The sequence below is a fragment of the Microbacterium sp. MMO-56 genome, assembly GCF_037146215.1.
Classification (GTDB): Bacteria; Actinomycetota; Actinomycetes; order Actinomycetales; family Microbacteriaceae; genus Microbacterium.
The window spans coordinates 56,017-106,641 of sequence record NZ_JBBCVW010000015.1 but is presented as its reverse complement, the minus strand read 5'-3'; the positions used below and the strand labels follow the sequence as shown (position 1 = coordinate 106,641).

At 71.2% G+C, this 50,625-nt stretch carries 45 protein-coding genes (1 of these 45 only partly in view); 18 read left to right on the top strand and 27 right to left on the bottom strand.

All coding sequences use genetic code 11. The annotated features are described in order from the left end of the window. Positions 1–321 precede the first annotated feature (321 nt). The 5 genes from WFI00_RS13560 to WFI00_RS13540 form a co-directional block, all read right to left on the bottom strand. Positions 322–1,098 (bottom strand): YfbU family protein, encoded by a 777-nt coding sequence (locus tag WFI00_RS13560; protein WP_336632642.1) that lies wholly within the window; start codon positions 1,096–1,098, stop codon positions 322–324. A gap of 424 nt (positions 1,099–1,522) precedes the next feature. Beyond that, entirely contained in the window at positions 1,523–2,155 is a 633-nt protein-coding gene (locus WFI00_RS13555; protein ID WP_336632643.1) for a CYTH domain-containing protein, read from the bottom strand. Continuing rightward, positions 2,152–2,379: a response regulator gene (locus WFI00_RS13550; RefSeq protein ID WP_336632644.1), complete on the bottom strand. Its 228-nt coding sequence runs from the start codon at positions 2,377–2,379 to the stop codon at positions 2,152–2,154. The genes WFI00_RS13555 and WFI00_RS13550 overlap by 4 nt, the downstream gene beginning before the upstream one ends. Positions 2,380–2,476: 97 nt before the next feature. Continuing rightward, on the bottom strand, positions 2,477–3,973 hold the full coding sequence (locus tag WFI00_RS13545) for a CoA-acylating methylmalonate-semialdehyde dehydrogenase (protein ID WP_336632645.1): 1,497 nt from the start codon (positions 3,971–3,973) through the stop codon (positions 2,477–2,479). Continuing rightward, positions 3,970–4,944 carry an NAD(P)-dependent oxidoreductase gene (locus WFI00_RS13540; RefSeq protein WP_336632646.1) on the bottom strand — a complete coding sequence of 325 codons (975 nt, stop codon included), beginning with the start codon at positions 4,942–4,944 and terminating at the stop codon, positions 3,970–3,972. The genes WFI00_RS13545 and WFI00_RS13540 overlap by 4 nt, the downstream gene beginning before the upstream one ends. A gap of 147 nt (positions 4,945–5,091) precedes the next feature. Here WFI00_RS13540 and WFI00_RS13535 point away from each other — a divergent pair, with 147 nt between their 5' ends. Then, positions 5,092–6,054, top strand: coding sequence for a LysR family transcriptional regulator (locus tag WFI00_RS13535; RefSeq protein ID WP_442928325.1), 963 nt, complete (start codon positions 5,092–5,094; stop codon positions 6,052–6,054). After that, on the top strand, positions 6,051–6,782 hold the full coding sequence (locus WFI00_RS13530; protein ID WP_336632647.1) for a glutamine amidotransferase: 732 nt from the start codon (positions 6,051–6,053) through the stop codon (positions 6,780–6,782). The genes WFI00_RS13535 and WFI00_RS13530 overlap by 4 nt, the downstream gene beginning before the upstream one ends. Positions 6,783–6,837: 55 nt before the next feature. Here WFI00_RS13530 and WFI00_RS13525 read toward each other — a convergent pair whose 3' ends face one another. The 4 genes from WFI00_RS13525 to adhE form a co-directional block, all read right to left on the bottom strand. Further along, entirely contained in the window at positions 6,838–9,312 is a 2,475-nt protein-coding gene (locus tag WFI00_RS13525; RefSeq protein WP_336632739.1) for a glycogen/starch/alpha-glucan phosphorylase, read from the bottom strand. Positions 9,313–9,487: 175 nt separating this feature from the next. Next, positions 9,488–10,501, bottom strand: a complete 1,014-nt coding sequence (locus WFI00_RS13520; protein WP_336632648.1) for a YihY/virulence factor BrkB family protein — start codon at positions 10,499–10,501, stop codon at positions 9,488–9,490. A 78-nt stretch (positions 10,502–10,579) separates the two neighbouring features. Further along, positions 10,580–11,317 carry a prepilin peptidase gene (locus WFI00_RS13515; RefSeq protein ID WP_336632649.1) on the bottom strand — a complete coding sequence of 246 codons (738 nt, stop codon included), beginning with the start codon at positions 11,315–11,317 and terminating at the stop codon, positions 10,580–10,582. Between the two features lie 227 nt (positions 11,318–11,544). Then, the gene (gene adhE / locus WFI00_RS13510; RefSeq protein ID WP_336632650.1) at positions 11,545–14,277 is read right to left on the bottom strand and encodes a bifunctional acetaldehyde-CoA/alcohol dehydrogenase; all 2,733 of its coding nucleotides are present in this window, start codon (positions 14,275–14,277) and stop codon (positions 11,545–11,547) included. A gap of 185 nt (positions 14,278–14,462) precedes the next feature. On the opposite strand from adhE, the gene WFI00_RS13505 reads away from it, so the two are divergent. From WFI00_RS13505 to WFI00_RS13495, 3 genes are all read left to right on the top strand, one after another. Next, entirely contained in the window at positions 14,463–15,674 is a 1,212-nt protein-coding gene (locus WFI00_RS13505; RefSeq protein WP_336632651.1) for an alpha/beta fold hydrolase, read from the top strand. An 86-nt stretch (positions 15,675–15,760) separates the two neighbouring features. Beyond that, on the top strand, positions 15,761–16,201 hold the full coding sequence (nrdI, locus tag WFI00_RS13500) for a class Ib ribonucleoside-diphosphate reductase assembly flavoprotein NrdI (RefSeq protein WP_336632652.1): 441 nt from the start codon (positions 15,761–15,763) through the stop codon (positions 16,199–16,201). Positions 16,202–16,295: 94 nt separating this feature from the next. Beyond that, the gene (locus WFI00_RS13495; protein WP_336632653.1) at positions 16,296–17,624 is read left to right on the top strand and encodes a flavin monoamine oxidase family protein; all 1,329 of its coding nucleotides are present in this window, start codon (positions 16,296–16,298) and stop codon (positions 17,622–17,624) included. 12 nt (positions 17,625–17,636) lie between these two features. On the opposite strand, the gene WFI00_RS13490 is transcribed toward WFI00_RS13495, so the two are convergent. The 6 genes from WFI00_RS13490 to WFI00_RS13465 all read right to left on the bottom strand — a co-directional run bounded on the left by WFI00_RS13490 (position 17,637) and on the right by WFI00_RS13465 (position 22,587). Continuing rightward, entirely contained in the window at positions 17,637–18,797 is a 1,161-nt protein-coding gene (locus WFI00_RS13490; protein ID WP_336632654.1) for a cation:proton antiporter, read from the bottom strand. A 4-nt stretch (positions 18,798–18,801) separates the two neighbouring features. Then, positions 18,802–19,182, bottom strand: a complete 381-nt coding sequence (locus WFI00_RS13485; protein WP_336632655.1) for a hypothetical protein — start codon at positions 19,180–19,182, stop codon at positions 18,802–18,804. 131 nt (positions 19,183–19,313) lie between these two features. Further along, a complete protein-coding gene (locus WFI00_RS13480) occupies positions 19,314–19,517 on the bottom strand; it encodes a cold-shock protein (protein ID WP_336632740.1) in 204 nt (67 codons plus the stop codon). A gap of 537 nt (positions 19,518–20,054) precedes the next feature. Then, entirely contained in the window at positions 20,055–20,753 is a 699-nt protein-coding gene (locus WFI00_RS13475; RefSeq protein ID WP_336632656.1) for a transglutaminase-like domain-containing protein, read from the bottom strand. A 68-nt stretch (positions 20,754–20,821) separates the two neighbouring features. Beyond that, entirely contained in the window at positions 20,822–21,613 is a 792-nt protein-coding gene (locus tag WFI00_RS13470; protein WP_336632657.1) for a helix-turn-helix domain-containing protein, read from the bottom strand. A gap of 32 nt (positions 21,614–21,645) precedes the next feature. Continuing rightward, on the bottom strand, positions 21,646–22,587 hold the full coding sequence (locus tag WFI00_RS13465) for an SDR family oxidoreductase (protein WP_336632658.1): 942 nt from the start codon (positions 22,585–22,587) through the stop codon (positions 21,646–21,648). Between the two features lie 213 nt (positions 22,588–22,800). Here WFI00_RS13465 and WFI00_RS13460 point away from each other — a divergent pair, with 213 nt between their 5' ends. Continuing rightward, positions 22,801–23,655, top strand: a complete 855-nt coding sequence (locus tag WFI00_RS13460) for a helix-turn-helix transcriptional regulator (RefSeq protein WP_336632659.1) — start codon at positions 22,801–22,803, stop codon at positions 23,653–23,655. Positions 23,656–23,680: 25 nt separating this feature from the next. On the opposite strand, the gene WFI00_RS13455 is transcribed toward WFI00_RS13460, so the two are convergent. After that, positions 23,681–24,601, bottom strand: a complete 921-nt coding sequence (locus WFI00_RS13455; protein ID WP_336632660.1) for an SDR family NAD(P)-dependent oxidoreductase — start codon at positions 24,599–24,601, stop codon at positions 23,681–23,683. An 88-nt stretch (positions 24,602–24,689) separates the two neighbouring features. Here WFI00_RS13455 and WFI00_RS13450 point away from each other — a divergent pair, with 88 nt between their 5' ends. From WFI00_RS13450 to WFI00_RS13440, 3 genes are all read left to right on the top strand, one after another. Continuing rightward, a complete protein-coding gene (locus WFI00_RS13450) occupies positions 24,690–25,238 on the top strand; it encodes a TetR/AcrR family transcriptional regulator (protein ID WP_336638491.1) in 549 nt (182 codons plus the stop codon). 140 nt (positions 25,239–25,378) lie between these two features. Further along, positions 25,379–25,666 carry a DUF6412 domain-containing protein gene (locus WFI00_RS13445; RefSeq protein ID WP_336632662.1) on the top strand — a complete coding sequence of 96 codons (288 nt, stop codon included), beginning with the start codon at positions 25,379–25,381 and terminating at the stop codon, positions 25,664–25,666. Positions 25,667–25,751: 85 nt separating this feature from the next. Continuing rightward, positions 25,752–26,498: a YidC/Oxa1 family membrane protein insertase gene (locus WFI00_RS13440; protein ID WP_336632663.1), complete on the top strand. Its 747-nt coding sequence runs from the start codon at positions 25,752–25,754 to the stop codon at positions 26,496–26,498. Here the strand turns inward: WFI00_RS13440 and WFI00_RS13435 are convergent. Beyond that, on the bottom strand, positions 26,480–27,508 hold the full coding sequence (locus WFI00_RS13435) for a hypothetical protein (protein ID WP_336632664.1): 1,029 nt from the start codon (positions 27,506–27,508) through the stop codon (positions 26,480–26,482). The genes WFI00_RS13440 and WFI00_RS13435 overlap by 19 nt on opposite strands. A 241-nt stretch (positions 27,509–27,749) precedes the next feature. Here WFI00_RS13435 and WFI00_RS13430 point away from each other — a divergent pair, with 241 nt between their 5' ends. Then, the gene (locus WFI00_RS13430) at positions 27,750–28,811 is read left to right on the top strand and encodes a serine hydrolase domain-containing protein (RefSeq protein ID WP_336632665.1); all 1,062 of its coding nucleotides are present in this window, start codon (positions 27,750–27,752) and stop codon (positions 28,809–28,811) included. Between the two features lie 821 nt (positions 28,812–29,632). Here the strand turns inward: WFI00_RS13430 and WFI00_RS13425 are convergent. Together WFI00_RS13425 and WFI00_RS13420 are read right to left on the bottom strand one after the other, a co-directional pair. Next, positions 29,633–30,838, bottom strand: coding sequence for a serine hydrolase domain-containing protein (locus WFI00_RS13425; protein ID WP_336632666.1), 1,206 nt, complete (start codon positions 30,836–30,838; stop codon positions 29,633–29,635). A gap of 41 nt (positions 30,839–30,879) precedes the next feature. Beyond that, positions 30,880–32,169, bottom strand: a complete 1,290-nt coding sequence (locus tag WFI00_RS13420; protein ID WP_336632667.1) for an alpha/beta hydrolase — start codon at positions 32,167–32,169, stop codon at positions 30,880–30,882. Between the two features lie 157 nt (positions 32,170–32,326). Between WFI00_RS13420 and WFI00_RS13415 the strand changes: the two genes are divergently transcribed. Continuing rightward, the gene (locus tag WFI00_RS13415) at positions 32,327–33,313 is read left to right on the top strand and encodes a hypothetical protein (RefSeq protein ID WP_336632668.1); all 987 of its coding nucleotides are present in this window, start codon (positions 32,327–32,329) and stop codon (positions 33,311–33,313) included. A gap of 478 nt (positions 33,314–33,791) precedes the next feature. Here the strand turns inward: WFI00_RS13415 and WFI00_RS13410 are convergent, their stop codons facing one another. The 3 genes from WFI00_RS13410 to WFI00_RS13400 all read right to left on the bottom strand — a co-directional run bounded on the left by WFI00_RS13410 (position 33,792) and on the right by WFI00_RS13400 (position 39,130). After that, the gene (locus tag WFI00_RS13410) at positions 33,792–35,327 is read right to left on the bottom strand and encodes an MFS transporter (RefSeq protein ID WP_336632669.1); all 1,536 of its coding nucleotides are present in this window, start codon (positions 35,325–35,327) and stop codon (positions 33,792–33,794) included. A 112-nt stretch (positions 35,328–35,439) separates the two neighbouring features. Continuing rightward, entirely contained in the window at positions 35,440–37,038 is a 1,599-nt protein-coding gene (locus WFI00_RS13405; protein WP_336632670.1) for an MFS transporter, read from the bottom strand. A 52-nt stretch (positions 37,039–37,090) separates the two neighbouring features. Beyond that, positions 37,091–39,130 (bottom strand): alpha-glucuronidase, encoded by a 2,040-nt coding sequence (locus WFI00_RS13400; protein WP_336632671.1) that lies wholly within the window; start codon positions 39,128–39,130, stop codon positions 37,091–37,093. A gap of 166 nt (positions 39,131–39,296) precedes the next feature. Between WFI00_RS13400 and WFI00_RS13395 the strand changes: the two genes are divergently transcribed. After that, on the top strand, positions 39,297–40,310 hold the full coding sequence (locus WFI00_RS13395) for a LacI family DNA-binding transcriptional regulator (RefSeq protein ID WP_336632672.1): 1,014 nt from the start codon (positions 39,297–39,299) through the stop codon (positions 40,308–40,310). Between the two features lie 52 nt (positions 40,311–40,362). Here WFI00_RS13395 and WFI00_RS13390 read toward each other — a convergent pair whose 3' ends face one another. After that, on the bottom strand, positions 40,363–40,770 hold the full coding sequence (locus WFI00_RS13390; RefSeq protein ID WP_336632673.1) for a VOC family protein: 408 nt from the start codon (positions 40,768–40,770) through the stop codon (positions 40,363–40,365). A 76-nt stretch (positions 40,771–40,846) separates the two neighbouring features. Between WFI00_RS13390 and WFI00_RS13385 the strand changes: the two genes are divergently transcribed. Continuing rightward, positions 40,847–41,422, top strand: coding sequence for a TetR/AcrR family transcriptional regulator (locus WFI00_RS13385; RefSeq protein WP_336632674.1), 576 nt, complete (start codon positions 40,847–40,849; stop codon positions 41,420–41,422). Between the two features lie 179 nt (positions 41,423–41,601). Here the strand turns inward: WFI00_RS13385 and WFI00_RS13380 are convergent, their stop codons facing one another. Then, a complete protein-coding gene (locus tag WFI00_RS13380; protein ID WP_336632675.1) occupies positions 41,602–42,285 on the bottom strand; it encodes a TetR/AcrR family transcriptional regulator in 684 nt (227 codons plus the stop codon). A gap of 137 nt (positions 42,286–42,422) precedes the next feature. On the opposite strand from WFI00_RS13380, the gene WFI00_RS13375 reads away from it, so the two are divergent. From WFI00_RS13375 to WFI00_RS13365, 3 genes are read left to right on the top strand one after another with little or no spacing between them, the layout of a single operon-like run. After that, on the top strand, positions 42,423–44,393 hold the full coding sequence (locus WFI00_RS13375; protein ID WP_336632676.1) for an ABC transporter ATP-binding protein: 1,971 nt from the start codon (positions 42,423–42,425) through the stop codon (positions 44,391–44,393). Further along, positions 44,390–46,135, top strand: coding sequence for an ABC transporter ATP-binding protein (locus tag WFI00_RS13370; protein ID WP_336632677.1), 1,746 nt, complete (start codon positions 44,390–44,392; stop codon positions 46,133–46,135). Before WFI00_RS13375 ends, WFI00_RS13370 begins: the two co-directional genes overlap by 4 nt. Beyond that, positions 46,135–46,878: a siderophore-interacting protein gene (locus WFI00_RS13365; RefSeq protein WP_336632678.1), complete on the top strand. Its 744-nt coding sequence runs from the start codon at positions 46,135–46,137 to the stop codon at positions 46,876–46,878. Before WFI00_RS13370 ends, WFI00_RS13365 begins: the two co-directional genes overlap by 1 nt. A 212-nt stretch (positions 46,879–47,090) precedes the next feature. On the opposite strand, the gene WFI00_RS13360 is transcribed toward WFI00_RS13365, so the two are convergent. Genes WFI00_RS13360 through WFI00_RS13350 form a run of 3 tightly spaced genes read right to left on the bottom strand, consistent with a single transcriptional unit; the run spans position 47,091 to position 49,868 of the window. Further along, positions 47,091–48,098 (bottom strand): hypothetical protein, encoded by a 1,008-nt coding sequence (locus WFI00_RS13360; protein ID WP_336632679.1) that lies wholly within the window; start codon positions 48,096–48,098, stop codon positions 47,091–47,093. Continuing rightward, positions 48,086–49,237: a sensor histidine kinase gene (locus WFI00_RS13355; RefSeq protein WP_336632680.1), complete on the bottom strand. Its 1,152-nt coding sequence runs from the start codon at positions 49,235–49,237 to the stop codon at positions 48,086–48,088. Before WFI00_RS13355 ends, WFI00_RS13360 begins: the two co-directional genes overlap by 13 nt. Further along, positions 49,221–49,868: a response regulator transcription factor gene (locus WFI00_RS13350; RefSeq protein ID WP_336632681.1), complete on the bottom strand. Its 648-nt coding sequence runs from the start codon at positions 49,866–49,868 to the stop codon at positions 49,221–49,223. Before WFI00_RS13350 ends, WFI00_RS13355 begins: the two co-directional genes overlap by 17 nt. A 260-nt stretch (positions 49,869–50,128) precedes the next feature. Here WFI00_RS13350 and WFI00_RS13345 point away from each other — a divergent pair, with 260 nt between their 5' ends. Then, a complete protein-coding gene (locus tag WFI00_RS13345; protein WP_336632682.1) occupies positions 50,129–50,515 on the top strand; it encodes an SHOCT domain-containing protein in 387 nt (128 codons plus the stop codon). Next, positions 50,515–50,625, top strand: the beginning of a protein-coding gene (locus WFI00_RS13340; RefSeq protein ID WP_336632683.1) for a DUF6325 family protein. It continues 327 nt past the right edge of the window; only the first 111 of its 438 coding nucleotides appear in the window; the start codon lies at positions 50,515–50,517; its stop codon lies off the right edge, out of view. The genes WFI00_RS13345 and WFI00_RS13340 overlap by 1 nt, the downstream gene beginning before the upstream one ends.

Genomic DNA, 50,625 nt, shown 5'->3' with positions numbered 1-50,625 from the left:
GGCATTCATCGCTCGGCTACCTCGCACCCGTCGACTACGCTCGGCAATGCACCCATCAATCGGAAACCGACGACTCGCACAGCGACCGGACCGAATGAAGGGGGCGGCCCAGCAACGTCATGGTCGCCAACGTCCATGCCACGTTCCGCGAGTAGCGCGACCTGATCCTCGTAGCTTCGGTACGCCTTCACCACGCCGTGCATGCGGACCGTCCATGCAAAATGAAGACCGGCCCTGGACCTACCGAGGTAGGCGGAACCGGTCGTGATGCTGCAAGAATACCACGACGCGATGCACAGATGCCTCCCCCCGATGCCACAATCAGTCCTGCGCTTTCCGGCGGTGCGACGGGTGTGTCTGCGCCTCCGTGATCTGCACGAGTTCGTCATGCGACAGCAGGTAGCGGTCTCGCCGATAGCCGCGCTCCCGACCATCCATGATGCGCCGGTACTCCGCCAGCATCCGGTCGTACACGCCGAGCTTGCGCATGTGGGAGTTCCCGTTGTCATGCCGCTCGAGCTGAGGCCGGAGTTCCTCCCACTTGCGCTCGTCGCTCATAAGAAACCGCACGTAGCTCGCCATATGCCCCTCGAGCGCGTCGTTGTGATCGAAACCTTCGAACTCAAGATCCTGGTGGAGCTCGTCATCGATCGGCGTACCCGCTTTCGCGAGGTCTTCGATGCTGTACGTGATGATCCGAAACATGTCGAGGACATCGATGACGCGGTCGCAATCGTGTTTCGACAACTCCGTGCTGAAGCCTGCCGTTGTGAACCAGTACTGGCCGGTGTAACCCTCCTCGAGGATCTTCGCGCGCATGATCTGGTAGTCGAAATTGCCGTCCTCGTCATGGCCGTCCTCCGGCACTACATGCGCCAGGATGCGATGGATCCCTGCGAGGACCTGCCGCTCGAACAGATTCATCGTCTTCGGCGCAGGTTCGTCACCGTGCTCGATGGCCGCGGCCGTCCCCACCGGAATGATCGCAGCCATGAGGAGGTCACGAACATACTCGCTGATGGTCACGCCCTCGTCATCAGCCTTGCCCTTCAGGATGTCGCGAACGTAGTCCTCGACCCTGATGTTCAGAACCGCCATACCACCCTCCTCATGTGCGCGTATGACAACTACTATACACGCGTCATACACGCCTGAGTGTCGAGCGCATCAAATGAGTCGTTCTGGGGCGACACAAGAGTTGGGCGACGGGCCGTCGAAACCTACGCTCTAGCCCAGCAAGCACGAGTCATCTTCATTCATCCCCAGTCATCTCGCCCTCGTCTTGCGCATGGACCAGCGCGGAGCCGCGAGGCCCGAAATCTCGCTGGAACGCCTCAACTTCCGCGTTTTTCTGCCGTATTCATGGATGGCACGTGCATCGAGCACGGATACAGGGAGCACAGAAGATCAACCTGTGAGTCCGCTCGCACGTATGTGATCGCATGCATGTCGGGAGTACGCTGACTCCCACGACTGACGCCGCCCCAACCGAAGCCGGGGGCGGCGTCAGCGGTTTCCGCCGTCAGGCGCCGAGCGCGCGGGCCAGCTTGGAGTCGGATGCCGCGGGGCGGCCCCCGACCCGGGCGACGAGCTCCGCCGCCGCGGCGAACAGCGCGGCGCGGTCGTCCGGCGAGGAGGGAGCGGCCTCGCCCAGCTCGATCTCCCACTCGCGCCACGAGGTGTGCACCCCCCGGGCCTCGTCGATCGCGTCGACGTGGTCGTCGACGAATTCCGCCACGACACGGCCGGCGTCGTCCACGAGGGCGTACGCGTGGCGGTCGTTGCGGATGCGGGCGATCGGGGCCAGCGGCCCCGGGGCGATGCCCTCCACGGCCGCGAGGACGGCGGACGGGATGCCGGGAGCGCCCCCCTCGGCCGCATCGAGCGGCCAGTGGGTCTCGACGCGCCCGCCCTCGACACCCTTGGGGCCCTTGATGTGCCAGCCCGCATCGGGGCCGCCGGTCCGCCGGCGGACGGCGTAGCCCGCTCGTCCGAGGACATATCCGGGCACGTCGAAGTAGCGGGCATCGAGCTCGCGCCGCTCCGGGCCCCGCATTGCCGCTACGCCCGGCAGCCGCTCCAGCGCGGGCAGCGGGGTGTCCGCGTCGACGTCGAAGGTGAGCTCGATCTCCAGCGAGCGCGAAGGTGCGCTCACTCGTCGCGGCCGTCGGGATCGGGATCGATGTCGTCCTCGGCCTCGACGTAGTGGAAGTCGCTGGAGGTGGGGCCGTCGGCCTCGCCGGTGTTCTCCGGCGACCCCGCGCGCTCGTAGACGACCTGCGTCTCGCTGTAGGGCATGATCAGGGTGTCCTGCGAGGCGTCCTCGAGGGGCAGGACCTGCCCGTCGAGCGGGCCTCCGTGCAGTCGTGCGATCGCCATGATGACCTCCGAATCGGGATGGATGCCTCCACCATAGCCGCGAGGCCGGACATCAGCCGCGAGGCGTCGCCGCGTCCGGACGGGGCCGTCCGCTCATTCAGTGCGTGGGAAATCCCAGACTGATCTGGCTCTCGCTCGGCTCGGGCCACCGCGTGGTGACGACCTTGCTGCGGGTGTAGAAGGTGAACGCCTCGGGACCGTACATGTGCGCGTCTCCGAACAGCGAGTCCTTCCACCCGCCGAAGGAGAAGGCCCCCACCGGCACCGGGATCGGCACGTTGACACCGACCATCCCGACCTCGATGTCGACCTCGAACCGGCGCGCGGTCCCGCCGTCGCGGGTGAACAGTGCGGTGCCGTTCGCGTGACGGTTCGCATTGACGAGGGCGACCGCCTCGTCGTAGGTGGCCACGCGCACGACGGACAGCACGGGGCCGAAGATCTCCTCGTCGTACACCCGCATTCCCGGGTCCACGTCGTCGATGAGCGAGGGTCCGATGAAGAAGCCCCCGCTCGGCACCGGCAGCTCACGGCCGTCGATGACGACGCGGGCGCCCTCGCCCGCGGCTCCCGCGACGAACGCGGTGACCCGTTCGAGCGCCTCCCGCGTGATGAGCGGTCCCATCTCCACCCCCGGGGCCGCGCCGTCTCCGACCGTGACCGAGGGGATCCGCTCGGCGATCTTCTCGACGAGCTCGTCGGCGATCTCGCCGACCGCCACGACGACCGAGACCGCCATGCACCTCTCCCCCGCCGAGCCGTACCCGGCCGAGACGGCGGCGTCCGCGGCGACGTCGAGATCGGCATCCGGCATCACGATCATGTGGTTCTTCGCGCCGCCGAGCGCCTGCACGCGCTTGCCGCGCTCCGCGGCCCGGGCGTAGACGTGTCGGGCGATCGGCGTGGACCCGACGAACGACACCGCCCGGATGACGGGATCGTCGAGGATCGCGTCGACGGCCTCCCGGTCGCCGTGGACGACGTTGAGCACGCCGTCCGGCAGCCCCGCTTCGGCGAACGCCTCGGCCAGCCACACCGCCGCCGAGGGGTCGCGCTCGCTCGGCTTGAGGATGACCGCGTTGCCCGCGGCGATCGCCGTCGTCACCATCCACAGCGGCACCATCGCGGGGAAGTTGAACGGCGTGATGCAGGCGACGACGCCGACGGGCTGCCGCACCTGGTGCACGTCGACCCCGGCGGACACCTGCTCGGCGTAGTCCCCTTTCAGGTGGTGCATGAGGTTCGTGCAGAACTCGACGTTCTCCAGGCCGCGCGCGACCTCGCCGAGCGCGTCCGGGACGGTCTTGCCGTGCTCGGCGGTGATGATGCGGGCCAGCTCCTCCGCGCGCGCCGAGACGATCTCCCGGAGGCGGAACATCACGCGCTGCCGCGCGCCGAGGCCCGTCTCGCGCCACCCGCGCTGCGCGTCCGCGGCGAGTCGGGCCACCTCGTGGACCATGTCGGCCGAGGCGAGGCCGACCTCGCCGGTACGGATGCCGGTCGCCGGATCGAGGACCGGACCGGTGCGCCCGTCGGGGGCGATCCGGCGACCGCCGACGACGTGCGGGATGAGGGTGGGGGCGGGCTCGGTCACGGGAGATCCTCGGTTCGGTCGGTCGCGGGATGGATGGGCGCGGACGCCTCGACGTCGCGGGCGGGGTCGTAGCCGCGCAGTGCACCGTCGGGCGAGGCGAGCAGGGCGACGAGGGTGCAGTCCTTCCCGCCGAGGCCGCGGTCGACGAGCTCGTCGAGCTGCGAGAGGGCGAGAACCGCCGCCGGCACCCGGACTCCCGTCTCCTCCCCCGCGCGCACCGCCAGGGCGCAGTCCTTGCGTGCCAGGTCGACCGAGAACGTCGCGTCGAAGTTGCGCCCCGCGGCGGCGGTGTCGACGACTCCCGGGACGGGGTACCACGTGCGCAGCGCCCACGAGTCGCCCGAGGAGACCCGTGCCACGTCCCAGAACACCCGCGCGTCCAGGCCGAGACGCTCGGCGAGCTGCGAGCCCTCGGCCACGGCCATGACGGAGATGAACAGCATCATGTTGTTCACGAGCTTGGCGGCGATCCCCGCCCCGGGCCCACCGCAGGCGATCACGTGGCCGGCCATCGGGGCGACGAACGGGCGCGCGCGCTCGACGTCGACCGGGAGGCCGCCGAGCATGAAGGTGAGGGTGTGGGCCTCGGCCCCGGCCGTCCCGCCCGAGACAGGCGCGTCGACGAAGGCGAGTCCCCGCTCGCGCGCCGCCGCGTGGCACCAGCGGGACGTCTCCACATCGACGGTCGAGGTGTCCATCAGCAGGGTGTCGCCGTCCGCTCGGGCGAGGATGCCGTCCTCGCCGCCGTAGACGGCGCGGACGATTTCCGGCGTCGGCAGCGACGTCACGCAGGCATCCGCGCCGTCGAGGGCCTCGGCGAGGGACCCGACGATCGCGACCCCCCGTGCGGCCGCTGCCGTCGCGGCGCGGGGATCCACCTCGACACCGCGCACGGCGTCTCCGGCGGCGACGAGATGTCCCGCCATCCGCGCACCCATCCTGCCGAGTCCAATGAAGGCGATGGTCGACATGGTCCGGCTCCCTGCGTCGTCGAAGGTCCGTGAGACCGCGTGGTCCGTGCGACCTCGAGGTCACTCTAGGCACGCCCCCATCCGCGATCAACGCACATCGACGCGCCAGACTTGCACGCCGTCCGTGCATTCATGCACACTGGCGACGTGCCCACCACTGTGCCGGGGCCCCCGCTGGAGGCTCTGATGACCTTCCTGCCGGTCGCGCGGCTGGGGCGCTACACGGCGGCGGCGGAGGCCCTGGGCGTCAACCATTCCACGGTCTCCCGACGCATCGCGACGCTCGAGTCCGCCATGGGCGGGCGGGTGCTCGTCCGCGGTGCGGGAGGATGGGAGCTCACCGACCTCGGGCGCCGCGCCGTCGCGATCGCGGAGCGGATCGAGGGGTCCGTCCGCGAGCTCGTGGACGGAGAGGGGACGGACGCACTGCACGGGATGGTCCGCATCTCCGCGCCCGATGCCTTCACCGCGGTCTTCCTCGCTCCCGCGATGACGGCGCTGCGCGAGGACCATCCCGACCTCGCCGTCGAGCTGCTCTCGGCGACCCAGCGGGTGCGCCAGAACAGGTCCGGCGTCGATCTCGAGATCGTCGTCGGACGTCCCCAGGTCGTCCGCGCCTACGCGACCCCGGTCTGCGCGTACGCGCTACGCCTCTACGCCGCGCCGCGGTACCTCGCCGCGCACGGAGCACCGGCGACGCTCGCCGCGCTGGCGGGGCATCCGGTGGTGTACTACGTGGAGAGCGCCCTGCAGGTCGACGAGCTGGATCGAGCGCTCGAGGGTCTTCCCCACTCTCCCCCGTCGCTGCGCTCGACGAACGTGTTCGCCCACATCGAGGCCACGGCGGCCGGAGCGGGCGTCGGCATCCTCCCCGACTTCCTCGGCGACGAGGACCCGCGACTCGTGCGGATCCTCGACGGAGAGTACGCGCACCCCCTCGCCTACTGGGCGGTGGCTCGCGACGAGGGCGCGCGCAACCCCGCGGTGGCGGCGGCGCTCGCGGCGATCGCCTCGTCCATCCGGGTGACGCAGGAACGGGCCGCCGCGCGCGGCATGACCGACCACGACCACGACCACGACCACGACCACGACCACGAGGAGAGTGCGTGAAGCCCTTCCTGCTGCTCGCCACGCGCGCCGAGGACGTCCCGGCCGACGAGGAGTACGACCTGTTCCTCCGCTACACGGGACTCGCCACGCCCGAGCTCGTGCGCGTGCGTCTGGAGGCGGGGCCCCTCGGAGACATCGACCTCGACGACTGGTCCGGCATCTTCGTCGGCGGCGGCCCGTTCAACGCGTCGGATCCGCCGGAGAAGAAGTCCGCCGTCCAGCACCGCGTCGAGGCGGAGTTCGCGGGGCTGCTGGACGAGGTCGTCGCGCGCGACTTCCCGTTCCTGGGCGCCTGCTACGGCATCGGCACGGTCGGCGCCTTCCTCGGCGCGACCATCGACGGCACGTACCGCGAGCCCATCAGCGTCATCGAGGTCGAACGGACACCCGCCGGGGCCGTCGATCCGCTTCTCCAGGGCCTGCCCGACACCTTCACGGCGTTCGTCGGCCACAAGGAGGCGATCTCCCTGCTGCCGGCCGACGCGACCCTGCTCGTGCGAGGTTCCGCCTGCCCGGTGCAGATGTTCCGGGTCGGATCCAACGTCTACGCGACCCAGTTCCACCCCGAGCTCGACGTGGAGGGGATCTCCACGCGGATCCGCGCGTACGCGCACCACGGATACTTCGGCGACGGCGAGCTCGACCGCACCCTCGCCGCGGTGCGCGAGCGTCCCGTCATCCACACCGGACGGATCCTCCGCGCGTTCGCCGAGCGCTACGCGCGCTGACGCACATCGCCCGGGGCCGACACGGCTGGTCGGACCCGGGCGATCGCCGTTCCCGTCAGATGACGGGCGGCGTGTGCCAGATGCGGTCGATGTAGTCGCGCATCGATCGGTCGGAGGAGAAGAACCCGCAGCGGGCGACGTTGAGGATCGCGGCGTGGGTCCACGCGTCCTGGTCGGCGTACGCGTCGTCTACGCGCTGCTGGGCCGCGACGTAGGAGGAGTAGTCCGCCAGCACCATGAAGCGGTCGTCGTACAGCAGGTTCGACACGATGGGCTCGAACACGCTGCGATCGCCGCCCGAGAAGGCCCCCGAGGCGATGAGGTCCATCGCGCGGCGCAGGTTCTCGTCGCCCTGGTAGAAGTCCGCCGGCCGGTAGCCGCGCGCCCACAGCGCCTCGACCTCCGGCTCGCTCATGCCGAACAGGAAGAAGTTGTCGTCCCCGACGAGCTCACGGATCTCGACGTTCGCGCCGTCGTCCGTGCCGATCGTGAGCGCCCCGTTGAGCGCGAACTTCATGTTGCCGGTTCCGGATGCCTCCTTGCCCGCCAGCGAGATCTGCTCGGAGAGGTCGGCGGCCGGGATCACGCGCTCGGCGAGCGTGACGTTGTAGTTCGGCGGGAACAGGACCTTCAGGCGTCCCTCGACCCGGGGGTCGGCGTTCACGGTCTCGCCGACCGCGTTGATGAGATGGATGATCCGCTTGGCCATCGCATAGCCCGGCGCCGCCTTGGCCCCGAAGATGACCGTGCGCGGCTGGATGTCGGATGCCGCGACCCGTCCGGACACGATCGACTCGTACTGCGTGACGACGTGGAGCACCTTGAGCATCTGGCGCTTGTACTCGTGGAGTCGCTTGACCATGACGTCGAGCAGGTGGCCGTCGCTGACCTCGAACCCGTCGCGCGCGCGCAGCACATCGCCGAGGCGACGCTTGTTGGCCGCCTTGACCTCCGCGAACGCCGCACGGAACTGCGGGTCCTCGGCGTACGTCTCGAGTTCGCGCAGACGCTCCAGGTCGGTGAGCCATCCCGCGCCGATCGCCTCGGTGATGAGGTCCGACAGGCCCGGGTTCGCGAGCTTGACGAAACGGCGCGGGGTCACGCCGTTGGTCACGTTCGTGAACTTCTCCGGGAAGAACTCGCTGAAGTCGGGCAGCACCTTGTCGCGCAGCAGCTGGGAGTGCAGCTCGGCGACGCCGTTGACCTTCGCTCCGGCGACCGTGGCGAGGTACGCCATCCGGACGCTGCGCTCGGGGAACTCGCCGATGATCGACATGTTGCGGATGCGCATCTCATCGTCGCCGAAGCGCTCCCGGACCTCGGCGAGGAACTCGTCGTTGATGCGGTAGATGATCTCCAGATGCCGCGGCAGGAGCCGGCCGAGCAGGTCGACCGACCACACCTCGAGAGCCTCGGGGAGAAGCGTGTGGCACGTGTAGGCGAAGCACTCCCGGGTGATGGCCCAGGCGTCCTCCCACTCCATCTTCTTCTCGTCGACGAGCACCCGCATGAGCTCGGGCACGCCGATCACCGGGTGCGTGTCGTTCAGCTGGAAGATGACGCGGTCGGGCAGGCGCTCGAGGTCGAAGTCGGCGGGCAGGGTGTGCTCGAGGAAGTCGCCGATCGATGCGGCGACGAAGAAGTACTGCTGCTGCAGACGGAGCTCCTTGCCCTGCGGGGTGGAGTCCTCGGGGTAGAGCACCTTGGAGATGTTCTCGGCGAAGGTCTGCGCGCGCACGGCCTCTTCGTAGTCGCCCGAGTTGAACACGCGCAGGTCGAACGAGTCGGTCGCCTTCGCGCTCCACAGCCGCAGCGTGTTCACGCGCCCGTTGAGGTAGCCCGGCACCATGTAGTTGTACGGCACGGCCTGGACGTGCCAGCCCGGCACCCACCGCGTGCGCGGGGTGCCCTCGTCGTCGTAGGTCTCGGTGTGGCCGCCGAAGGAGATGCGGCGCGAGGCCTCGGGGTGGGGGAACTCCCACGGGGAGCCGAGCGTCAACCACGCGTCGGGCTGCTCGACCTGCTGGCCGCCCTCGAAGGTCTGGCGGAAGATGCCGTACTCGTAGCGGATGCCGTAGCCGGTGTTCGGGACGCCCAGCGTCGCGAGCGAGTCGATGAAGCAGGCCGCGAGGCGACCCAGTCCCCCGTTGCCCAGGCCCGGCTCGACCTCCAGTGCGCGCAGGTCGTCGATGTCGATGCCGCAGGCCGCCATCGCCTCGGTGGCGATCTCGGTGAGCCCGCTGGCGAGCAGGTTGTTGTCGAGCTGACGCCCCAGCAGGTACTCGGCCGAGAGGTAGGCGACGCCCTTGGCCTGCGCGTCCCGCTGCCGTTTGACGTCCTCGAGCCAGCGGGCCATCAGGTAGTCGCGCACCGTCATCGCGAAGGCGACGTAGCGGTCGTTGGCGCTCGCCGACGACAGGGCGACACCGCGCTCGTAGTTGAGGTTGCGCAGGAACTGACGGACGAAGCCGTCGACCGAGCTCGCCGGACCCGTGACGGGAGCGAGGGCCAGAGGGTGCGTGGCACCCAGCGGGTGCGAAGCGGCGGGTGTGCTGTCGGATGCTGTCACGTACAAGAAACTACACACTGCGGCTATGGCCGCCGGTCGATCCCGACCGGCAGAAGCGGAGAATTTACACTCCCGTCACCGCCGGGCGCGGTTCCGCGTCACCGACGTACGGCGCGGGGTCCCGAGGGAACCCGTCTCATCGCCGGGCGGCGTCCGCGGACTTCTCCCGCTCCTCCGCCAGGGCGGCGCGCGCGGCCTCGAGCTCGACCGTCGCCATCGACACGGCGTTCTCGCTCTGCTGCACTCGGCGCTCGGCGAAGGTCGAGGCGCCGAACCGCTCGCGGACGCGGTCCTCGCGCTCACGCACGAGCGTCACGATGTAGGCCGTCGCGATGAGGATCACCTGCGCCGACAGGTTGAACCAGAGCAGGAGGGCGATGAGCGCGGCGAACGAGGCGAGGAGCGGGTTCGACGTCGCGCCGCCGACGAACAGGCCCGACAGCTGCTGCAGCACCGTGAGGGCGACGGCGCCGAGGAGCGACCCGGTCCACAGGGCGCGCGCGGGGGCGCGCACCCCCGACAGCACGCGGAAGAGCGCCGCGACGGCGACGGCGTCGAGCACGAAGGTCGCGAGGATCGCGACCAGACGCCCGCCCCACGTCACGATCGCGTCGTCGGATCCCACGCCCAGCCAGCTCGCGACGAGGCCGAGGCCCGCGGTTCCGATCATCGTCACCGCGGCGGAGATCGCGAGCGCGCCGCCCGCGCCGATCGCGAGGCCGACGTTGCGGAGCATCACGAGCCAGAACGGCACGTCGTCGGTGCCCTGGTCGCAGATGATGCGCATCGCCGTGCGCAGCGAGCCGATGGCGCCGATCGCCGCACCGATCAGACCGACCGCGGCGATGACCCCCGCGACCGTCAGTCCTCCGGGTGCGGAGATCTTGTCGGGGTCGATGAGCCCGCCCTCGCCGACGAGGCCGGGGACGGCGCGGTCGACTGCGGCGATGAGCGCCTGCCAGGCGACCGGGTCGTTGCCCAGCCACAGCGCTGCGATCGAGAATCCGAGCAGCACCGCGGCGAAGACGCTGAAGAGCGCGCGATACGTCACGCTGTCGGCCAGCATCGCGCCGCGTCGCTCGCTGTAGCGCAGGAACGCCCGCACCGGGGTCAGCGACAGGACCCGCGCGATCACTCGGGAGATGTCCATGCCGCCCAGGATATGCGCCTCGGGAAGACCGCCGCGGGGCCTTGACACGGACGGATGCCTCCCGCCGACCCGTCTTCGTCAGCCGGCGAGCGGAGCGGCGCGGACGGGAAGGACGAGGTGCTCGCCCGCGAACAGCCCGATCCACGCGCCGAGGATCATCCACGGCCCGAAGGGCAGAGCCGTCTGCAGGTGAGCACGCCGGACGGCGAGGAGCGCGACGCCGACGGCCCCGCCCAGAACGAAGGCCGCGACCGCACCGACGATCAGGGCGTTCCACCCCGCGAAGCCGAGGGCGATGCCGAGCACCCCGGAGAGCTTGACGTCACCGCCGCCCATGGCGCCCGGTCGGATCGCCCGGAGGAGCGCGTAGAACGAGAACACGGCCGCGCCCCCGCACAGGGCACGCACGAGCGCCTCGGGCGGAGCACCGAACAGGACCGCGGCGCTCAGCAGGCCCGGCAGCACCGCGTACCCCGGCAGCACGAGCGCATCGGGCAGCCGGTGGGTGTCCAGATCGACGAGCGCGAGCACGACTCCCCCGGCGGCCAGGACGAGGTATGCGAGCAGGATCGCGGCCGGCGCCGCTCCGTCGATGCCGGGCGTGCCAGGCACTCCGGGCGGTCCAGCGCACGACAGCATCCACCACGTCACCGCGGCGAACGCCCCCGCCGTTCCGATCCCGCAGATCGTCCGACGCCCCGCGAGCGACGGGGCGAGAGGCGGCGACCCGCGCCGAGCCCGCGAGAGGAGGTGCGCGACGACCCACCCGACGATCAGCCCGACGAGACCCGCGGCGACGATGGGCAGCGGCGACATGGTCCTCCTCGCGGTCGACGGTGCGGCGGCGCGGCCACGGTACCGATCGAGGCGGCCGGTCGCTCGATCCGTCCACAGGCCGCCCGTGCGGACAGGCTCGGATCCAGCCCTGTCCGCCGCCGTTCTGACCCGCGCCGGGCACGGCGAAGGGGCCGGGTATGCTCCCCCGGCCCCTCGGTCGATGTGACTCGACGCACAACCCCGCCGCGACGGGGTCGCCTTCTGCGTCAGGCGGTCGTCTTCGTGCGACGCGCGCCCTTCGCGGCCTTGACCGTCGGGACGGCGCCGGTGACGGCGTCGCTCTCGACCTGAGCCCCTGCGCGAGCCGCGCGGACCTGCTCGAAGGAGGTGCCGTAGTACGCGGCCTCCATGAGCGTCTTCATGTCCTCGATCATCGGCATCCGCGGGTTGGCCGGCGCGCACTGGTCGCGATAGGCGGCGAGTGCGAGGTCGTGGAGCCCGGCGATGAACGTCGTCTCGTCGACGCCCTGCTGCTGGAACGACCGCTCGATGCCGACCCGGTCGCGCAGCTCCTCGACGGCGCGGGCGTAGCTCTCCACGCCCTCCTCGGGAGTCGACGCCGGCAGACCCAGGTGCTTCGCGATCTCCTGGAAGCGCTCGGGAGCGACGTAGCGCTCGTACTTCGGCCAGCTGGTGAGCTTGGTCGGCACCTTGCCGTTGTAGCGGATCACGTGCGGCAGGTACACCGCGTTCGTGCGTCCGTGCACCAGGTGGTACGTCGCTCCGGTCACGTGCGCCATCGCGTGCACGATCCCGAGGAACGCGTTGCCGAAGGCCATGCCCGAGATGGATGCGGCGTTGTGCATCTTCTCGCGCGCCTTGATGTCGTCGGCGTCGGTCGAGTTCGGCTGCGCCTTCGTGCTGCGCTCGATGTTCTCGAAGATCAGCTTGATGGCGTGCAGGCAGAGACCGTCGGTGTAGTCGTTGGCGTAGACGGAGACGAACGCCTCGGTGGCGTGGGTCAGCGCGTCGAAGCCGGCGTCGGCGACGAGGAAGCCCGGCAGCATCTTCGTGAGGACGGGGTCGATGATCGCCACAGACGGGGTCAGGGCGTAGTCGGCGAGCGGGTACTTCATACCGCTCTCGTCGTCCGTGATGACCGCGAACGGCGTCATCTCCGACCCGGTTCCCGAGGTGGTGGGGATGCAGACGAGCTTCGCCATCTTGCCGAGCTCGGGGAACTTGAACGCGCGCTTGCGCACGTCGAAGAACTTCTCGCCCAGGTCGGAGAACTCGATCTCGGGGTGCTCGTAGAGCAGCCACATGACCTTGGCGGCGTCCATCGGGGACCCGCCGCCGAGGGCGACGATCGTGTCGGGCTGGAACTGACGCATCAGCTCGGATCCGGCGCGCACCTCGGAGACCTTGGGCTCGGGCTTGACCGTGTTGATCAGCTGCACCTGGACGCGGTTCTCGCGACGGTTGAGCACGTCCATGATCTTGTCGACGTAGCCGAGCTTGGTCATGGTCTCGTCCGTGACGATCGTGACCCGCTCGACGCCGCGCATGTCGGTGAGGTAACGGACGGCGTTCGGCTCGAAGTAGGTCTTGGCGGGCACCTTGAACCACTGCATGTTGTTGTTGCGCCGACCGATGCGCTTGATGTTCACGAGGTTCACCGCCGAGACGTTGTTGGAGACGGAGTTGTGTCCGTAGGAACCGCAGCCGAGGGTCAGGCTCGGCATGAAGGCGTTGTAGATGTCGCCGATGCCGCCCAGCGCGGACGGGCTGTTCTCGATGATGCGGACGGCCTTGACGACCTTGCCGAACTCGGCGATGACGTCCTGGTCGTTGGAGTGGATCGCGCCCGAGTGGCCGAGGCCGTCGAAGTCGACCATCTGACGGGCGAGGTCGATGCCCTCCGCCGGCGTCGCGGCGCGCAGCACGGCGAGGACCGGGGCGAGCTTCTCACGGGTGAGCGGCTCGTGCGGGCCGACGCCGGAGACCTCGGCGAGGATGATCGACGTGTCCTCGGGGACCGTGAATCCCGCCTTCTCGGCGATCCACTGCGGCGACTGGCCGACCACCGTGGGGTTGAGCTTGGCGCCGGCGCAGTTCTCGCTGTTCGCCGCGACGCCGAAGATGAACTCCTCCAGCATCCGCTTCTCGTCCGGCGTGACCGTGTAGGCGTGCAGGCGGGCGAACTCGGCGAGGGCCTCGGCGGCGATCGGCTCGTCGAGGATGACGGCCTGCTCGCTCGCGCACACCATCCCCATGTCGAACGACTTCGACAGGACGATGTCGTTGACCGCGCGACCGACCTTGGCGGTGCGCTCGATGAACGCCGGCACGTTGCCGGCGCCGACCCCGAGGGCCGGCTTTCCGCAGGAGTACGCGGCGCGGACCATGGCGTTGCCGCCGGTGGCGAGGATCAGGGCGACGCCCGGGTGGTTCATGAGGGCGCCGGACGCCTCCATGGAGGGCTCCTCGATCCACTGGATGCAGTTCTCCGGGGCACCGGCGGCGATCGCGGCATCGCGCACGATCTTCGCCGCGGCGCTCGAGCACTTCTGCGCGGAGGGGTGGAAGCCGAAGACGATGGGGTTGCGGGTCTTCAGGGCGATGAGCGACTTGAAGATCGCGGTGGAGGTCGGATTGGTGACCGGGGTGAGGGCGCAGATGACACCCACCGGGTCGGCGATCTCGGTGATGCCGGTGATCTCGTCGCGCGAGATCACGCCGACCGTCTTCTGGTTGATGATCGAGTTCGTCACGTGCTCGCACGCGAACATGTTCTTCACGGCCTTGTCTTCGAACAGGCCGCGGCCGGTCTCTTCGACCGCCATGACGGCGAGCTCTCCGTGGAAGTGGAGCGCGGCGACACTCGCCTTGCGGACGATGTGGTCGACCTGCTCCTGCGTGAAGGATGCGTACTCAGCGAGCGCTTTCTGCGCGCCATCGACGAGGACATCGACCTGAGCATCGATCGAGGTGGACATGATGGGTTCTCCTACCCGGCGCGGACGCGGTGTCCGCGTCATCGCTTTCCGGGTCCGAGGGCTCTCGGGCCTGACTGGGTCCAGTATCGCACATGTGGTCTGACCACACAAGACTGCGTCGCGAGAGTCACGGGGAGACGGCGGGAGACGACGCGGCACGACGCGGCGGAGGATACGATCACGCCATGGCACCCGTCCCGACGCAGGTGCGCCGTGCACGCCGCCGGCACGCCTGGACGGCGTTCTTCGCCGCATCCCTCACCCTCGTCGCCGCCTTCGTGGCCGTCGCCGAGGCGCGGGTCGTGGGCGACGCGCTCGAGCAGCGGAACCTCGCCGCGTTCTACGCGCAGCCCGCGGATGCGCTCGAGGGCGCACCCGGCACGCTCGTGCGCAGCGAGGAGCTCGTCGGGGTGCCGTTCGACGCGCGCGCCTGGCGCGTGATGTACCGCACCACGGACGTGCACGGCAGCGCCGTCGTCGCCACCGGCGTCGTCGTGGCGCCCCTCGGCCCCGCTCCGGCGGGCGGGCGGACGGTCCTCGCCTGGGGCCACCCGACGACGGGCACCGACCCCGAGTGCGCCCCCTCGCGCGGCTTCGATCCGTTCCAGCTGATCGAAGGCATGCGACTGCTCCTCGATCGCGGCTACGCCATCGCCGCCACCGACTACGTCGGGATGGGGACCGCGGGCCCCGACTCGTACCTCGTCGGCGACACCGGCGGCAACGCGGTGCTAGATGCCGTGCGGGCGGCACAGCAGCTGCGCGCGGCGCACGCCTCGGACCGCGTGATCCTCTGGGGGCACTCGCAGGGCGGCCAGGCCGTGCTGTTCGCCGCCGAGCGCGCTCCCGCGTACGCGCCGGAGCTGTCGATCGAGGGCGTCGCCGTCGCGGCGCCGGCCGCCGACCTCACGGCGCTGCTCAGCGACCACATCGACGACATCTCCGGCGTCACGATCGGCTCCTACGCCTTCTCCGCCTTCGCGCAGGTCTACGCGGACCGCGGCGCGACCCTCGACCGCATCCTCACGCCGGACGCGCAGCGGATCCTGCCCGAGATGAACCGCCTGTGTCTTCTGGCGAACATCGGGCGACTGCACGAGATCGGCGAGCCGCTGGTGGGCCGGTTCGTGACGGCGGATCCGGGGACCGTCCAGCCGTGGGCGACGCTCCTCGCCGAGAACTCGGCAGGCGGCACGTCCTTCGCCGCACCGCTGTTCGTCGCGCAGGGCCTCGACGACACCCTCGTGGTGCCCTCGGCGACGGAGGCGTTCGTGTCGCACGAGAGGTCGCAGGGCGTCGACGTGGAGTTCCACCGGATCCGCGGCGCGGACCACGGCACCGTCGCCTACCTCGCGCTGCCGGCGCTGATGTCCTGGCTCGACGCGCACCGGATCTAGCCCGACGTCGAGCGCACGACGCGACCCCCTGGTTTCTCACGTCGATGCGGTGAGCGCGACCCGCGGCATCCGACCACACTGTGGTCATGCGGAAGATCCCCGTGTACTACTACTCCTCGTCGTCGAATCTGACCGGGCGGTTCGCCGAGGCGCTCGCACGGATGGACGGTCGCAAGACCCGCAATCTGGCGCGCGCGGACGTGCGACGACGAGAGCCCACGGAGCCGTGGGTGCTGCTCACGCCATCGTACAAGGCGGGCAACGGCGAGGAGGTCACCGTCCCCGCGGCGGTGCGCGCGTTCCTGCGCTCGCCGATGACCCGCCGGCGCATGGTCGGGATCATCGGGTCGGGGAACCGCAACTTCGGGGAGTACTACCAGGCCGCGGCGCGCGAGCTGGCGGACAGCTCGGGACGCCCCGTGCTCTTCGAGTTCGAGCTGTCGGGCACCCCCGAGGACGTGGAGCGCTGCGGCGCGATCCTCGCCCGCCTCGACGAGGCGCTCGACGCCGTGCGCCACACCGGCTGACGTCGGCTCCGCCGCCTCCCGCGCCGGGCCGGCGCGCGATAGCGTCTCTCGTGCCGGCATCGCCGGCTCACTCGCGAGGACGAAGGAGACCACGATGGCCGGGTTCGACACGATCGTCATCGGGGCCGGCATCGCCGGCCTGACCGCGGCGCGCCTGCTCGACGACGCCGGCCGGCGCACCGTCGTCCTGGAGGCACGGGACCGGATCGGCGGCCGCGTCGTCACCGACCGCTCCGGCGGCTTCGTCACGGACCTCGGCGCGTCCTGGATCCACGGCATCACGGACAGCCCCGTCGCCGCCGCGGCGGAGGCGTTCGGGATGCGGATGGTCGAGTTCACCGTCGGCGGATACCAGCCCGACAGCCGTCCGATCGCCCACTACTCCCCCGACGGGGGGCGACTGTCCGACGACGAGGCGCGCGCCTACGTGGCCGACATCCGCGCGATCGACGCGCTGCTGCCCGCCGTCATCGCGTCCTCCGACGCCGCGGCCTCGTACCGCGACGTCACCGAGACCGCGCTCGCCGCCCAGAGCTGGGACGAGGAGCGCATCCAGCGCGTGCGCGAGTACCTCGAGCACCGTAGCGAGGAGCAGTACGGTGCATGGATCGACGACCTCGCGGCCCACGGGCTGGACGACGACCAGATCGACGGCGACGAGGTCGTCTTCCCCGACGGCTACGACGTGCTGGCATCCGGCATCGGCGCCGGCCTCGACGTGCGCCCGGGGCACGCGGTGGAACGCGTGGAGTGGGGCCCCGACGGCGTCACGGTCCGGACGGCGGGCGCCGCGTTCACGGCACACGATGCCGTCCTGACGGTTCCCGTCGGCGTGCTCCGGTCGGGGGACATCGCGATCGAACCGGCCCTGCCCGCCCCGGTCTCCGACGCGCTGAGTCGCCTGACGATGAACGCGTTCGAGAAGGTCTTCCTCCGGTTCGAGCGGCGCTTCTGGGACGAGGACGTCTACGCGATCCGCCAGCAGGGGCCGGGCGGACGCTGGTGGCACTCCTGGTACGACCTCACCGCGCTCCACGACGAGCCGACGCTGCTCACCTTCGCCGCGGGCCCGGCCGCCGTCGCGACCCGGACGTGGACGGATGCCGAGGTCGCGGGCTCGATCATGGTGCAGCTGCGTCGCCTGTTCGGGTCGGACGTCCCCGACCCGGTCGCGGTGCGCCGGACGGCGTGGCAGGACGACCCGTTCGCGCGCGGGTCGTACGCGTACATGATGCTCGGGTCCACGACGGCCGACCACGATCTGCTCGCGACCCCGGTGGGCGGCGTGCTGCACCTCGCGGGCGAGGCGACGTGGACCGACGACCCCGCGACCGTCACCGCGGCGCTGTGCTCCGGGCACCGGGCCGCGGAGAACGTGCTCGGGCGGTCCGTGCCGATCGAGCGCGTCTGGCGACGGGGCTGACCCCGCGCACCGTCAGCGCGCCACGGGGGCGAGCGGCGCGTCACGGAAGGCGGGACGCCGCGACGCCGCCGCCGAGGACGCCGTCAACGCGCCGATCGTGATGACGGCGCCGAGGACGAGCGCCGCCTGCTCGCCCGGGGCGAGCAGTCCCGTCTCGGCGCCGACGGTGGCCGCGGCGATCGGCACGCCCAGCTGCGATGCCGCCACGATCGACCACAGCGCGTTCTGACGCAGCAGCACGCCGGTCAGATGGACCAGGATCGCACCGCACCCCATCATCACGCCGAGCCCGATGAAGGCGGGATCGTCGTGCAGCGAGACGAGCGACAGCGAGGCGCCCAGCCACACGAAGTACAGGGGCGACAGGAAGCCTTCCGTGACGGCGAACAGCTGCCGGGCCAGCCGTCGGGGCTCTCCCGCGCTGGCGACCGCGAGGCCGGCCGCGAAGCCGGCGAGGAGCACCGAGACGTGCGAGACCGTCGCCAGCGCGCCCAGCGCGCACACCAGGATCAGGCTCACCCGCAGCTCGAGGGCCAGGGAGTGCTCCTTGCTCGTCGCGCGCACCCGCTTCCAGCGGTCCCGCCGCCCCGCCCAGCGCAGCGCCAGCGCGAGGACGACGGCGACCGCGGCGATGCCGAGGGCACCGAGGGCGGACATCCCGGCGTTCTCCGGGTCCATCGCCAGCGGGAGGGCGACGATGCACGCCGTGTCCGCGATCGCCACCTGGGCGATCGTCGGTAGGAGCTGCGGACCCGCCAGGCCGAGCTGCTGGACCGCCGGCAGCACCAGCGCGGCGGACGAGGACGCCAGGACGACCGCGTACACCGCACCGTGCCCGGTGCCGAACAGGGCCGCGAGCCCCCATCCGGCGAACGCGGCCACGACCCCGATCCCGACCGCGAGCAGCGCACCGCGACCGAGGGCCGGTCGGAGGCGTGCGTCACGGAGCGGCACATGGGTACCCGCGACGAACATCGTGAGACCGAAACCCAGCGTCGCGAGGAAGCGGAAGGTCTCGTCCGCGGGATCGACGAGGCGCAGCCCCGACACCCCGATGGCCAGACCCGCGACGAGCTCGCCGATGACGACGGGGATGCGCCACCGCGTCGTGGCGGACAGCAGCGGGCCGAGCAGGGCGACCGCCCCGATCAGCGCGAGGGTCTGCAGGCTCATCCGGTCAGGCCGGCGGCGCGGCGATGCGGCACGGGATCTGCGTGTTCTCGTCGAGGTACCAGCTCGCGCAGATGCGGTGGTAGCCGTCGGCGACCTGCGCGGACAGGCCACGACGGAGGTCGCCGCGCACGAGGAGGACCGGCGAGAGGGCGTGGCCGTTGCGCACCTTGGCGAAGTCGGCCGCGACGTGCGGGTTCTCCGTGGGCAGAAGCGGCAGACCGGCCGCGCGCAGCACGTCCTTCGCCTTCTTCAGCACGGTCGGGGCGGCCCGGAGCGCGTCGACGATCGCCGTGCAGGTCGCGGCGTCGGCGATGAGCTCGAGGTAGTCGGCGGCCGCCGGGAAGTCGTGCTCGTCGGGGTCGCTCTTCCAGATCGGATCGGGCATACCGTCATTGTGCACGGGACGGGCCCGTCCCCCGCCGAGACACGCACTCCGCCGGGACGAGCCGATCGGCGGGAACGCGAACGGCGGACGCGCCGGGCGGATGAGCCCGGCGCGTCCGCCGTCGAGGGGACTCAGATCACCTGGATGTTGGCGGCCTGCATGCCCTTGGGGCCGCGCTCGGCGTCGAAGGAGACCTTCTGGTTCTCTTCGAGGCTGCGGAAGCCGCTGCTGTTGATCGCGCTGAAGTGCGCGAAGAGGTCGTCGGATCCGTCGTCGGGCGCGATGAAGCCGAAGCCCTTGTCGGAGTTGAACCATTTGACGGTGCCAGTGGCCATGACGTCATTCCTTCGTTGTCTGGGACCACGGGAGTGATCCGTGAAACCGCGGCGACGTCGCCGCCGCGGGGCATGGGGTGCGGTGCACGTCCGCTCCGGCGACTCGGAGGCGATGCGGGGACGCGCGGCGGCGGCCACCGCCGCGCGGGCGGCGTCGGTGTCGGGCGCGGCGATCAGCAGCGCGCTGTGGGCGTCGTAGGCGTAGTGCCGACCGCCCGCGACCGCGATGAATCCGGCGAACTCGCCGTCGGCGGTGGCGACGTGGACGTCGTCGTCCGCCTGCCGCCAGACGAGCGGGGAGACCGCTCGATGAGCTGTGAGAGAAGTGATGGAGAACCAATCGGAGATGCGAAGAGAGGACGCTCGCACCGGGAGACCGCTACGGGCAAGAAACTGAAGGGAATACCCGCCCGACACGCTGATCGGGCCCCGAAGTCGGTCCGGGCGCAGAGCCCGACAGAAACACAACTTCAATTACCTGTCGTCCAGACTAGCCCACCCGCGCCCCATCCGCGAGTGCGACCGGTGCGAACGGGCTCACGCCCGCCGTTCGCGGATGGCCGCCACCCGTCGATTCATCCGCGGCCGGACGATCCTCCGATAGACGGCGCCGCGGAGGCCGCCGAGGTTCGCCCCGTGCTCGCGGTAGAACGCGTCGGGGTCGGGGAAGATCCCGAGGTCGCGGTTCACACCCGTCTGCTGGATCGCCGTGTCCGTTCCGCACCACGCGACCGGCGGAGAGGCGAGGTCCTCGGTCCCCACGCCGTAGCCGAGGAACGCACCCGTCGCTCCGACCGTCGCACGGAGGCCGGACAGGTAGTCGGGGTCGCAGATGACGCCTTCCAGCCCGACCCACCGGCCGCCCACCTCGACCTCGACCCAGGAGTGGAGGATGTCACGCGGGGCCAGTAGGTACGCGAGCCCGCGCACGACGCCCTTCTGCAGCCGCTTGTGGATGGTCGCGCCGTGGAACCGGGTCGGGACGCCGACGGCACGGAGGAGGGCCATGAGCAGCGTCGTCTTCGTGTTGCACTGGCCGTAGCCGTCGGCGAGGACGCGCGAGGCGGGCAGGTCGTCCGAGACGTTGTAGCCGAACGGCAGCGTGCGGACGAAGTCGTAGACGGCGCCGATCCGCTCGTTCTCGTCGAGGCGCGTCCATCCCTCGGCGGCGATCCGCGCCTGGATGCGGGGATCGTCGTAGTCGAGGATGCTCGTCGGTGCCGTCTGCGTGTCCATGCCCCCCACGGTAGGAGTCCGCGCCGGCGGACGGCTTGAACCTTGCGGCTGGACTGCGCGCGGCGCTCTCAGCCGGGGGTCACGCGCCCGGGCCACTCGGCCTCGGCGATGCGCATGCGCGAGAGCGCCGACGGCGCCAGGCCGAAGTTGCGCCGGAAGGCGCGGCTCAGATGCGCTCCGTCGCTGAAGCCGGCGGCGACGGCGGCGTCGGCGAGGTTCGCCTCGCCCGACGCCACGGCCTCGACCGCTCGACGCAATCGGACCCACAGCGCATACCGGCGGAAGGGCATCCCGACCTCGGCGGTGAACCGGTGCGTCAGACGCGTCGGGGAGAGATGGGCCACCGCCGCCGCACCCGCTAGGGAGGAGGACGGGTCCGCGGCGTGCGCCTCGAGGTATCCCATCGCGGTGCGCACGGGCTCCGACAGCTCTCGCGCACCGGCCTCGCCGCCCGTCGCGACCACCCCGAGCGTCGTCTCCAGGAGGGATGCCGCGGATGCCCCGCGGGCGAGCAAGCGGTCACGGAAGTCCTCGGTGCCGGAGCGGAGCGATGCCGGTCCCGCCCCGACGTCTCGTCCGCGCGTGCCGACGGGCTCGACGAGCAGCAGCACCATCCGGTCCGGCGTCGCCTCGAGACGGTGCGCCACGCCGCTCGGGACGATCGCGGCGACTCCGTGGTGCGTCGCGCGCTCGCCGTGCGCGTCCTGTGTCGTGAGGGTGAACGCAGCGCCGTCCGAGACCATGACCTGCAGGGCATGATGCGCGTGCCACCCCGCGGGGCCGCCCGGACCGTCGTAGACGACGGCTCCCGGCAGCAGCGCGAGCGATCCCGACCACAGCGGCGGATCGGCGGCGGTCATCCTCCCGATCCTACGGGCGCGGTGCGCCCCGCTCAGGCGGCGGCGATCGGGACCCCCGTCAGCTCCTCGGTGAGCTCCCACATCCGCCGCGCGTCCTCGGGGCTGCGCAGGCGGGAGAACAGGGGGCGCGTGCCGGGCCGCCCGCCGAGGCCGCCGATCCCCCGAGGACCGTAGAACAGGCCCCCCTGATCGCCCGGTGTGGTGGCGGCGAGAAGGGCCGGCAGCCCCGCCGAGGCGACGGTGCCCATGATGCCGAGGCGGGAGAGCAGCCCGATCAGGCGGCGCGCCGGGACCGCCTCCGAGCGACCGATCTCGGGCCGCGCGGCGAGGAGGTTCGTCGGCGCGACCCCCGGGTGCGACAGGTTCGCCGTGATCCCCCACCCGTGCTCGCGGCTGCGGCGATCCAGCTCGAGGCCGAAGAGCCCGAACGCGATCTTGGAGTGGGAGTACGCCTCCATGCCGTCGTAGGAACGCTCCGACTGCGGATCGTCCCATTTCACCGCCCCGCGGTCGGCGGCGACGCTCAGCTGCAGCGTCACTCGCGCCCGACCCGCCCGCAGGAGCGGCATGAGGTGCCCGACCAGCGCGGCGTGACCCAGATGGTTGGTGCCGAACTGCAGCTCGAAGCCGTCCGCGGTGGTCTGGCGCGTGGGCGGGGTCATGACGCCGGCGTTGCCGAGGAAGACGTGGATCGGCTCGCCGTCGGCGCGGAGGGCCTCGCCGAGGGCGGCGACGGAGGCGAGCGAGGACAGGTCCAGCTCGCGCAGCGAGACGGCCGCGCCCGGCGTGCGCTCGAGGATCCTCTCGCGCGCCGCGGCCCCCTTCGCGGGGTTGCGGACGGGGAGGATGAGGTCGGCGCCGGCGGCGGCGAGCCGGGTGGCCATGACGAGCCCCATGCCGTCGCTGCCGCCCGTGAGCAGGACGCGCTGGCCGGTGAGGTCGGGGAGGGTGATGTCGATGGGTCGGCGTGCCATGGTCGGCGGCTCCTTCTTCGAGGTCTGACGCGGGCCCCGCTGCGGGAGGCCGTACGCAGACCGTGTGCGGTCGTGGTCCAGCCTGCGCCGATCCCCCGCTCCCATCCACGGATCGTCGATCCACGGATACGCGGCCGACCGCAGCCGCGGATCGGCAGAGCGTGGATATCCCGGCGCGGAGCGGGTAGGAACGAGGAGAGGAGGACAGGAGACATGGACATCGATCGCGCGGGGCTCGCCGATTTCCTGCGCCATCGGCGCACCGCACTGCAGCCCGAGGACGTCGGCCTGCCGCGCGGGTCGCGACGACGCACCGACGGCCTGCGCCGCGAGGAGGTCGCCGCACTCTGCCACATGTCGACGGACTACTACGCCCGACTCGAGCGCGGACGCGGTCCGCAGCCCTCGGAGCAGATGACGGCCGCCATCGCGCAGGGACTGCACCTCACGCTGTCCGAACGCGACCACCTGTTCCGGCTCGTCGGCCACACCCCGCCGGCCCGGGAGGCGTCCGGCGAGCGGCACGTCTCGCCGGGCCTCCTGCGCATCCTCGACCGCTTGGCGGACACCCCCGCGGAGATCGTCACCGAGCTCGGCGAGACGCTGCGTCAGACGCCCGTCGGGGTCGCCCTGACGGGGTCGCTCACCGAGCTGACGGGGCCCCGGCGGAGCCTCGGGTATCGGTGGTTCACCGACCCCGGCACACGCGCGCGGTACGCGCCCGAGGATCACGACCACCTGTCCCGCGTGTACGCCTCGGGCCTGCGCGAGATCCTCGCTCGGCGCGGGCCGCGATCGCGCGCCGCCTATCTGACGGACCTGCTGACGCGTGAGAGCGAGCTGTTCCGCCGCTACTGGGAGCTGCAGGAGGTGGGCATCCGCCCGAACCGGGGGAAGCGCTTCGTCCATCCCGAGGTGGGGTTCCTCGAGCTGGAGTGCCAGACGCTGCACGACCCCGACCAGTCGCACCTCCTGCTCGTCTACACCGCGACGCCCGGCAGCGAGAGCGCAGACAAGCTCCGGCTCCTGACCGTCATCGGGGCATCCCTCGGCCAGCCTGCGAGGTGACCGGACGGTCCCGACCCACGCGCCCTCACAGGCCGTGGGTGTCGGGATTCCGGGCGAAGCGGAGGAGCTGATCCCAGATGTCCGCGGCGACCCGGGGCGCGAGGGTCGCGGTGATCGGCGACGGGTCGGACACGACGGGTTCGCCCCGCAGCCGGCCCTCCGGCGCGTAATACGCACCGTTCACCGCAGCAGGGTCGGTGAGGGCGCGGACGCCGATCCACGCGCCGCCGTCCTTGCCGTGCGCCCAGGGCGTGTACGGATTGGCCCGGGAGCCGGTGGTGCGGTCGTGCACGCCGACGCGTGTCGGTGTCTTGGCATCCACCGCGACACCGGGATGCGAGAGGAGGGAGAGGATCGGCAGTCCCGCGGCCTCCAGCCGACGGTGCATCTCCCGCGCGAAGACCTCGGTGAGCGCCTTGGCCTGCACGTACGCGGCGATGCCCGTCGACGCGACGTCGCGGACCGGGGCGATGCGACGCGCGAAGCGGCCCACGAAGCCGGTCGAGGCGTGCACGATGCGACTCGCGCCCTCCCGGCCCGTGTCCGCCAGTACCGGGATGACGCCGAGGGCCAGGGCTGCATTCGCGACGGCGTGCGCCCCGATCATGAGCGGCAGGCCGTCGCGGGTGAGCGCGCGCGCCGAGAACCGCATCGGACCGCCGTTGAGGAAGATCCCGTCGAGCCTGCCGCCGTGCCGGAGCCGGCCGGCGGCGTCCTCGACCGAGTCGAGCGACGTGAGATCGAGCCGGATCGCCGTGGTGCGCTCGGACCCGGTGTGCCGGGCGATGGCCTCGCGCGCGGCGCGGAGCTTCGCGTCGGTCCGGGAGAGCAGCACGACGTGTGCCCCCGCCGCGGCGAGATGCTCGGCGGCGAAGTAGCCGATGCCGCCGGTGCCGCCGGTGATCGCATAGGTCCGTCCGGACAGGTCGGGGGTCGCGTGGCGCATCGTGTCTCCTAAACTGATAGTCGATCCGTTTCCGACGGTACACCTAAGTGGATTCCATATCCACTTAGATAGAGAGCGAGGTGGAGAGGTGTCGACAGTGCAGCGCTCCGATGCACGACGTTCGCGCGAACGCATCCTCCAGGCGGCGCGCTCGATGCCGCCGGACGACCTCCGACTGAACGCGGTCGCGAACGCGGCGGGCGTCGGGGTGGGGACGGTGTACCGCCACTTCGCGACGGTGGAGTCCCTGCAGGAGGCGCTCGCCCTGGATCAGCTGGAGCAGATGGCCGAACGCGCTCGGCGCGCCGCCGATGCGGCGGACACGTCCGCCGAGGCTCCCGGGCTGATCCTCGACCTGGCCCGCATGCAGTTCGAGCACGAGGGTGTGCGAACGGCGCTGCTCGCGGCGGATCCGGCGCCCGAGACGGAGCGGATCCGGACGCTGCTGCGGGAGAACTTCCACTCGGTGCTGGACGCGGCCGTGGCCGCCGGGACCATCCGCCCCGACGTCACCGTCGAGCAGATCCAGCACCTCATCTGCGGCATGGAGTACACGATCCGCCTCACCGGGCCGCAGCACCGCGACACCGTCATGTCGGTCCTGATCAACGGCCTACGCCCCCTCCCCACCCTGTGACCGACCGCCCGCCCGACCGCCCGCCCGCAAACGTGTCGCAATCTGTCGCCTCGCGTCGGGCAATCCGACCGTTTGCGCCACATCTGGGTGGGTCCGGCGAGGCGGAGGCGGGTAGCGTGGACGGGGAGGGAGGTGGCGACATGATCGACATGATCGACGTCCTCCGCGGGATGCTCGGGATCGTCGGCCTTCTGGCGCTCGCCGACCCGACCTCCAGCGGCTCGCTCCTCACCGTCGCGGTCGCGGCCATCGCCGTCGCCCTGCTCGCCCTCGCTGTCGTCGCCGCCACGATCCGCAGCCGTCCGCGCGGGTCCACCGCGCACCCCACGCGTCACGCCGAGCTCGCGGCGCCTCTGGCCCAGAGCGATCCCGACGCCGCAGGTCACGTGCGTCGACGCGGGCCGGGTCGGTCCGCCGCGGCCGCGTAGCGTCGATCCGTCCGAGCGCACCGCGCTCCGGCGTCCCTTCGCGGCCGATCAGCCGACCCTGATCGCTCCGAAGAACGGATCACCCGTGGACCTCACCACCCTGCCCGTCGTCTCGACCCTGCTCGACCTCACCTACACCGGCCTCATGGCCCTGACCACGGCGCTCGATCCCGTCGCCGGCACCCTCGCGGCGGCCCTCGCCGTCGTTCTCGTCACTCTCGTCGTGCGGACCGGGCTCATCCCCGCCGGCATCGCCCAGGCCAAGGCCGAGCAGCTCCGGTCCCGACTGGCTCCGCGTCTGCGCGAGCTGCAGAAGCGACACCGTTCCCATCCCGAGCGGCTGCAGCGCGAGACCATGGTGCTCTACCGCGCCGAGGGAGCCTCGCCGCTCGCCGGGTGCCTTCCGCTTCTCATCCAGGCGCCGATCGTGGGCCTTCTGTACTCGGTGTTCCTGCACCCGACCATCGCCGGCCACCCCAACGAGCTCCTCACGCAGAGCCTGTTCGGCGTGCCGCTCGGCACGGGCCTGGTCCGCGCCGTGGCCGCAGGACAGGCGGAGCCTGCCGTCTGGCTCGTGATCGGATGCCTCGTGCTCGCGATCGCCGCGGTGGGCGAGCTGACCCGGCGGATGTTCCGGATCGCGGCGCCCGAGCTCCCCGATGCCCCCGGCCTCCCCCGGGTCCCGACCGGACTGCTCGGCCTGCTGCAGTTCGCGACCGCGGTCGTCGCGCTGTTCGTCCCCCTCGCCGCGGGGCTGTACCTGCTCGTCACCGTGAGCTGGACGCTCGGGCAGCGGCTCGTCCTCCGGAGGATCTACCCGCCGGCGCCGTGACGCGGTGACGCGGATGCCCCGGCCGGGACCGCCGCGCGCTCGAGCGTGAACTCCTCCGCACGCGGCCGGCGCGACGTCTTCTCGGAGAGGCCCACCGAAGCGAGCTCACGCAGGAGCGACGCGGGCGGTGCCGGGAACGTCGGTGCGCGCCCCTTCGCCCGGCGCGCCATGCCGACGAGGAGCACGACTCCGGTGCCGTCGGCCATGCGCACGGTGAGGCCGGTCGGGGACGACCGGAGTCGCCAGGTGAGAGAGCGGATGTCGCGGAGCGGAGCGTCGACCATCGCGGGGCCGCCGTCGGCGGGCAGGACGCGCACGTGCAGCGGATCGACGACGATCGAGACGTCGACCGTGCGCGCACGCGCGATCGCCTGAAGGACGAGGAAGACGGGGAGGAACACGGTCCACCCCAGCACCAGCAGGATCGCCATCGGCCCCATCCGCTGCGCCAGATCCGCGAACACGACGACGAAAATGACGATCAGCGCGCCCGCGAGAACGATCAGGCCCGCCGCGACGACGAGGTAGGTCGATCGCCGCAGCGGCACGACCGGCAGCCGCAGCGACCATCCCGCGACATCCCGCGCCCACTCGGGCTCGATCAGTCGCGCGGCGCGACGGTCGGCATCCGCCCGCACGGCGCCCGAGACGCGACCGATGAGTGTGAGCCAGATCCAGCCCGCGGCAGGGGGCAGCGCGAATCCGACGGCGGCCACCAGTTCCGGCGGGAAGGCCTGCCGCCACGGCCCGGGGTCGGTGAGAGCGAGAAGCGGGGCGACGACCACGAGGGAGGCCACGACGTGGAGCAGGACGGACAGCCACGGCGGGTCCAGCGCGTGAAGTCGGCGGACGAGCGCGTGCGCCAGCATCCACCCGGACAGCAACGCGAGGAGGAATCCCCCGAAATCGAAAGGCGTGCCCATCAGCGGAACGGCCGCGGCGAGGAGGATCACCGCCCACAGGAGGGGGTGGAGGAGCACTCTGCGCGCGATCGATCGGCTCGTCTGCACGCATCGCCCCTCTCGCTCGTCGGCGCTCGCCGTCCGGATGCCCGGCGGCGGGCGCTCGCCGCGGGACGGGGCCGTCGGCGTGCGGCCGGAGACCGTGGCCGCCGGGCCGAGACCGTCGCCGCCGGGCCGAGATCGTCGCCGTGGCCGACCTCCGATCTTAGCGAAGGACGGCGGCGCTCCCCCCGAGACGCGTTCGCGTCATCCGCGGGATGTCGGCACAGTGGATCCATACAGTGGAATCATGAGCTCGACGACGACCACAGCCCTGGACCCGCATGCCCTCCGCGCCGCCATCGACGAGGAGCCCTTCTCGGGCGTCGTGAGCGTCGATGTCGGCGACACACCGGTGTGGCTCACCGCGCACGGGCTCGCCGACCGTTCCAGCGAGACGCCGGTGACCGGATCGACCCGGTTCGCGATCGCCTCGGGCAGCAAGGCGTTCACCGCCCTCGCGGTGATGCGGCTCGTCGAGGACGGCGCGCTCGCGCTCGGGACGACGGCACGGAGCATCCTCGGCACCGACCTCCCTCTGATCGACGACGCGGTGACCGTCGAGCACCTCCTCGGCCACACGTCGGGGATCGGCGATTACCTCGACGAGGACGACGGGCGCGAGCTCTCCGAGGTCTTCCTGGAGGTGCCCGTCCACGCGCTCACGAGCGCCGAGGCGTTCCTTCCCCTGCTCGACGGGATCCCCGCCGAGGCGGCGCCGGGCGAGACGTTCGCCTATTCGAACAGCGGGTACGTGCTGCTCGCGATCGTCCTCGAACGCGTGACCGGACGGGGATACCACGACGTCGTGCAGGACCTCGTGCTCGATCCCGCCGGACTCGCCGGGACCGGCTTCCCCCGGACCGACGAGCTCGGATCCGATCATGCGCGCGGGTACGTCTTCGACGACGGGATGCGCGTCAACACCCTCCAGCTGCCCGTGCGCGGGAACGGCGACGGCGGCGCCTCCACGACCGCCGCGGACGTCCACCGGTTCTGGCTCGCCCTGTTCGAGGGGCGGATCGTCTCGACCCCCACCCTCGCCCGGATGATCGCGCCGCGCTCGTACGACGAGGACGAGGGGATGCGGTACGGCCTCGGCTTCTGGCTGAACGAGACCGGCACGCCCGTCGCGCTGGAGGGCTGCGACAGCGGAGCTTCCTTCCGCTCCGTGCACCATCCCTCGACAGGGACGACGGCGACGGTTCTCAGCAACACCGCGGGCGGTGCGTGGGCGGTCGCCCGCGTGCTCGCCGACGCCGTCGCCGCGCTGGACGAGGACGAGTCCGCGCCGTCGCCGGTGTCGGAGTAGGTCGGGCTCGGTCGGGGCATCCCGCAGGTTCGGGGTCGCGTGCGGTCGGGGGTGGCATGGGTGCCGGCCTGGCAGGTTCGGGGTCGCCTCTGGTCGGGGCCGGTGCCAACCCCGCAGGTTCGGGGTCGCGTCTGGTCGGGGCCGGTGCCCTCCCCGCGGGTTCGGGGTCGCTTCTGGTCGGGGGCGGTGCCAACCCCGCAGGTACGGGGTCGCTTCTGGTCGGGGCCGGTGCCCTCCCCGCAGGTTCGGGGTCGCGTCTGGTCGGGGCCGGTGCCCTCCCCGCAGGTTCGGGGTCGCTTCTGGTCGCAGCGCCGCAGGTTCGGGGTCGCGTCCGTTCGCATCGACGCCCCTTCACCGACAGCGCGCGACCCCGAACCCGCACACGGAGGACCCCGCCGACCACACGCGACCCCGAACTATAGGAGCGGATGCCTCCACGACACCAGGCGACCCTGACCCCTTGGACGGCTCGCACAGACCACACCACACACGTTTCGGGTCCCTTCTGGTCGCCTCCCGCTCGGTTAGGGGTCGCTCGAAGTCGCATCCGCTCCCCCACGCCGACCACACGCGACCCCGAACCCGCCAGACAGCGCCTGAGCCGGCCACACGCGACCTCAAACCTGCACACCGGCGACCCCCATGCCGACCACACGCGACCCCGAACCTGCGGGGAGGGCACCGGCCCCGACCAGACATCCCCCAACCCGCCAGGCCAGTCCCCGAACCCGACCACACGCGACCCCGAACCCGCACACCGGCGACCCCCGAACCCGACCACACCCGACCCCGAACATGCGGGGCACTCCGCGGACGGGCGCTCAGCCGCCCACGGCCCACAGCACGCCGCCGGCGAGGGGCGTGAGGCCCGGGTAGCCCGGCGTCAGCCCGGCGGGCTGGATCGTGTTCAGGATGACGATCGCCAGCCCCCGGTCGGGACAGTAGGCCGCGATCCCGTTGGATCCGGGGATCGCCCCGGCGTGGCCGTGGCACTCGCCGACGCCCGGCACCATCCAGGTCGCGAGCCCCGCGCCCTCGCCCAGCTGGACGTGCGGCACCCCGGACTGATCGTAGGCGGCGGAGTAGAACTGCGAGGAGAGCGGCGTGATCTCGAGCATCTCGTCGAGGTGGCCGGCGTCGACGACGTCCCCGTCGACCAGTGCGCGGATCCAGACCGCCTGGTCGCCGGCCGAGCTCACCATGCTGCCGGCGGACCATGCGCCCGTCCACTGCGGAGACGACGGTTGCGGCTCGACCACGCCGTTCTTGCCCGCGCAATCGGCTCCCTCGGCGCCGTCGCACGCCAGCACGAAGCCGTTCACCGCCTGCGGCCCGGTCCCCGCGCCGTCGAGATACGTGCTCGTGAGCCCGAGCGGCTCGATCAGTCGCGTCCGCACGAGCTGCTCGTAGGGCACTCCGGCTGCGAGCTCCGCTATGCGACCCAGCATGATGTACCCCGCGTTCAGATACTCGTATGCCGTGCCGGGCATGAAAACGGGCGGACGGGTGAACACGTCGTCGACGAGCTCCTGTGGAGTTGCCGTGCCGACGAGACCGAAGTCGAGCTCGCTGAGGCCGCTCTCGTGCTGGAGTAGCATCCGTACGGTGATCCGGTCCCCACCGGGCGCCGACGGGAACCAGCGGTCGATCGTGTCGTCGAGCGCGAGCACCGACTCCTGATCGAGCTGCATGACCACAGCTGCGGTGAACAGCTTCGTCATGCTCCCGATGTGGAAGGCGGCGTCGGGCGAGAGCGGCACGCCCGTGTCGCCGTCGCCGCTCGCGGCGGCGACCACGTCGCCACCGCCGAGGGATGCCGCAACGGCGACGCCGGGGATCGTGTACGCGAACGGTCCCGTGGACGGAGAGCCGCGCCACTGCAGGAGTGCGGCGGTCACCCGGTCGCCGAAGGCGGCGTCGGACCCCGCGCTCTGGGTCGGCGACGGCGCCGGTACTGCGGTGCACGCGACGAGAAGCCCGGCGAGTACCACGGCACCGGCAAGAGTGATCCATCGGTTCGGGCGCATGGTGGCTTCCTTGTCGGTCAGGTGCGGAACGGCGTGACGGGTCAGGTACGGAACGGGGCGACGAAGGCGGCGAGCTCGAGCTGCGCCGACAGCGGGTACGCGACCTGGTCCGCGAGGTTCGGCACATCGTCTGCTCCCACGTCGCGCAGGATGTGCACCACATCGGGGAGCTCGACGAACCGCGCGACGCCGGGGGCGAACGTGCCCGCCAGCGACGCGACGCCGGAGCCGGCGCTGCCGTCGCCGCACGGCGTGTTGGTGTCCTTCGTGCCGCACGTCACGAGAGTCGGGACCTCGATCGACGGCGCCAGAGCGGCGGGGTCGATCTCGTCGAACTGCTTGCCGTACGGCGTCCGATATGCGTGCGAGATCACCATCTGCGCCGGGTCCGACCCGAAGATGTTGCCGGCGATGGTCGACTGCATCACCGCGGCGTATCCCGTCGCGTCCGGGACGGGCGCCGGCCCCGGCGCCGGATACGGGGGCGTTCCCGAGCGGATCTGCTCGACGCCGTCCGTCATCCAGGTCTTCAGGGCATCGGCGTCCGCCGAGGTCATCGCGCCGCCCGCGATCGCGGCATCCAACTGCTCGTCGAGCTGACGCGGCACGACGTCGAGGATGCGGTCGTAGGACGGCTCGATCAGCAGCAGGCCGGCAGGTGCCGGCGCGCTGCCCGGGCCGGATGCCACCGCGAGCGTCACGGCCCCGCCTTCGCTGTGGCCGACGAGGAGGAGTCGGGTGCGGTCGACACCGGCCTGCGCGGCGAGGAACGAGAGCGCGTCGCGCACCGGCTGGACCCGGATCCGGTCATAGCCCAACGTGAGGAGGGCATCCGGATCGCCTGCGTCGGGGCCGAGTCCCGTCGCGCCCGTGCCGAGCTTGTCGTAGCGCAGCGACGCGATGCCTTCTGCGGACAGGAGGCCCGCGAGCCATCGATACTCCCCCATCGGGATGCACGCGCCGTCGCCGTCCCGGTCCACCTCGCCCGTGCCGCCGACGATCACCGCCGCCGCCACCGGTCGGCTCGGGTCCACCGGTGCACGGTAGCTCCCGCGATACGTGACTCCGCCGCTGACGAACGCGATGTCGGTGTCGTCGGCGATCGTCGAGCACCCCGTCGCGGCGGCCGCGGAGGTGGGGGCCGCGACACCCGTCGAGAGGGCGCCGATCCCGAGCACCAGCGCCAACGCGAGAGCCGTGCCGCGCCGGGTCCGTGTGGCGCCCCGCCGGCGCCGGATGACGAGGAGGCCCGCGGCGAGCGCGCAGAGGGCGAGCACGAAGATGCCGACGATCGGAACGTCGCCGCCGGTGGGGGCGAGACAGTCCGGCATGGCGCCCTCCTCGTGACGGTGCGGCGCACGGTCGGAATCCGCACTGCGGAGCACGATCCGCCGTCATCCGATCACGTGCCGTCCCAGTGTCCTGAACCGTCCAGCCACATGGCAAGAACCTCTTGCGGACGTGTCCTCAAGCGGACAGCCTGGACTCATGAGTGACGACTCCCTCCTGGCCGTGGCGTATCGCGGGCGGCCGGCGACGATCGTGGACCTCGCGACCCTCTCGCACCGTCCGGTCGCGGATGTGGATGCCGCGGTGGCGCGCCTCCGCGCACGTGGTCAGCTGGGCGGCCGCGGCGGGGACATCGCCTACGCGAACCCCGCCGACTGGGCCGCGGAGACGGTCGCCGCGCACGCCGCGGACCTCCGACACACGGCACGCGACCTCCTCGGTGAGATCGAGCGGATCGTGGCGGAACTGCCGCGGATGATCGATCACTGGTCGATCGGCCAGACCTCCGCCGACCCGATGCCCGTCGTGACCCGCCACGGACCGCGGGCATCCGAGGACGTCTGGTTCGAGCTCGGCCGGCGCGACACCGGCACGCTCGATGCGGTGCTCCCCGACATCAGCCGGTTCCTGACGAGCTCGGATGACCGCGTCAGCCGGTTCTCGGAGGCGTTCCGCAGCAAGGACGCCGTCCGCGTGATCCTGCCGACCGCGGTCGCCACCGACCCCGACATGCAGCAGCTGCTCCGCGCCTTCACGGCGGCGGGAATGGAGTACCGCTTCCTCGACGAGCCGCCGAGCTGGTTCTGGGTCGACGGCGACCAGCTCGCCGTCCCCTTCGAGTGGGGCGAGGGGCGCCCCACGAGCGTACTGAGCGTGCGCAACGCGGCACTGTCCGGGATGATCTCCGCGTACTTCGCGACACTCTGGCGACGCGCAGCGACATCGGGGCCGAGCGTGGAGCCGTGGACCGCCCTGCTCACGCTCATGCGAAGGGGGATGACCCTCGACACGGCTTCGCGCCAGATCGGCGTGAACCCCCGCACGGGTCGACGGCGCATCGCCCAGGCGATGAGCCACTACGGGGTGTCGACGCTCTTCGCCTTGGGCGTGGCCTGGGCGGCGGATGCCGACGGTGCCGCGCCTCCGCACGAGGCTTCCCCGCCGCGCCCGCCCCGATCCTCGTGACGAGCGGGGTGCCGCCGCGGGTTCGGGGTCGCCTCTCGCCGGGGTGCTGACCGCGGGTTCGGGGTCGCGTCTTGTCGCCGCGCCCACACTTCGGGGTCGCCTATGGTCGCCTGGCGCCACCCTGAACGACCACACCCGACCCCGAACATGCCCGGCCGGGGTGGCATCGACCACACGCGACCCTGAACTCCCCTCGTGAGTGGGCCCCACGCCCCCATGTTCGGGCGCTTCGGTTCATCCCCCACACCCACCCAGGTTCGGGGTCGCGTCTGGTCGCCTCACCCGAACTTCGGGGTCGCATCTCGCCGCCTGGCACCACAGCGACCGACCACACGCGACCCCGAACCCGCCGGCCCGACCCCCGAACCGACCACACCCGACCCCGAACCTGCCAGCCCGACCCCCGAACCGACCACACCCGACCCCAAACCCGCGGGCCCGACCCCCGAACCGACCACACGCGACCCCGAACCCGACCTCACCTCGTGTCGAGGGCATCCGCCGTGTGGAAGGAGTGCAGCCGCTCGTAGGACGTGGAGGTCAACCGCTCGACGGTGCGGCGGACGCCGGGGTCGACGTCGTCCGTCGAGCCCCCGCGGCGCAGGCGGTCGAGCTCGGCGACCAGGACGAGGTGACTCTGTCGAGTGAGGGGGAACCGGGCGGCGAGCAGCAGGGCGAGTGCCGTCAGACCTCCCACGCCGACGAGCATCGTGGTGGCGATGCCCCACTGCACGGCGGGCGTCTGCGCGACGGCGCCGGGCTCGAAGCCGATCGCCGTGAGGACGGCGCCGACGACGATCGTCGCCACGCTGCTGGTCGCCTTGCGCGAGAAGTTCATCATCCCCGCGAAGCGGCCCTCGCGGCGCTTGCCCGACACCGCCTCGTCGACATCCGGGATGAAGGGGAAGACGTTCCAGGGCACGAAGTACACGATGCTCTTGAACGCCTGGTACACCACGGACACCCCGATCGCGACACCCACGACGGCGGCGTCGGCGGGGCGGAAGGCGAACAGTGCGTAGTACGCGCCCACCGACACGATCACCATGCCGAAGCCGATCCGGTACAGCCGCGCGGGCCCGAGTCGGAAGAACAGGTATCCCCACAGCGGCGTCAGCGGCACGGCGACGATGCCGACACCGAGGAGCACGGATCCGACGGCCGCATCGAGGCCGAGCGAGAACACGACGTAGTACATGAGCACGGCGCTGAACACGTCCTGAGCGGTCACCCCGGAGAGATAGATCCCCAGGTGCCGGGCGAAGATCGGCAGCCGCAGCGTCGAGCCGTACTCCCTGATCTCCGACCAGACGGTGCGCAGGACGCCGCCGCGTCGCCCGCGCGCGGAACGACGGTCGGACTCGAGCTCGCGCAGCATCTCGGGTGTGGGGTCCCGTTCCCAGCTGGTGAGGTAGGTGATCGAGACGACGATCGCGAACACCACCGCGAACACGGCCCCCATCACGCCGTAGGCGGCCGGATCGTCCTTCCCCATCACGGCCAGAAGAGCGCCCGTGAGGAGCGTCGCCACGCTGCCCGCGAGCCCCGAGAACAGCATCCGCATGGTCGACATGAGTGTGCGCTCCCGGTAGTCGTCCGTCATCTCGGAGGGGAGCGTCTCGTAGGGCACCATGACGATCGACTGGGCCAGATCGAACGCCACGAAGACGAGGAAGTAGTACCAGAACCCGCCGCCGGTGGTCCACAGCAGCCCGAAGGTGAGCATCAGCGGGATGCCCAGGAGGAGGAAGAACCGGCGCCGACCGAACCGGCGGCCGACCGCGGTGCGATAGAGACGGTCCGAGACGCTGCCGACCACGACGTTCGCGACCATGTCGATGAGCCGGGCCACGCCGATGATGGTCGCCGCTTCGAGCGCGCTGAGCCCGGCGAACGTGGTGAGGAAGAAGAGGAAGTACGCACCGATGATCGCGCCCGATCCCCCGCCCATGACATCCGTCAGACCCCAGCCGAACGCGGTCCAGAAGGTGACGGGGCGCCGCCTCCCGCTCATCGCCCCGTCACCCCGCCCGCACCCCGCCCCCCTCGCCCGCAGCACGGCCCGACCCGCGCCCCGAGGCCGCGACGCCATGACGATCACCGGTTACCCCCCGGCCCGATGATCGTCATGACGTCGGGTTCTGCGCCGGCGCCGCGGACGGCACGGCGAGGTCCGGCCAGCACGCGTCGTACGCGACGCCGGTCAGGCTCTCCACGACCTTCCGGGTCGCCGGGTCCACATCCTGCTTCGAGCCGCCGGCGCGCAGGCGCTCCATCTCGGCGATCAGGATGGTGTGGTTCTTCTTGTTCAGAGCGAAGCCCGCCGCCACGATCCAGGCGAGGGCGAAGCCTCCGATCACCCACCAGATCTCGACCGTGACCAGCGCGTTCAGCGCCTCCGGCGTCTGGGATTCCCGCTTCGCGTCGAACCCGCTCGCGCTGAGATAGACGCCGACGAGCGTGATCGAGATGCCCTGCGTCATCGTGCGCAGGAAGCGCATCATGGACGCGAAGATCCCTTCCCGCCGGCGACGCGTGATCATCTCGTCGACGTCGGGGATGAACGGGAACACCTGCCACGGCGTGAAGAACACGAGACTCTTGAAGAACAGCCACAGGCAGAACACCACGATGGCCAGCGGGACCCAGACGGCCGGGTCCATGGTCTGCGCGCTCCGGGCCAGGGCGAACATCGCCAGGAGGGCGGCGATGCATCCGCCGAAGGTGATCGTGTAGAGACCCCGCGTGCCGAGCTTCGCGAAGAGCCATCCCTGCACCGGCGTCAGCGGAACCGTGAAGATCGCGAAGGAGAGCAGGAGCGAGGCGAAGGCCGCGTCCCGGTTCCACGCGAAGATGACGAAGAACACGAAGACGTTCGCGAAGACGTCCGCGAAGCTGACCCCCAGCAGGTAGATCGCGAGGTGGCGCTGGAACGCGCGCACGCGCAGGGTGGAGGCGTACGCGACGACGATCTCGCCGACGCTGTGCGCCGCGGCGCGCCATCCGCCGCCTCCCGCCGGCGGCGCGGTCGCGGCGGCGAGCTCCTCCGGCGACGGCGTCCGCTCCCAGGTGAACCGGTGCGTGAGGAGCACGCAGATCATGAACACGATGATGAAGCCGACGCCGATGATCGTGTACGTCGTGCCGTTCTGCCCGAGCAGCGCGAGCAGGGCGGCCCCCACGGCGGGGACGAGTGCTCCGGACAGACCCGAGAAGAACATCCGCGTCGTCGACAGGACGGTGCGGCCCGTGAAGTCGGTCGCCATCTCGGAGGGAAGGGTCGCATACGGGATCATGATGATCTGCAGCGTGATGATCCACGCCAGGAAGCTGCCGAAGTAGACCCAGTAGCTCAGCCCGGGCAGCCACATCGCGACGCCGAGCAGGAGCAGCGGAGCCCCGAGCAGCAGGAAGAAGCGGCGACGCCCGAACCTCCGCCCGACGCGGTAGCGCAGGAAACGGTCGGAGAGAGCGCCGATGACGATCGCAGTCACGGCGCTGATCACCGTGGAGATGCCCTGGACGCTGGTCGCCTCGGCGATCTGCAGGCCGCCGTAGGTCGTGAGGAACAGCGTCAGGTAGGTGCCGGTCAGGGCTCCGGAGCCACCGCCGAAGATGTCGCCGATGCCGAAGCCGATGCCGTTCCAGATCGTGATGCGTCGGGCGCCGGACGGTGCCTCGGCGGCCTGGTCTGCGGACGCTCGCGTCCGCGCTGTGTGGGCCATGGTCGGCCTCTCTGTGCGGTGGCTCCTCCGGTGAAGAGCCGGACGGTGGGGATCAGCCGTGGATCGTGCGGCCGTGGGCGTCGGGCACGCCCGACATCCGGAAGAAGTAGGTGTTGACCTGGTCGCGCCACTCGACGGCGTTGGCGTACTGGCGCTCGAGCCGCTCCGCGACGTTCGCGTGGGTGTCGGCGTCGATCCGGCCGTCGATCGAGGCCCAGAGATCGCGGAAGCGGTCGACGGCGTCGGCCCCGGCGAAGTGCGTGTCGTAGATGTGCTGGATCACGGTCGTGCCGGACGTCAGTACGTGCGAGTAGGGCACGTGGTGGAAGAACAGCAGCAGCTCGTCGGGCACCGTCGCGAGGTCCTCGTACTCCGCGGCGAGCGCGGGGGCATACTGCGCCGTGTATCCGGTGCCGGTGGCGACGGTGCGATCGACACCGACGCCGTCACGGTCCGCGAAGTGGTAGGTGCCCCACCGGTCGTATTCGTAGCCGTTGACGGAGACGCCGTAGTGATAATGCGGACGCACCATGAACCCGACCCCCAACGGGGCGGTGTAGTTCTCGTAGGTGTCGCGCGAGGCGAGCAGGATCGACCGGATGACCCCCCGCGCCTCGTCGTCGACGTCGGAGAAGGTCTGGGCGATCCACTCGTCGAGGATCTCCGTCGCATCGAGTCGGCTGTCCCAGGCGAGTCGGCCGAACCCGTAGAGGTTGGCCTGGGCGAGGGCATGGCCGGTCCAGTTGTCGTCCATCCCGACGTTCGGCACGGCGGCCACGCCGACGTGGGTCGTCACCCGCGCGTCGCTGCGGGCGACCGTGGCGACCGTCCGGTCCCCCACGCCGGATGTGTAGGTCTGCTGACGCAGCACCTCGACCCACTGGGAGACGGGGTAGTTCACGTCGATCTGGTGGCCGAGGTACTCGGCGGTGATCTGGAACTCGACGATCAGGTTCGTCGCGTGCAGCTGTCCGATGAGGGGGCTGATCGGCTCGCGCGTCTGGAAGTCGATCGGCCCGAACTTGATCTGGAGGGCGACGTTGGGCGCGAAGCGCCCCTCCAGGGGCTTGAAGTTCTCGTATGCCGCACGCGCGCGATCGGTGGACCGGTCGCGCCAGTCCTGCTGCGAGTTGTAGACGAAGGCACGCCAGATCACGAGGCCCCCGTGCGGCGCGAGCGCATCGGCGAGCATGTTCGCGCCGTCGGCATGGGTGCGTCCGTACTCGTACGGGCCGGGCTCCCCCTCGGAGTCCGCCTTCACGAGGAAGCCGCCGAAGTCGGGGATCTCGTCGTAGATCGCGTCGGCGACCGTGCGCCACCACGCGCGGACCTCGGGATCCAGCGGATCGGAGGTCGACAGCCCGCCGATCTTCTTCGGTGCGGCGAAGTTGATCGACAGGAACGTCCGGACGCCGAACTGCGCCAGCAGATCGGCGACCTCTCGGACCTTCCCGAGCAGCGGCTGCTGGATCAGCCGGGTCCCCTTGCCGCGGACGTTGACGTTGTTGAGGACGACCGAGTTGATGCCGACGGATGCCAGGAACCGGCCGTACTCCACGATCCGGTCCGTGTCGCCTCGGAACGGCTCGTCGAGGTCGCGCACCGGGAAGCCTCCGGGCGGGTGAGCGTGATCGTTGCTGCCCGGCTCGCCGAAGAAGATCGACTCGCCCGCGTAGCCCCGCTCGACGGTGCCGTCGACCTGGTCCCAGTGATCCAGCATCCGGAGCGGCTGATCGGGGCTCGAGAAGACGTCGGCCTCGTCGTCGCCTGCACCGATGACGCGTCTCCGGAGGAAGGCGTAGACGCCGTACAGGAGCCCGCGCTCCGTGTTGGCCGACACGGTGACACCGCCCTCGCGGCAGGTGATGCGGTAGCTCTCCCCCGTGGTGAGCACTCCGGGATCGATGCGCAGCTCCACGGTCGCGGTTGCGGGATCGTCGCCGACGCGGCATCCGAAGTGCGCGACCAGGTCCTGCGACAGCCGGCGCACGATGACGTGATCGGGGTCGGGGACGTGGAACGAGAAGACCTCGTCGCGCACCCCCTCGCGCACCGCCGCAGGGTTCAACCACATCGAATGGGCCACGTGCACCACATCTCCTCGTCGATCGTGAGGGCTGCCGACATCGCTGCCGGCTCGCGCCGGCGGTATGCCGCCCCACTCTCAAGTGCGAAAGTTTCGCATGTCTTTGCGAAATCTATCTCGCACGGTAGCGTTGGTCCGACCTCGCTGTCAACTCGACCGAAAAGGAGCGGATGTGCCCGCGTCCGACGCACCCCGCGGCCGGCCCACGCTCGCCGAACTCGCCAGAGATCTCGGCGTCTCCTCGGCGACCGTCTCGAAGGTGATCAACGGCCGATCCGGCGTGTCGGTGGAGGTACGCGAGCACATCGAGGAGACCCTGCGTTCGCGGGGATACGCGAAGCCCCTGGTCAACGGCAACAACGATACGATCGACCTGGTCTTCGACGAGCTGCGCGACCCCGCGCAGCTGCCGATCATCGCGGGCGCCGTCGAGGCGGTGGAGCAGCACGGACTGCGACTGTCGATCCACCGCTGGCACGACAGCCTCTCGCCGACGTCGGACATCGTGGCCGACGCCGTGCGCCGCAAGCCCGCGGGGCTCATCCTCGTGCGCGACAGGATGACCGCGAGCGAGCGCGACGGGATGGCCGCGCGCAAGCTCAACTTCGTCTCGCTCAACCCGCGCGGGTCACCCGCGGGGAACTCCTACGCGGTCTACTGCGACAACTGGGCGGGAGCGCTTTCGGCCGCTCGCCATCTGCTCGAGGCGGGCCATCGCCGGATCGGCATGGTGACGGGGCCCGAGAACATCCTCGCCACGGACGCCCGCACGGGCGGCTTCGACACCGCGCTGCGCGAGTACGGCATCGCCCCCGACCCCGCTCTTGTCGTCCACGGCGACTTCTCGGTGGAGAGCGGGGCCGCGGGCGCGCAGCACCTGCTCGCCCTGCCCGATCCGCCGACGGCGATCTTCACGCACAACGACTTCGAGGCCCTGGGCGTCTACAACGCGGCCCAGAGGGCCGGGGTCTCGATACCCGACGAGCTCTCCGTGGTCGGTTTCGACGACATGCCGCTGTCGGCGGCGCTGTATCCACCGCTCACCACCGTGCATCAGCCCCTGGCCGGCATGGCGGCGCGAGCGGTCGACGTCGCGGTCGCCCTGCACAAGGGGTCCGATGTCCCGCACCATTCGGTGCTGGCGACGCGGCTCATCGTCCGGGGATCGGTCGCACGGCCCCGGTGAGGTTCGGCCCGATGTGACACCGGGGCGCGCCGCGCGCGCGGTCCGGCAGGGTTCAGGGCGCGACGTACGCGTCGGCGTACTCGCCGGTGGGCGGTGTCGGCTGGATGACGTCCAGCAGCACGCCGTCGGGTGCCGCGATGATGACATGGCGCTGACCGAAGTCCTCGTCACGGAGGGGCAGGACGATCTCCACGTCCGGCCGCTCCACGAGCCCGCGGTGGACGCCGTCGACATCGTCGACTTCGAGGTTGAGGATCACGCCGCTCGGGACCGCGGCGTAGCCGCTCGGCACGGTGGGGTGGTCGAGATCCAGGATGGCGATCTCGAACGTCCCGAGACGCAGGCTGACGTACCAGTCCGCCTCGAACGTCGTCTCGAATCCGAGGACATCGCGGTAGAACGACGCCGCGGCCACCACATCGCGCGACATGAGGACCGGATAGAAGCTCGTGACCGACATGAACCACTCCCTTTACGTACGATGAGCATGTATCAAGACCACGATACATACGCTGTGCACGTAAAGGACGTCTGCCATGCCTCGCGCCTCCGCCGCCGACGCCGCCCGGACGGCACGCCGCGTCCTCGATGCGGCGACCGAGCTCTTCGCCGACCGCGGCTTCGCGGACGTCTCCCTCGACGACATCGCCCGGACCGCCGGCGTCACCCGCGGCGCGGTCTACCACCACTTCGGCACGAAGTCCGCGCTGTTCAGCGCTGTCGCCGAGCGACTGCAGTCCGACATCGCGCTCGCGGTCGTCGCTGCGGCCGAGAGGTCGGGCACCCCGGAAGAGCCGCTCCGCGCGGGATCGCACGCGTTCCTCGACGCGATCACCTCCGGTGCCGCCGTTCGCATCCTGCTCGTCGATGCGCCGTCGGTCATCGGCTGGCAGGAGTGGCGCAGACTCGACGCCGAGAACTCCGCCACCCATCTGCGAGAGGCGCTGGCCGACGCCGGGGTGCCGGAGGAGCTGCTCGACGCGTCGACGGCGCAACTGTCCGGCGCGATGAACGAGGCCGCGCTCTGGACGGCGCAGCACCCTGACCCGGAGGCGGCGCGTGTGCGCTCCCACGAGGCTCTCGACCGGCTGCTCGACGCCTGGCTCCCCTGACCCGCCCGGCGCGCACCGCCTCGCGGATTCCGCCGCACCGACGCGGCCGTGCCGGCGTCGATCCGTGCGATGAGCAGGCTGAAGTGACCTCGGAGCCGCGCGCGGACGCCACTGGGGACGGATGAGCCTGCTTTCCGCACACCCGGAGCCCGCCCCCCGCGCACCCGGAGCCAGCCCCGTCACCCCGTGCGGGCGTGGAGGCGCTGGCGCACGCCGTCGATGACGAGCTCGACCTTGTCGGTCCACCAGGCGCTCGGTGACCCCTGCCCCCCCATCGCCTCGCGCAGGACCTCGAGGTACTCGTGCGCCATCGCGGCGTCGGGGGCCGCCCCACCGGCATCCGTCATGGTGTCGATCGCGAGCTGCCGGAAGGTGCGGCCGTCATCGACTGGGCGGTCCAGCAGCTCGATCGTGAGATAGGAGTCGGCCGTCATGTCGCCGATCGTGTCGACGATGAGTGCGGCCTCGCGAAGCGAGAAGCCCAGCGCGACGGTCAGATGCTCCACGACGCGGTAGGCCTGCAGGACGAACGCCTCCGGCATCGACGTCATGCCGCGCACGCGCTGCGCGAGCCCCGGTGTCGAGGCGAACATCGTCCACATCGCCTGCGCGCAGTCGCGGAGGTACTGCGCCCAGTCCTCCCCCGGATCGGGCCATACGGCGCGGGATGCGGCGACGCCGACAGCCGCGTCGAGCATCTCCTCCCGGCTCGAGATGTGCCGATAGAGCGTGGACTGATCGACCCCGAGCCGCTCCGCGACGGCCGACGTCGTGGCACGGTCGAGGCCGATCTCGAGCACCGCGTCGAGGATCGCCGCCCGCGACGTGAGAGGCGGGCGGCCACGGCGCGGCGGGGCTGGCATCCGAGTCATGTTACCGGGCACCGCCCGCGAGACCCCGGCGTGTCACCGAACCAAGGTAAGGCTACCCTTGCCATAACACCCTGACTCCGATACGCTCAACCTGTTTTGCCATAACCTATTGCAAAAGAGGCATCCGGATGACGGATACGACAGACCGCGCCGCCGCCCCGAACGGCACCGAGACCGCGGACCGCACGGCCACGACCGCCGCCCGCCGCGAGGCGAAGGCCCGGCAGCGCACCGCGGACCGGCTGATCCTCGGCCCCGTCTCGGCGCGACTCACCATCGCGAGCGGCATCGTCGCGGTCGCCTCGCTGTGCGCGGTCGCGCCGTTCCTCCTCATCGCCGAGGTGTGCCGTGAGCTGCTCGCCGCCTCCCCCGACGAGGGCCGGGTGTGGTCGCTGCTGCTCGCGGCGCTCGGCATCCTGGGTCTGCGCGGGCTGCTGCAGTCGGGCGCGCTGCTGTGGTCGCACCTGATCGACGCCGAGCACCAGTACTCGCTGCGGCAGCTCCTGGCCGCCAAACTGTCGCGCGTGCCGCTCGGATGGTTCACCGAGCGCAGCTCCGGCGAGGTCAAGAAGATCCTGCAGACCGACGTCGACGCGCTGCACTACCTCGTCGCCCATGCGCGGCTCGAGTTCGTCGGCGCCGTGACCCTGCCGCTCGCTACCTTCGCCTACCTCGTCGTTGTCGACTGGCGACTCGGGCTGCTCCTCCTGGTTCCGATCGCGGCGTACGCATTCGCGATGTCGCGGATCATGGGCCCCGGCTACACCGACAAGATCGGCACCTACGAGGCCTGGCAGACGACGGTCAGCGAGACGACGATCGAGTTCGTCGACGGCATCCAGGTCGTGCGCGCCTTCGGCCAGCCCCGCCGCGGACACCGCCGCTACCAGGAGGCCGTCGACGGCTCCGCGACCTTCTTCCAGGCGTGGGTCACCCCGATCACGCGCCTCGAGGGCATCAGCAGCCAGCTGCTCAACCCCGTCGTCGTGCTGCTCGTGGTGCTCGTCGCCGGGTTGACGATGATCGGCGGGGGCACGATGGATCCGGCCGCGCTCGTGCCGTTCATCCTCCTGGGGCTCGGCATCGGCGGCACGGTGCTGACCTTCGGCTACGGCGTACAGGCGCTGCGTCAGGCGTCGAACGCCTCGGTGCGACTGTGGGAGCTCACTCGCGCCGCCGAGCTCGTCGACCCCGCCGACGGACCGACGCCCGCGAGCGGTCTCGTGCGCTTCGAGGGCGTCACCTTCGGCTACCGCGACGGGCAGGAGGTGCTGCGCGGCGTCGACCTCGAGCTGCGGCCCGGCACCATCACGGCCCTCGTCGGACCGAGCGGCTCGGGCAAGTCCACCCTCGCGCGTCTCCTGCCCCGCTTCTACGACGTGACCGGAGGGCGCATCACCCTCGACGGACACGATCTCCGCGACCTCCGATCGGCCGACCTCTACCGTTCCGTCGGTTTCGTCCTGCAGGACGTGCAGCTGATCGCCGGGTCGGTGCGCGAGAACCTGCTGCTCGCGCGCCCCGACGCGAGCGACGCCGAGCTCGAGCGCGTGTGCCGGGCGGCGCAGATCCACGACCGCATCCAGGCCCTGCCGCACGGCTACGACTCCGACGTCGGCGTCGACGCGCGGCTCTCCGGAGGCGAGGCGCAGAGCCTGTCGATCGCACGCGCGCTGCTCGCCGACGCCCCGGTGCTCGTGCTCGATGAGGCCACCGCCTTCGCCGACCCCGAGTCCGAGGCAGCGATCCAGGACGCCCTCGCCGTCCTCGTCGCCGACCGCACGGTGCTCGTGATCGCGCACCGCCTCCACACGATCGTCGACGTCGACCAGGTGGTCGTGCTCGATCGCGGACGGATCGTCGAGCGCGGCACACCGGCCGACCTGCGCGCCGCCGACGGCCTCTTCTCCCGCCTGTGGGCGGCGAACGAGCGCGCGCTCGGCGAGACGGATGCCGCGCCCGACGCCGTCTCGCCACCGGCGGAGCGCCTCTCCGACTCTCTGTCCACGACCACGAGCAGTCCCGAGACCGCCGCCCCCTCGGAGACCGCGAGCCCGCCCGAGACCGCAAGCTCGAAGAACACGGAGGTGCCCGCATGATCCGCACGGTGCTGCGTCTGGTCCCCGATCCCTACCGCGCGATGATCCCGCGATACCTCGCGACGATCGTGGTGTTCGCCCTCGCGCAGTCCGCCGCGTACGTCCTGCTGATGCCTCTGCTGGAGTCGCTGTTCCGCGGCGACCTGGGCGCGGCGTGGGCGTGGACCGCGGGTATCGCCGGCACGGTGGTGATCGTGTTCGTGACGGGCTACCGCCAAGCGGTCCTCGGGTTGCGGATCGGCACCGGGATGATGCATGCGCTGCAGACGCAGCTGGGCGACCACATCGCGACGCTGCCGCTGGGATGGTTCGGCTCGGCGACGGCCGGCCGGGTCTCGCGGCTGATCAGCAGCAGCGTGAAGGATGCCATGGGCGTGTTCGCCCATCTGCTGACACCGCTGCTGACCGGCATCCTCGTTCCGGCCGGCGTCGCGGTGGGGATGCTGTTCCTCGACCCGCGCGTCTCGCTCGCGATGCTCGTGAGCGCACCGGTGCTGTACCTCGTGAACCGCTGGGGTCAGGGCGTGTACTCGCGCGCCGAGGCCCGTGCCCACGCGGCGGCGGAGGAGGCGAACGCCCGGGTGATCGAGTTCGCCCAGGCGCAGCCGGTGCTCCGCGCCTTCGGCGCCGGACCGGCCGGCACCCGCGGACTCCACCAGGCGCTCCAGGCGCAGCGCCGCGTCGGCCGCGGGCTCGTGTTCGCCTCGATACCCGGTCTCGTGGTCTTCTCGCTGCTCGTGCAGCTGACCTTCCTCGGTCTGGTGTACCTCGTGATCTCGCTCGCCACGGGCGGCACCCTCTCGGTGCCCGCGGCGATCGCGCTGATCGCGGTGTCCTCGCGCTTCATCGACCCGCTGAACCAGGCGGCCGAGCTGTCGACCGCCGTGCGCGGAGCCGCGAACGCCGCCGACCGGGTCAGCGCGCTGCTCGAGACGCCGACCCTTCCCGAGGCGATGGCCCCCGTGCACCCGACGGATGCCTCCGTGCGTTTCGACGACGTGACCTTCGCCTACGGCGACGGGGGTCCGGTGATCGACGGCGTCTCGTTCGAGGTCCCGGCCGGGACGACCACCGCGCTGGTCGGCCCGAGCGGCAGCGGCAAGACCACGCTCCTGCGGCTCGCCTCCCGCTTCGCCGATGTGGACGGCGGCACGATCACGGTCGGCGGGCATCCGGTCGCGGCCTATCCGTCGGCGACGCTCCTCGAGCAGTTCTCGCTCGTGTTCCAGGACGTCTACCTCTTCCACCAGTCGATCGTCGAGAACGCGCGGATCGGTCGGGCCGACGCCTCCGACGAGGAGGTCGCGCGCGCCGCCGCGGTCGCCCGCGTCGACGAGATCGTCGAGCGTCTGCCCGAGGGATGGCAGACGAATGTCGGCGAGGGCGGCACGTCGCTCTCCGGCGGTGAGCGCCAGCGGGTCTCGATCGCCCGGGCTCTCCTGAAGGATGCGCCGATCGTGCTCCTCGACGAGGCCACGAGCGCGCTCGATCCGCAGAACGAGGCCGCCGTCGTCCGAGGCATCCACGAGCTCACACGGGACAAGACCGTCATCGTCGTGGCGCACCGCTTGTCCACCATCCAGCACGCCGACCAGATCCTCTTCCTCGACCGCGGGCGGATCGTCGAGCGCGGCACCCATGCCGACCTGCTCGCCGCGGGCGGGCGCTACGCGGACTTCTGGAACGAGAGATCGCGCGCGGCGGGCTGGCATCTCTTCCCGGCGACGGAGGCGGTGGCCTGATGGCGGCGAACTGGCAGCGGGGCGTGCTGCGCCTCATGGGGATCGCCAATCACCGGGTCGAGGTCGTGGCGGTCGAGGATCTCACGCCCTGGTACCGGCGCATCGTGTTCCGCGCACCCGAGCTGACCGCGGGGCTGGAGGTCTTCCCGACGCTGTGGCTGCGCCTCTGGGTGCCGCACCCGGCGAAGGGCGACGGATTCGTCGTGCAGCGGGGGTACACCTTCGTGCGAGTCGATGCCGAGGCCCAGACCTTCAGCCTCGACTTCGTGCTGCACGAGGTGGCGGGCCCCGCGGGCGACTGGGCGAAGGGCGCGACCGTGGGCGACACCGCCGAGGTCGCCCTGACTCCCGCGCGGGTGACCATCCCCGACGGCACCACGACGCTCGTGCTGGCCGGCGACGCCACCGCACTGCCGGCCATCAACACCTGGCTGGAATCGGTGCCCGCCGACATCGAGACCCACGTCTTCCTCGAGGACGAGCACGCCGACCGGGAACGCCTCCCCCGCGTCGACCGCGAGCGGGGAACGTGGGAGTGGGTCGCGCGCGCGGGCGACCGCGGTTCCGCGCTCGATGTCGCCATCAGCACCGCCGTCGCCCCGCGGCCGGGACTCTACGGCTGGGCCGCCGGCGAGAAGACCCTCGTCAAGAACGTCCGCCGATCGTTCCGGGAGCATCTGCGCCTCGACAGGGGTCACCACTTCACGCAGTTCTACTGGATCGAGGGCAAGGCGACCGGCTGACGCGCCCGCGGTCCGGGGCGGGCCGGGTGGCCGGGCCGCCTCCGTGCGGGAAGCAGGCCAGAACGTCCTCTCGGGCCGGCGACGACGGGTATCGCGCCGGTTGAGCCTGCTCTTCGCACGCGCGCCCGACTTGCGGCGGCCCCCACCCGGCTCGCGGCGGCCCGTACCCGGCTCGCGGCGGCTCGCGGCGGTCCGAGGGCGCCCGCCCCGGGTCAGTTCCGCGAGATCAGCATGCCGTCGCCGTCGAGAAGGACCTGGGAGGCACCGCCGTCACCCGGGAGGACGATGCTCACCGCCGCCGCCCGCCCCGCCGGGAGCGTCCGCACGGTGATCCGGCCCGCCGCGACGGGGGCGATGGTCTCAGCGATCCGCCGCCCGAGGGCGTCGCCGACGACGTCATGCTCGCCCGAGGACTCACCGAACAGCACGACGGTGACCCCGCGGGTGCGCAGGCGCTCGACCACCGTCGCCAGGGCGGGGTGCTGCAGCCGCGGCGCCCGAAGCTCGTCGCGGATGGATGCCTCGACGAGAGTCAGCCGCGCCCGGAGCTCCGCGTCTACCACCTCACCGGCGGCGACGCGAGCCAAGAGGGGCACCGCCACGGCTGCGACGTCCCGCAGGCTCTGCTCCACCGCGGCCGTGGCGGCGTCCGCCGCGGCCGCCCGTTCCGCGGACAGCGCCGCTGCGGTGCGGTGGGCACGCTGACGCCGGACGATCATCGCGAGCACGATCCTCCAGACGATCCCCGCCACGAGGCAGCCGATCGGGATGCCGATGACGAGCGCGACTCCCTCTCCGGGCGGGGCGGCGGGCAGCATCCACACCGCCGCGTACGCGACGATCAGGCCGGTGCCGATCACGCCCGCGACAGCGTTTCCCCGAGGGATCAGGAACGCAACGAGATAGGCCGCAAAGGTCATCGCCGACAGCGTGGTGATCTCCGGCGTGCGGTACAGAGCGATCACCGTGATGTAGAGGCTGATCGGCGGCACCCACACCGACAGCCGCGGGGGCAGGGGCTGCGCTCCGGGGCGGGTCAGGAGCAGGGCGCCCACCAGCGCAGCGGCGTAGGCGGTGGCGTTGAGCGGATCGAGCGGCGTGAGGAACCCCTGGAGGAGTCCCGAGCACACACCGCAGAACCACAGGAAGACGAACACCCACCGCGCATAGCGTGTGCCCAGCCCGCCGGCGCCCGTCGAGGTGATACTCACGTCGGCCATGCGAGATCCACCTCCGTGCCTTCCCCGACCGCCGATCGCACCGTCGCCGAACCTCCGACGCTCGACAGCCGCCGCTCGACGCTGCCGGCGAGGCCCAGGCCCGTCCGCGGTGCCGCCGTGTCGAAGCCGACGCCGTCGTCGCTCACCACGACGCGAGCGCCGCCGGGTCCGAGGCGGACGCGGACCGTCCGACGGGCCGACCCGCCGGCGTGTCGCAGGCTGTTGCGGAGGGCCTCCGCCGCCGCTCCCACGACGGCGAGGGCGACCTCTCGCTGCAAGACCCCCTCGTCCACCTCCAGGTCGATCGCGACGTCCACGTCGATCGCGCGCACGGCACCCGTCAGCATGTCGGCGACCTGCCTCGTGGACACGGTCTCGTCGACGCCCGCGGCATCGGGCACGCGGGTGAGGGCGGCGATGGCACGGCTCGCGGCGGAGCGGAGCGTCGGCGTGGGCGTCCCCTCGGCCTGCATCGCCGCGGACAGGGCGGACAGCACCTCGTCGTGGACGAGGCGCGAGAAATCATCCTGCCGTTCGGCGCGGACGGATGCCCGGACCTGGCGCCGCTGCTGAGCGCGGGCCTCCGCCTCGAGCGACCGCAGTCGCTGCAGTTGCAGGTGGATGCCGATGAACACGGCGACGTACACGACGTTGCCGAGCTGTTCGGGTGTCTCGCCGAGCACCGCATCCGGCACCCGCCCCCACATCAGGAGCGCCGAGATCGCCGGGAGGGCGGAGAGCAGCAGCGATATCCCGATGCTCGCGGCGGGCCGCACGAGCAGCAGCGGGAGGGTCACCATGGCCGGCTCGAGCGTCCAGATCCACGGCGTCGCCGCGTCGATGTCGGAGCCTCGGTAGCCGAGCGCCCACGTCGCCTGGAGGAGGGCGTAGACGCCCGGCAGGAACCACCAGGCGATGATCAAGACCCGGGACGGGAGGAAGAGTCCACCCACCGTCAGAACGAGGATGCCCACGACGAGGGCCGCTCCGCCGAGGTTCCACCACACGTTCCACGCGTCGAGCTCCTCGAGGTGGAACACGGTCTGATCGAGGAGCAGGATCGTCCCGCCGATGGAGATGAGCCATCCGAGCGGTCGGCTGACCGCGAACGGCGCCACCTCGTCAGGACGGGAGGTCATCGCCGTGCGGGAGCAGACCGTCCTCGACGGCGCGACGGTGGAGATCGATCTTGGTCGGGGCGGCGCGGTCGGCATCCGCGTACTTCGCTCGGATGCGCCGGATGTGGTCGAGGACGGTCTCGCGAGAGATGTAAAGGAGCGCCGCGACGCGGTCCGCGGTCTCCCCCGACGCGTAGTGGGCGAGGACTTCCGCCTCGCGCGGTGACAGCCGGGCGTCGACGAACTCGGGGTCGAAATCGATCGCCGCCGCCCAGTCCGCGGAGGTCGGCACGTCGCCGGCGACGAGTGCGTGCACCGCGTCGGTGATGATCGTCGGCTGCTCGGACTTGCGCACCATCCCGGCGGCGCCGGCGCGCGCGGCCTCGCGGATCAGGCCAGGGCGGTCGCCCGATGTGTAGACGAGCACCGGCGCATCGAGCGCGGCGAGCGCGCGCAGGTTCTCCGTCGGCGTCGACCCGTCGGCGAGCGTGAGGTCGAGGAGTATGCCGTCGAAGTCCTGTCGCAGCGCCAGCAGCTCCGCGGCCGTCGACGCCGTCGCCGTGACGATGAGGTCCTCCTGCGCGTTGAGGATCGAGGTCACGCCGAGCATCACGGCGGGGTGATCGTCGATGATGCCGATCCGCGCTCTCATTCGTCCATCCATCGGTCCGGGGGTCTGACACGAAGGCTAGTGGACGCGGGGCAGCCGATCGTGGGCGAGGGATGGGCGGTGCCCCCGGTTCCAGGGGATTTCGGCGCCTGCGAACGGGCCGTCGTGCGCGGGGCCCGACGTCGTGCGGGTGGACGTCCCCCGATTGCGGGGGCACCGCTTCGACACCGTGTCGGTGCGGGTTCCGTGCCGACGTAGGCTCGCCCCGCACATACCCTCATCGATCCCCGTGGGAGGACTCCGTGTCGTTCTGGTCCAGCATCTGGGACACCATCTGGTGGTTCCTGACGATCTTCATCTTCATCGCCTACCTGTTCGCGATCTTCGCGATCATCGGCGACCTCTTCCGCGACCGGAAGCTCGGCGGCTTCGCGAAGGCGGTGTGGCTCGTCTTCCTGGTCTTCATCCCGTTCCTGACCGCGCTGGTCTATCTCATCGCGCGCGGCGGAGGGATGGCCGAGCGCTCCGCGCAGGCGCAGCGCGCCGCTCGGGATGCGACCGACGAGTACATCCGGTCCGTCGCCGGCGCATCCCCGACGGAGCAGATCGCCCAGGCGCGCGACCTGCTCGACCGCGGCGCGATCACCCCCGACGAGTACGCGGCTCTGAAGTCGAAGGCGCTGGGCTGATGGCCACCGAGGCCTTCGCCGGACCCGTCGACTACCTGGTGTTCGGCTTCGACGCCGCCGCCGACGTCTGGCCGGGTCTGCGCGCGGTCCTCGATCGCGTCGACGACGGC

Excerpts from the sequence above, each read along its gene's own strand:
- WFI00_RS13560 (WP_336632642.1), bottom strand. The coding sequence starts at position 1,098 with ATGGCGGTTCTGAACATCAGGGTCGAGGACTACGTTCGCGACATCCTG.
- WFI00_RS13550 (WP_336632644.1), bottom strand. The coding sequence starts at position 2,379 with ATGGCGATCGCACGACTGCACGGAGGCCCGCTCGACGGGCAGGTCCTG.
- WFI00_RS13540 (WP_336632646.1), bottom strand. The coding sequence starts at position 4,944 with ATGTCGACCATCGCCTTCATTGGACTCGGCAGGATGGGTGCGCGGATG.
- WFI00_RS13520 (WP_336632648.1), bottom strand. The coding sequence starts at position 10,501 with ATGGACATCTCCCGAGTGATCGCGCGGGTCCTGTCGCTGACCCCGGTG.
- WFI00_RS13515 (WP_336632649.1), bottom strand. The coding sequence starts at position 11,317 with ATGTCGCCGCTGCCCATCGTCGCCGCGGGTCTCGTCGGGCTGATCGTC.
- adhE (WP_336632650.1), bottom strand. The coding sequence starts at position 14,277 with ATGTCCACCTCGATCGATGCTCAGGTCGATGTCCTCGTCGATGGCGCG.
- WFI00_RS13505 (WP_336632651.1), top strand. The coding sequence starts at position 14,463 with ATGGCACCCGTCCCGACGCAGGTGCGCCGTGCACGCCGCCGGCACGCC.
- nrdI (WP_336632652.1), top strand. The coding sequence starts at position 15,761 with ATGCGGAAGATCCCCGTGTACTACTACTCCTCGTCGTCGAATCTGACC.
- WFI00_RS13495 (WP_336632653.1), top strand. The coding sequence starts at position 16,296 with ATGGCCGGGTTCGACACGATCGTCATCGGGGCCGGCATCGCCGGCCTG.
- WFI00_RS13490 (WP_336632654.1), bottom strand. The coding sequence starts at position 18,797 with ATGAGCCTGCAGACCCTCGCGCTGATCGGGGCGGTCGCCCTGCTCGGC.
- WFI00_RS13485 (WP_336632655.1), bottom strand. The coding sequence starts at position 19,182 with ATGCCCGATCCGATCTGGAAGAGCGACCCCGACGAGCACGACTTCCCG.
- WFI00_RS13480 (WP_336632740.1), bottom strand. The coding sequence starts at position 19,517 with ATGGCCACTGGCACCGTCAAATGGTTCAACTCCGACAAGGGCTTCGGC.
- WFI00_RS13475 (WP_336632656.1), bottom strand. The coding sequence starts at position 20,753 with ATGGACACGCAGACGGCACCGACGAGCATCCTCGACTACGACGATCCC.
- WFI00_RS13470 (WP_336632657.1), bottom strand. The coding sequence starts at position 21,613 with ATGACCGCCGCCGATCCGCCGCTGTGGTCGGGATCGCTCGCGCTGCTG.
- WFI00_RS13465 (WP_336632658.1), bottom strand. The coding sequence starts at position 22,587 with ATGGCACGCCGACCCATCGACATCACCCTCCCCGACCTCACCGGCCAG.
- WFI00_RS13460 (WP_336632659.1), top strand. The coding sequence starts at position 22,801 with ATGGACATCGATCGCGCGGGGCTCGCCGATTTCCTGCGCCATCGGCGC.
- WFI00_RS13455 (WP_336632660.1), bottom strand. The coding sequence starts at position 24,601 with ATGCGCCACGCGACCCCCGACCTGTCCGGACGGACCTATGCGATCACC.
- WFI00_RS13445 (WP_336632662.1), top strand. The coding sequence starts at position 25,379 with ATGATCGACATGATCGACGTCCTCCGCGGGATGCTCGGGATCGTCGGC.
- WFI00_RS13430 (WP_336632665.1), top strand. The coding sequence starts at position 27,750 with ATGAGCTCGACGACGACCACAGCCCTGGACCCGCATGCCCTCCGCGCC.
- WFI00_RS13425 (WP_336632666.1), bottom strand. The coding sequence starts at position 30,838 with ATGCGCCCGAACCGATGGATCACTCTTGCCGGTGCCGTGGTACTCGCC.
- WFI00_RS13420 (WP_336632667.1), bottom strand. The coding sequence starts at position 32,169 with ATGCCGGACTGTCTCGCCCCCACCGGCGGCGACGTTCCGATCGTCGGC.
- WFI00_RS13415 (WP_336632668.1), top strand. The coding sequence starts at position 32,327 with ATGAGTGACGACTCCCTCCTGGCCGTGGCGTATCGCGGGCGGCCGGCG.
- WFI00_RS13410 (WP_336632669.1), bottom strand. The coding sequence starts at position 35,327 with ATGAGCGGGAGGCGGCGCCCCGTCACCTTCTGGACCGCGTTCGGCTGG.
- WFI00_RS13405 (WP_336632670.1), bottom strand. The coding sequence starts at position 37,038 with ATGGCCCACACAGCGCGGACGCGAGCGTCCGCAGACCAGGCCGCCGAG.
- WFI00_RS13390 (WP_336632673.1), bottom strand. The coding sequence starts at position 40,770 with ATGTCGGTCACGAGCTTCTATCCGGTCCTCATGTCGCGCGATGTGGTG.
- WFI00_RS13385 (WP_336632674.1), top strand. The coding sequence starts at position 40,847 with ATGCCTCGCGCCTCCGCCGCCGACGCCGCCCGGACGGCACGCCGCGTC.
- WFI00_RS13380 (WP_336632675.1), bottom strand. The coding sequence starts at position 42,285 with ATGCCAGCCCCGCCGCGCCGTGGCCGCCCGCCTCTCACGTCGCGGGCG.
- WFI00_RS13375 (WP_336632676.1), top strand. The coding sequence starts at position 42,423 with ATGACGGATACGACAGACCGCGCCGCCGCCCCGAACGGCACCGAGACC.
- WFI00_RS13370 (WP_336632677.1), top strand. The coding sequence starts at position 44,390 with ATGATCCGCACGGTGCTGCGTCTGGTCCCCGATCCCTACCGCGCGATG.
- WFI00_RS13365 (WP_336632678.1), top strand. The coding sequence starts at position 46,135 with ATGGCGGCGAACTGGCAGCGGGGCGTGCTGCGCCTCATGGGGATCGCC.
- WFI00_RS13360 (WP_336632679.1), bottom strand. The coding sequence starts at position 48,098 with ATGGCCGACGTGAGTATCACCTCGACGGGCGCCGGCGGGCTGGGCACA.
- WFI00_RS13355 (WP_336632680.1), bottom strand. The coding sequence starts at position 49,237 with ATGACCTCCCGTCCTGACGAGGTGGCGCCGTTCGCGGTCAGCCGACCG.
- WFI00_RS13350 (WP_336632681.1), bottom strand. The coding sequence starts at position 49,868 with ATGAGAGCGCGGATCGGCATCATCGACGATCACCCCGCCGTGATGCTC.